The 57,671-nt window shown below is 62.6% G+C and carries 49 protein-coding genes (1 of these 49 cut by a window edge); 38 read left to right on the forward strand and 11 right to left on the reverse strand.

Features of this window, described 5'->3' with window-relative positions; all coding sequences use genetic code 11:
• Both ACLBXN_RS08610 and ACLBXN_RS08615 read right to left on the reverse strand, forming a co-directional pair.
• Positions 1–655: NAD(P)H-hydrate epimerase (locus ACLBXN_RS08610; protein ID WP_447611828.1), on the reverse strand; the 655-nt coding region annotated here is incomplete at its 3' end.
• 97 nt (positions 656–752) lie between these two features.
• Positions 753–2,141: an amidase gene (locus ACLBXN_RS08615; protein WP_447611829.1), complete on the reverse strand. Its 1,389-nt coding sequence runs from the start codon at positions 2,139–2,141 to the stop codon at positions 753–755.
• Between the two features lie 225 nt (positions 2,142–2,366).
• Between ACLBXN_RS08615 and rpsB the strand changes: the two genes are divergently transcribed.
• The 21 genes from rpsB to ACLBXN_RS08720 all read left to right on the forward strand — a co-directional run bounded on the left by rpsB (position 2,367) and on the right by ACLBXN_RS08720 (position 24,655).
• Positions 2,367–3,119 (forward strand): 30S ribosomal protein S2, encoded by a 753-nt coding sequence (gene rpsB / locus ACLBXN_RS08620; protein ID WP_003067383.1) that lies wholly within the window; start codon positions 2,367–2,369, stop codon positions 3,117–3,119.
• 108 nt (positions 3,120–3,227) lie between these two features.
• A complete protein-coding gene (gene tsf / locus ACLBXN_RS08625) occupies positions 3,228–4,121 on the forward strand; it encodes a translation elongation factor Ts (RefSeq protein WP_003053404.1) in 894 nt (297 codons plus the stop codon).
• A gap of 93 nt (positions 4,122–4,214) precedes the next feature.
• Entirely contained in the window at positions 4,215–4,937 is a 723-nt protein-coding gene (gene pyrH / locus ACLBXN_RS08630; RefSeq protein ID WP_003053409.1) for a UMP kinase, read from the forward strand.
• Positions 4,938–4,974: 37 nt separating this feature from the next.
• Positions 4,975–5,535, forward strand: a complete 561-nt coding sequence (gene frr / locus ACLBXN_RS08635) for a ribosome recycling factor (RefSeq protein ID WP_043009318.1) — start codon at positions 4,975–4,977, stop codon at positions 5,533–5,535.
• 23 nt (positions 5,536–5,558) lie between these two features.
• Positions 5,559–6,296, forward strand: a complete 738-nt coding sequence (uppS, locus tag ACLBXN_RS08640) for a polyprenyl diphosphate synthase (RefSeq protein WP_407713628.1) — start codon at positions 5,559–5,561, stop codon at positions 6,294–6,296.
• A 14-nt stretch (positions 6,297–6,310) separates the two neighbouring features.
• The gene (locus ACLBXN_RS08645; RefSeq protein WP_447611830.1) at positions 6,311–7,168 is read left to right on the forward strand and encodes a phosphatidate cytidylyltransferase; all 858 of its coding nucleotides are present in this window, start codon (positions 6,311–6,313) and stop codon (positions 7,166–7,168) included.
• Positions 7,165–8,343, forward strand: coding sequence for a 1-deoxy-D-xylulose-5-phosphate reductoisomerase (gene ispC / locus ACLBXN_RS08650; RefSeq protein ID WP_043009324.1), 1,179 nt, complete (start codon positions 7,165–7,167; stop codon positions 8,341–8,343). The genes ACLBXN_RS08645 and ispC overlap by 4 nt, the downstream gene beginning before the upstream one ends.
• A 91-nt stretch (positions 8,344–8,434) precedes the next feature.
• Positions 8,435–9,805 (forward strand): RIP metalloprotease RseP, encoded by a 1,371-nt coding sequence (gene rseP, locus ACLBXN_RS08655; protein ID WP_447611831.1) that lies wholly within the window; start codon positions 8,435–8,437, stop codon positions 9,803–9,805.
• A gap of 43 nt (positions 9,806–9,848) precedes the next feature.
• Positions 9,849–12,164: an outer membrane protein assembly factor BamA gene (gene bamA / locus ACLBXN_RS08660; RefSeq protein WP_211458689.1), complete on the forward strand. Its 2,316-nt coding sequence runs from the start codon at positions 9,849–9,851 to the stop codon at positions 12,162–12,164.
• Positions 12,164–12,670 carry an OmpH family outer membrane protein gene (locus ACLBXN_RS08665; protein WP_003053423.1) on the forward strand — a complete coding sequence of 169 codons (507 nt, stop codon included), beginning with the start codon at positions 12,164–12,166 and terminating at the stop codon, positions 12,668–12,670. The genes bamA and ACLBXN_RS08665 overlap by 1 nt, the downstream gene beginning before the upstream one ends.
• A gap of 16 nt (positions 12,671–12,686) precedes the next feature.
• The gene (gene lpxD, locus ACLBXN_RS08670) at positions 12,687–13,688 is read left to right on the forward strand and encodes a UDP-3-O-(3-hydroxymyristoyl)glucosamine N-acyltransferase (protein ID WP_043009330.1); all 1,002 of its coding nucleotides are present in this window, start codon (positions 12,687–12,689) and stop codon (positions 13,686–13,688) included.
• Entirely contained in the window at positions 13,688–14,128 is a 441-nt protein-coding gene (gene fabZ, locus ACLBXN_RS08675; protein WP_003053425.1) for a 3-hydroxyacyl-ACP dehydratase FabZ, read from the forward strand. The genes lpxD and fabZ overlap by 1 nt, the downstream gene beginning before the upstream one ends.
• 15 nt (positions 14,129–14,143) lie before the next feature.
• On the forward strand, positions 14,144–14,932 hold the full coding sequence (gene lpxA, locus ACLBXN_RS08680) for an acyl-ACP--UDP-N-acetylglucosamine O-acyltransferase (RefSeq protein ID WP_211458691.1): 789 nt from the start codon (positions 14,144–14,146) through the stop codon (positions 14,930–14,932).
• A 50-nt stretch (positions 14,933–14,982) separates the two neighbouring features.
• Complete coding sequence (gene lpxB / locus ACLBXN_RS08685) at positions 14,983–16,179, forward strand: lipid-A-disaccharide synthase (RefSeq protein WP_447611855.1); 1,197 nt, start codon at positions 14,983–14,985, stop codon at positions 16,177–16,179.
• The gene (rnhB, locus tag ACLBXN_RS08690; protein ID WP_167003313.1) at positions 16,142–16,873 is read left to right on the forward strand and encodes a ribonuclease HII; all 732 of its coding nucleotides are present in this window, start codon (positions 16,142–16,144) and stop codon (positions 16,871–16,873) included. Before lpxB ends, rnhB begins: the two co-directional genes overlap by 38 nt.
• 216 nt (positions 16,874–17,089) lie before the next feature.
• Positions 17,090–17,881, forward strand: coding sequence for a TrmH family RNA methyltransferase (locus tag ACLBXN_RS08695; protein WP_211458693.1), 792 nt, complete (start codon positions 17,090–17,092; stop codon positions 17,879–17,881).
• Between the two features lie 172 nt (positions 17,882–18,053).
• The gene (gene carA, locus ACLBXN_RS08700; RefSeq protein ID WP_447611832.1) at positions 18,054–19,226 is read left to right on the forward strand and encodes a glutamine-hydrolyzing carbamoyl-phosphate synthase small subunit; all 1,173 of its coding nucleotides are present in this window, start codon (positions 18,054–18,056) and stop codon (positions 19,224–19,226) included.
• Complete coding sequence (carB, locus tag ACLBXN_RS08705) at positions 19,219–22,470, forward strand: carbamoyl-phosphate synthase large subunit (protein WP_003053436.1); 3,252 nt, start codon at positions 19,219–19,221, stop codon at positions 22,468–22,470. Before carA ends, carB begins: the two co-directional genes overlap by 8 nt.
• Positions 22,471–22,690: 220 nt before the next feature.
• Complete coding sequence (gene greA / locus ACLBXN_RS08710) at positions 22,691–23,167, forward strand: transcription elongation factor GreA (RefSeq protein WP_003053437.1); 477 nt, start codon at positions 22,691–22,693, stop codon at positions 23,165–23,167.
• A gap of 137 nt (positions 23,168–23,304) precedes the next feature.
• On the forward strand, positions 23,305–23,724 hold the full coding sequence (locus ACLBXN_RS08715; protein ID WP_447611856.1) for a DUF4149 domain-containing protein: 420 nt from the start codon (positions 23,305–23,307) through the stop codon (positions 23,722–23,724).
• Between the two features lie 46 nt (positions 23,725–23,770).
• Positions 23,771–24,655, forward strand: coding sequence for a Kdo hydroxylase family protein (locus ACLBXN_RS08720; protein WP_447611833.1), 885 nt, complete (start codon positions 23,771–23,773; stop codon positions 24,653–24,655).
• A 122-nt stretch (positions 24,656–24,777) separates the two neighbouring features.
• Here ACLBXN_RS08720 and ACLBXN_RS08725 read toward each other — a convergent pair whose 3' ends face one another.
• Both ACLBXN_RS08725 and ACLBXN_RS08730 read right to left on the reverse strand, forming a co-directional pair.
• Positions 24,778–25,536 (reverse strand): glycosyltransferase, encoded by a 759-nt coding sequence (locus ACLBXN_RS08725; RefSeq protein ID WP_447611834.1) that lies wholly within the window; start codon positions 25,534–25,536, stop codon positions 24,778–24,780.
• A gap of 62 nt (positions 25,537–25,598) precedes the next feature.
• Entirely contained in the window at positions 25,599–26,069 is a 471-nt protein-coding gene (locus ACLBXN_RS08730; RefSeq protein WP_003067342.1) for a YhbY family RNA-binding protein, read from the reverse strand.
• A 32-nt stretch (positions 26,070–26,101) separates the two neighbouring features.
• Between ACLBXN_RS08730 and ACLBXN_RS08735 the strand changes: the two genes are divergently transcribed.
• The 5 genes from ACLBXN_RS08735 to ppk1 all read left to right on the forward strand — a co-directional run bounded on the left by ACLBXN_RS08735 (position 26,102) and on the right by ppk1 (position 33,765).
• Positions 26,102–26,764: an RlmE family RNA methyltransferase gene (locus ACLBXN_RS08735; RefSeq protein WP_003053442.1), complete on the forward strand. Its 663-nt coding sequence runs from the start codon at positions 26,102–26,104 to the stop codon at positions 26,762–26,764.
• A 246-nt stretch (positions 26,765–27,010) separates the two neighbouring features.
• Entirely contained in the window at positions 27,011–28,933 is a 1,923-nt protein-coding gene (gene ftsH, locus ACLBXN_RS08740; protein WP_003067340.1) for an ATP-dependent zinc metalloprotease FtsH, read from the forward strand.
• Between the two features lie 70 nt (positions 28,934–29,003).
• On the forward strand, positions 29,004–29,852 hold the full coding sequence (gene folP, locus ACLBXN_RS08745) for a dihydropteroate synthase (RefSeq protein ID WP_447611835.1): 849 nt from the start codon (positions 29,004–29,006) through the stop codon (positions 29,850–29,852).
• A 36-nt stretch (positions 29,853–29,888) separates the two neighbouring features.
• On the forward strand, positions 29,889–31,223 hold the full coding sequence (gene glmM / locus ACLBXN_RS08750; RefSeq protein WP_211458703.1) for a phosphoglucosamine mutase: 1,335 nt from the start codon (positions 29,889–29,891) through the stop codon (positions 31,221–31,223).
• A 475-nt stretch (positions 31,224–31,698) separates the two neighbouring features.
• Positions 31,699–33,765, forward strand: coding sequence for a polyphosphate kinase 1 (gene ppk1 / locus ACLBXN_RS08755; protein WP_447611857.1), 2,067 nt, complete (start codon positions 31,699–31,701; stop codon positions 33,763–33,765).
• A 173-nt stretch (positions 33,766–33,938) separates the two neighbouring features.
• Here ppk1 and ACLBXN_RS08760 read toward each other — a convergent pair whose 3' ends face one another.
• On the reverse strand, positions 33,939–35,420 hold the full coding sequence (locus ACLBXN_RS08760) for a Ppx/GppA phosphatase family protein (protein ID WP_447611836.1): 1,482 nt from the start codon (positions 35,418–35,420) through the stop codon (positions 33,939–33,941).
• Positions 35,421–35,878: 458 nt separating this feature from the next.
• On the opposite strand from ACLBXN_RS08760, the gene pstS reads away from it, so the two are divergent.
• The 7 genes from pstS (at position 35,879) to phoR (ending at position 42,593) form a co-directional block, all read left to right on the forward strand.
• Complete coding sequence (gene pstS, locus ACLBXN_RS08765) at positions 35,879–36,910, forward strand: phosphate ABC transporter substrate-binding protein PstS (protein ID WP_211458707.1); 1,032 nt, start codon at positions 35,879–35,881, stop codon at positions 36,908–36,910.
• Between the two features lie 173 nt (positions 36,911–37,083).
• On the forward strand, positions 37,084–38,022 hold the full coding sequence (pstC, locus tag ACLBXN_RS08770) for a phosphate ABC transporter permease PstC (protein WP_211458815.1): 939 nt from the start codon (positions 37,084–37,086) through the stop codon (positions 38,020–38,022).
• Positions 38,019–38,909: a phosphate ABC transporter permease PstA gene (gene pstA, locus ACLBXN_RS08775; protein WP_043005431.1), complete on the forward strand. Its 891-nt coding sequence runs from the start codon at positions 38,019–38,021 to the stop codon at positions 38,907–38,909. Before pstC ends, pstA begins: the two co-directional genes overlap by 4 nt.
• A gap of 17 nt (positions 38,910–38,926) precedes the next feature.
• Complete coding sequence (gene pstB / locus ACLBXN_RS08780) at positions 38,927–39,703, forward strand: phosphate ABC transporter ATP-binding protein PstB (protein WP_003053452.1); 777 nt, start codon at positions 38,927–38,929, stop codon at positions 39,701–39,703.
• A 10-nt stretch (positions 39,704–39,713) separates the two neighbouring features.
• Positions 39,714–40,415, forward strand: a complete 702-nt coding sequence (phoU, locus tag ACLBXN_RS08785) for a phosphate signaling complex protein PhoU (RefSeq protein ID WP_003053453.1) — start codon at positions 39,714–39,716, stop codon at positions 40,413–40,415.
• An 18-nt stretch (positions 40,416–40,433) separates the two neighbouring features.
• Entirely contained in the window at positions 40,434–41,129 is a 696-nt protein-coding gene (gene phoB / locus ACLBXN_RS08790) for a phosphate regulon transcriptional regulator PhoB (RefSeq protein ID WP_003053455.1), read from the forward strand.
• Positions 41,130–41,216: 87 nt separating this feature from the next.
• The gene (gene phoR / locus ACLBXN_RS08795) at positions 41,217–42,593 is read left to right on the forward strand and encodes a phosphate regulon sensor histidine kinase PhoR (RefSeq protein WP_043005433.1); all 1,377 of its coding nucleotides are present in this window, start codon (positions 41,217–41,219) and stop codon (positions 42,591–42,593) included.
• On the opposite strand, the gene ACLBXN_RS08800 is transcribed toward phoR, so the two are convergent.
• The 3 genes from ACLBXN_RS08800 to ACLBXN_RS08810 form a co-directional block, all read right to left on the reverse strand.
• Positions 42,587–43,963 carry an MATE family efflux transporter gene (locus ACLBXN_RS08800; protein ID WP_447611837.1) on the reverse strand — a complete coding sequence of 459 codons (1,377 nt, stop codon included), beginning with the start codon at positions 43,961–43,963 and terminating at the stop codon, positions 42,587–42,589. The genes phoR and ACLBXN_RS08800 overlap by 7 nt on opposite strands.
• The gene (locus ACLBXN_RS08805; RefSeq protein WP_447611838.1) at positions 43,960–45,687 is read right to left on the reverse strand and encodes a hypothetical protein; all 1,728 of its coding nucleotides are present in this window, start codon (positions 45,685–45,687) and stop codon (positions 43,960–43,962) included. The genes ACLBXN_RS08800 and ACLBXN_RS08805 overlap by 4 nt, the downstream gene beginning before the upstream one ends.
• 173 nt (positions 45,688–45,860) lie before the next feature.
• Positions 45,861–46,106 (reverse strand): type B 50S ribosomal protein L31, encoded by a 246-nt coding sequence (locus ACLBXN_RS08810; RefSeq protein WP_003053459.1) that lies wholly within the window; start codon positions 46,104–46,106, stop codon positions 45,861–45,863.
• 342 nt (positions 46,107–46,448) lie between these two features.
• On the opposite strand from ACLBXN_RS08810, the gene ACLBXN_RS08815 reads away from it, so the two are divergent.
• The 5 genes from ACLBXN_RS08815 (at position 46,449) to ACLBXN_RS08835 (ending at position 53,689) form a co-directional block, all read left to right on the forward strand.
• Positions 46,449–48,152: a PHA/PHB synthase family protein gene (locus ACLBXN_RS08815; protein WP_447611839.1), complete on the forward strand. Its 1,704-nt coding sequence runs from the start codon at positions 46,449–46,451 to the stop codon at positions 48,150–48,152.
• Positions 48,153–48,326: 174 nt separating this feature from the next.
• The gene (locus tag ACLBXN_RS08820; protein WP_043005437.1) at positions 48,327–48,800 is read left to right on the forward strand and encodes a phasin family protein; all 474 of its coding nucleotides are present in this window, start codon (positions 48,327–48,329) and stop codon (positions 48,798–48,800) included.
• 169 nt (positions 48,801–48,969) lie between these two features.
• The gene (locus ACLBXN_RS08825) at positions 48,970–51,288 is read left to right on the forward strand and encodes a DUF3141 domain-containing protein (RefSeq protein WP_447611840.1); all 2,319 of its coding nucleotides are present in this window, start codon (positions 48,970–48,972) and stop codon (positions 51,286–51,288) included.
• Positions 51,285–52,412 carry a bifunctional enoyl-CoA hydratase/phosphate acetyltransferase gene (locus ACLBXN_RS08830; protein ID WP_447611841.1) on the forward strand — a complete coding sequence of 376 codons (1,128 nt, stop codon included), beginning with the start codon at positions 51,285–51,287 and terminating at the stop codon, positions 52,410–52,412. The genes ACLBXN_RS08825 and ACLBXN_RS08830 overlap by 4 nt, the downstream gene beginning before the upstream one ends.
• Positions 52,413–52,483: 71 nt before the next feature.
• Entirely contained in the window at positions 52,484–53,689 is a 1,206-nt protein-coding gene (locus ACLBXN_RS08835) for an acetate/propionate family kinase (protein WP_447611842.1), read from the forward strand.
• A gap of 86 nt (positions 53,690–53,775) precedes the next feature.
• Here the strand turns inward: ACLBXN_RS08835 and ACLBXN_RS08840 are convergent, their stop codons facing one another.
• The 3 genes from ACLBXN_RS08840 to rbbA all read right to left on the reverse strand — a co-directional run.
• Positions 53,776–54,024: a helix-hairpin-helix domain-containing protein gene (locus ACLBXN_RS08840; RefSeq protein ID WP_447611843.1), complete on the reverse strand. Its 249-nt coding sequence runs from the start codon at positions 54,022–54,024 to the stop codon at positions 53,776–53,778.
• Between the two features lie 111 nt (positions 54,025–54,135).
• Positions 54,136–55,263, reverse strand: a complete 1,128-nt coding sequence (locus ACLBXN_RS08845; RefSeq protein WP_043005440.1) for an ABC transporter permease — start codon at positions 55,261–55,263, stop codon at positions 54,136–54,138.
• A gap of 174 nt (positions 55,264–55,437) precedes the next feature.
• Positions 55,438–57,671, reverse strand: partial view of a ribosome-associated ATPase/putative transporter RbbA gene (gene rbbA / locus ACLBXN_RS08850; protein WP_447611844.1) — the 3' portion only. Its footprint extends 556 nt past the window's final position; the window shows 2,234 of its 2,790 coding nt (coding positions 557–2,790); its start codon lies off the right edge, out of view — the gene reads right to left on this strand; the stop codon is at positions 55,438–55,440.

Here is a 57,671-nt window from a genome sequence, read left to right on the forward strand (position 1 = left end):
GGCCGGGCTGCAGGGTCAGCAAGGCAAGCGTGTGGCGCGCTTGCCTGGCGGCGATATGGCCGGGCGCGAACTCCCTCAGATACTGGCCGGTATCGGCATCGAGGCCGGAGGCAAGGTCGACACAGAGTACGGTGCAGGCGCACTGCCGAACCTGGGCCAGCAGTTGCAGCAAGCGCAGCTCCGCAGCCGAGGCCTTGTCCGAGGGGCGCGGGCTCAGTCCTATTCCCAGCAGTGCATCGATGCACAGGTCCTGCGGTCCCAGATCGACGGGAGCGTCATGCAGCCACTGCACGCCAGCCTGCCTGGCCTTGTCCCGGGATATCTGTGCGTCGGATGGCAGCTCGGCAGGCGCGCGCACTTCGCTGACCATGATTTGCGCATGGGGCAGCATGGCTTTGAGCTGCGCTGCCGCCTCAAAGCCGTCGCCACCGTTGTTGCCCGGGCCGCAGACGATCCAGATGCGTTGTGCGTGCGGGGCTATTGCCAGCACCAGTTTTGCGATGGCAAGGCCTGCACGCTCCATCAGTTGGTGGGGAGGCAGGCGTCTGGCGCAATCCTGCTCAATCTGGCGCGTGGCGGCGGTGCTGAATAGCGGCCAGCCCTGGCCGGCAGCCATGGAAGCGGGCGGGGTGTCGGTTGGAGAAATGCGCAGCATGGTCCGAGGATAGCCTCAGACTGTGCATTTGTGGGTTTTGATGATTTTTGCCATGTAGCCCAATGACCATAGGCGGTTGTAGCTACAAAAATGGAAGTCAGACGCGATTGAGCGCTGTCTCTATGCCCGCGCTGATATTCAGTATGGCGTCGTCATGCAGGGCTGCATGCCAGATCATCAGGCCCATGGGGAGCTCGTTCGGGTTGTGGCACGGCAGTGACAGCGCGCAGCCATCCAGCATATTGACCACGCTGGTATTGCGCAGCAGCAGGCCGTTGATGCGGAAGAATTCTTCGTCATGCCTGAGGTCGGCTGCAGCATCGAAGCCGTTGGCCGGGGCGACGGATGCAATGGTGGGGGCGGTGATCGGCGTGGTCGGCGAGAGCAGGGCGTCATAGTCGGCAATGGCGCTCTCCATCCTGGCAATCCAGCGCTTGCGCGCGGCCAGCAGATCCAGATAGTCGGCAGCGCTCATGCTCGCGCCGCGCTCTATGCGCGAGCGCACCCGGGGATCGTAGAGCGCGGCCTTGGCGGGATCCTGCAGATGGTGCCGGTGCCAGGCATAGCTTTCGGTGGGGGAGAAGCCGCCGATGACGTTGATGCCGTCCAGCTCTTCCAGCTCGGGCAGGTCAATCCATTCGATCTGCGCGCCGCCGGCTTGCAGCTTGGCGATGCTGCGTTCAAAGGCGCTGCGCACGGCGGGTTCGATCTGTTCGAAGAACAGGGGGCGCGGCACTGCCAGGCGCCACTGGCTCAGGCTGCGCTCGTCCTTGGCGACCTTGCGCTCGGCCAGAATCTCGTGCAGCAGCACGGCATCGCGCACGCTGCGCGTAATGGCGCAGGCGGTGTCCAGTGTGGGCGAGAGTGGCACGGTTCCTTCGGTGGGAACCAGCCTGGCCGTGCTTTTGAAGCCCACCAGTCCATTGAGTGCAGCGGGAATGCGGATGGAGCCGCCGGTGTCCGAGCCCAGAGCCGCCCAGGCGGCGCCGCTGGCGACGGACACGGCGGCTCCTGACGAGGAGCCGCCCGGAATGCGGGCCGGCCATGTGGGCGCCAGCTGAGGATTGGCGGGGTGGCGGGCATCCAGCGCGGCAGGGGTGCCGAAATGCGGGTTCACGCCCACGCCGGAAAAAGCGAATTCGACCATATGGGTGCGGCCGATGATGGCAGCACCTGCCGCGCGCAGGCGGGCGACGGCCGTGGCGTCTGCTCGGGCGACAGGAGCATCCTGCAGTACCAGGGAGCTGGCGGCACTGCGCGCACCTTGGGTGTCAAACAAATCCTTGACCGAGATGGCCAGGCCGGCCAGGGGCGCAGTCGTTGGTGTTTCTGCGGCGGCCCAGCGTGCTTCGTCAAAGAAAGTCTGGCTGAAAACGTTGGCGCACAAGGGACTTTGCGCGGCAGCAATGCTCATTTGCATGAGGTTTGCGGCGCTTTGGCGGCCTTCGCGGATCTCGAGAGTGAGGTGACTGAGGTCGAGTTGCATGGCGATGTGCTAAACTTTTGGGGCTTTGCTAAGGGTTAGTCCGTGAGGGTTGACTTGAAAAGCTCTGAAAGTGGTTGATGCGATGGCGTTTTTGCACCTTGCAGCACCTGCTTTCAAGTCGGCAAGGCAAATAGCAAACCGGCCTATCCAAGGTGTTGCGATCGCTTTTCAAGGCGGCTGCAATCGTTGGGCCGGATTTTAGACCCAACCTTTGAGGTAATTAACATGGCAGTAACAATGCGCGAGATGCTGGAAGCCGGCGTCCACTTCGGTCACCAAACTCGTTTCTGGAATCCCAAGATGGCTCCGTTCATCTTCGGCGCCCGTAACAAGATCCACATCATCAACCTGGAAAAGTCCCTGCCGATGTTCCAGGAAGCCCAGAAGTTCGCCAAGCAGCTGACTGCTAACGGCGGCACCATCCTGATGGTGGGTACAAAGCGTCAAGCCCGCGAGCTGGTGGCCGAAGAAGCCAAGCGCGCTGGCGTGCCCTTCGTCGACCAGCGCTGGCTGGGCGGCATGCTGACCAACTTCAAGACCGTCAAGACCTCCATCAAGCGTCTGAAGGACATGAAGGCTCAGCAAGAAGCTGGTCTGGAATCCATGTCCAAGAAGGAACAGCTGATGTTCGTTCGCGAACTGGAAAAGCTGGAAAAGGACATTGGCGGCATTCAGGACATGAACGGCCTGCCCGACGCCATTTTCGTGATCGACGTGGGCTTCCACAAGATCGCTATCGCTGAAGCCAAGAAGCTGGGCATTCCCCTGATCGGCGTGGTTGACACCAACCACAACCCCGATGGCATCGACTACGTGATCCCTGGTAACGATGACTCCGCCAAGGCTGTGCAGCTGTACGCCCAAGGCATCGCCGACGCTATCCTGGAAGGCCGCGAAGCCCGTCTGAACGACGTGGTGAAGGCTGCTGCCGGCGAGAACGGCGACGAGTTCGTGGAAGTGGAAGAATCCGCCGCCTAAGCGAAGTCCGGCTGCGCGACCGCATCGCGAGAAAAAGCGGGGCTCTAGGTAGCCCCGTTTTTTTAGCCGGAATCCTGTAACGAATCGAACTGATACTGGAGAAATACGATGGCAATTACTGCAAGCATGGTCGCCGAACTGCGCGCCAAGACCGACGCTCCCATGATGGAATGCAAGAAGGCTCTGACCGAAGCTGATGGCGATATGGCCAAGGCTGAAGAGCTGCTGCGCGTCAAGCTGGGTACCAAGGCTGGCAAGGCCGCTTCCCGCGTGACTGCTGAAGGCGTTGTGGCTGCTTTCATCGAAGGCGGCAAGGGCGGCCTGATCGAAGTGAACAGCGAAACCGACTTCGTGTCCAAGAACGACAGCTTCCTGGCCATGGCCAACGCCGCTGCCAAGCTGGTCGCCGAGCACAACCCCGCTGACCTGGATGCCCTGGGCGCCCTGGCCTACGAACAAGACGGCTACGGCCCCACTCTGGAAGATGTGCGCAAGGGCCTGATCGGCAAGATCGGCGAGAACATGTCTTTCCGTCGCTTCAAGGCTTTCAACGGCGCTGGCCTGGCTGCCTACGTGCACGGCACCCGCATCGGCGTGGTGGTCGAGTTCGACGGCGACGCTGCTGCTGCCAAGGATGTGGCCATGCATGTGGCTGCCATGAAGCCCGTGGCCCTGACTTCCGCTGACGTGCCTGCCGAGCTGATCGCCAAGGAACGCGCAGTGGCCGAAGGCAAGGCTGCCGAATCCGGCAAGCCCGCCGACATCGTCGCCAAGATGGTGGAAGGTTCCGTTCAGAAGTACCTGAAGGAAGTGTCCCTGGCCGACCAGGTCTTCGTGAAGGCTGCCGACGGCAAGCAAACCGTGGCCCAGATGCTCAAGGCTGCCAACACCAATGTGAAGGCGTTCACGATGTTTGTCGTGGGTGAAGGCATCGAGAAGAAGACCGATGACTTCGCTGCTGAAGTGGCTGCCCAGGTGGCAGCAGCCAAGGCTGGTGCTTAAACCTAAGCCTTAGCAACAATCGCGGCCTAGAGCCGCGATTGATTTATTCCCCTCCCGTTTTCATACTTATTCAACTTCCACCGGAGAAACACCATGTCCAACGCCATTCCAGCCCACAAGCGCATCTTGCTCAAGCTGTCGGGGGAGGCGTTAATGGGAGATGACCAGTTCGGCATCAACCGTGCAACCATTGAGCGCATGGTTGCCGAGATCGTGGAAGTGACCAAGGTGGGTGTGCAGGTTGCCGTGGTGATCGGCGGCGGCAATATCTTCCGCGGCGTGGCAGGTGGTTCGGTCGGCATGGATCGTGCGACTGCAGACTATATGGGCATGCTGGCCACGGTGATGAATGCCCTGGCCCTGGCCGACGCCATGGACAAGCAAGGCCTGACGGCGCGCGTGATGTCGGCCATCGGTATCGAGCAGGTGGTGGAGCCCTATGTGCGCCCCAAGGCCCTGCAGTACCTCGAAGAGGGCAAGGTCGTGGTGTTCGCTGCCGGTACCGGCAACCCCTTCTTCACCACCGACACCGCAGCTGCGCTGCGCGGTGCCGAAATCGGTGCCGAAGTCGTGCTCAAAGCCACCAAGGTGGACGGCGTTTACACGGCCGACCCGGTCAAGGATCCCTCGGCCACACGCTACGACAAGCTGGCTTTCGATGAAGCCATCTCGCGTAACCTGGGCATCATGGATGCCACGGCTTTCGCGCTGTGCCGCGACCAGAAGCTGCCGATCCGCGTGTTCTCCATCGTCAAGCCCGGCGCACTCAAGCGCGTGGTCATGGGTGAAGACGAAGGCACTCTGGTGTACGCTTGAGCGTTTTGCCGCCCAATGCTCGCAAAGGAACAAGAACATGACGATCGCTGAAATCAAAAAGAACACCGAAACCAAGATGGGCCAGTCCATCGAGGCTTTGAAGAACAACCTGGCGCGCGTGCGCACCGGTCGTGCCAACCCCGCACTGCTGGACGCCATTCACGTCGAGTACTACGGCTCCATGGTGCCCCTGTCCCAGGTGGCCAATGTGTCCTTGCTGGACTCCCGCACCATCAGCGTGCAGCCCTGGGAAAAGAACATGGCTGCCAAGGTGGAAAAGGCCATTCGCGAAAGCGATCTGGGTCTGAATCCCGCCTCCATGGGTGACCTGATCCGCGTGCCCATGCCTCCCATGAGCGAAGAGCGCCGCAAGGAAATGACCAAGCTTGCCCGCAACGAAGGTGAGAACGGCAAGATTGCCATCCGCAACCTGCGCCGCGATGCCAATGAAAGCGTGAAGAAGCTGGTCAAGGACAAAGAGGCCTCTGAAGACGATCAGAAGCGCTCCGAAGCCGAAATCCAGAAGATCACCGACAAGCACATTGCCGAGGTCGACGCGCTGGTGTCGGCCAAGGAACAGGACATCATGGCGGTCTGAGTCTTCCCGAAGGACCTGCACTTTTGACATCCAAGAAAACCGGCGCGGTTCCGCGCCATATCGCCGTCATCATGGACGGCAACGGGCGGTGGGCCAAGCGCCGTCTGCTTCCACGTCTTGCAGGTCACAAGCAGGGCGTGGAGTCTCTGCGCCGCTGCGCTCGTGCCTGCGTCGAGCGTGGCGTGCAGGTGCTCACGGTATTTGCGTTTTCCTCCGAGAACTGGAGCAGGCCTCAGGAAGAGGTCTCAGGCCTCATGAGCCTGCTGGCCAATGCCTTGGCCAAGGAAGTTGCGCAACTCAGCCGCGACGGCGTGCGCCTGTACTTTGTCGGAGATCGTCAAGGTCTGAGCGACAAGGTCCGTGAGGGCCTGGCCGAGGCCGAGCGCATCACTGCGCACAACACGCGCCTGGTTCTCAATGTCTGCTTCAACTACGGTGGCCGCTGGGATATCGCGCAAGCAGCGCAGAAGCTGGTGGCCCAGGGTCTGGAGCTGAGCCCGGAGAATCTGGATAGGGCCATGGCCCTGGCGCATGTGCCGGATCCTGATCTGATGATCCGCACCGGCGGCGAAACCCGCATCAGCAATTTTCTGCTTTGGCAGGCTGCCTACACCGAGCTGTTCTTCAGCAATGCCCTGTGGCCTGATTTCGACGAGGCCGCTCTTGACGAGGCCATTGCCGTGTTTGGCGGTCGGGAGCGCCGTTTCGGCCAGACTTCAGAGCAGATTCAACCATCATCTGCCGTCACCCTGACGGCATAACCATAAGAGGTGCCATGCTCAAGCAGCGCGTCATCACCGCCTTGATTTTGCTGGCCATTTTGCTGCCTGCATTGTTTTATACGGCCAGCACCGTGCCTTTTTCGGCACTGATGCTGTTGTTCATGGCGGCTGGTGCCTGGGAGTGGGGGCGTCTTAACGGCTTCGGGCAGGCGGGCTCGCTGGGTCTGGGGGCTGTCTGTACGGCGCTATGCGCGGGCTCCTGGTGGGCCGGCTGGGTTGACCAGCCTCTGTCCATGGTGTGGCTGATTGCGGGTTGCCTCTGGGTGCTGGGGGGCGTGCTGCTGCTGCGCGCTGGCGTGACGGGCTGGCCGCATATTCCGGCTGCAGTCCGTCTGGTCGGCGGCGTGCTGGCATTGTGGCTGGCCTGGCTGGCCGTGGTGCAGGCGCGCAATATCGGCATCAACTTCCTGCTCTCGGTCCTGGTGCTGGTCTGGGTGGCCGATGTCTTTGCCTATTTTGCAGGTCGCACTTTCGGCCTGAAGTTCACCAAAAACAAGCTGGCTCCTTCCATCAGTCCCGGCAAGAGCTGGGAAGGTGTCTGGGGAGGCATGCTGGGGGTGGTTGTTCTGGCTCTGGTCTGGAGCTGGGCAGATCGCCGCTACGGCGCCAGTGTTCCCAGTTTCTATTCGGTGCTGCAGTCACGAGGGCTCTGGTTCCTGTTGCTGGCTGCGGTGTTTATGGCTGCGATGAGTGTGGTGGGCGACCTGGTCGAATCCCTCATCAAGCGCAGCGTCGGTGTCAAGGACAGCAGCGGCTTGCTGCCCGGCCATGGTGGTGTCCTGGATCGCATTGATGCCCTCCTGCCCACACTGCCGTTGGCGATGATGCTCTCATCCTTTGTGCATCCATGAAGCAGAAAATCACGGTTCTGGGTTCTACCGGTTCCATCGGAACCAATACCCTGGATGTGGTGGCGCGCCACCCTGATCAATACGAAATCTTCGCGCTGAGTGCTGCCACGCAAGTGGATTTGATGCTCAGTCAATGCGCGCAGTTCAAGCCACAGTTCGCCGTGATGGCCAGTGCGCCCCATGCACAGCAACTGGCTGAGAAGATCAAGTTGCACGGACTTCAGACACAGGTCCTTCAAGAACGGAATGCTCTTGAAGTGATAGCGTCTCATCCTGATGTCGATGCGGTCATGGGGGCGATTGTCGGTGCGGCCGGACTGGCCCCCTGCCTGGCAGCGGCCAGAGCGGGCAAGCGCCTGCTCCTGGCCAACAAGGAAGCCCTGGTGGTGGGCGGTGCGCTGTTCATGGACACCGTCAAGCGTCATGGCGCCACATTGCTGCCCATCGATAGCGAGCACTCCGCCATCTTCCAGTGCCTGCCCGAAGACAGCAGCACCTGGGCCGAGCGTGTCGACTCCTTGCTGCTGACGGCCTCGGGCGGTCCGTTCCGCCAACGCGACCCGGCGACACTGTCTGAAATCACTCCCGAGCAGGCTTGCTCGCATCCCAACTTCTCCATGGGGCGCAAGATCTCGGTGGACTCCGCCACCATGATGAACAAGGCGCTGGAGGTGATCGAGGCGCGCTGGCTGTTCGATATGGCGCCCGAGAAGATCAAGGTGGTGATTCATCCGCAGCAGATCGTGCACTCCATGGTGCAGTTCAAGGATTCGTCGGTGCTCGCTCAACTGGGAACGCCCGATATGCGGGTGCCGATTGCCTGCGGTCTGGCCTGGCCCGAGCGCATCGAGAGCGGCGCGCCGGTGCTGGATTTTGCCAAGCTGGCAGCACTGACCTTCGAGGAGGCGGATGCGCATCGCTTTCCCGGCCTGCATCTGTCCTGGCAGGCACTACGCGCGCCCGAAGGTACGACCACGGTGCTCAACGCCGCAAACGAAGTGGCGGTTGCCGCCTTTCTGGAGCGTCGCCTGTCGTTTGACCGCATTCATGCCGTCAACCTGCAGACGCTGGAATCGGTGCAACCGGGCTCCGTGAGCAGTCTTGAAGACCTGATGGCCCTCGATGCGCGAGCACGCGAGAGCGCTGCCGCCATAGCCGGCCAGTGGGCGCGCTGAACGGGCGCGAAGTGCGGGTGCTTGCAGGGCGGCGGTTGAACTTGCGGCCTGGCGCACACTCCAAGCATCGATTGGCAAAAAGGAGTTTCAGGTGTTGCTGACAGTTGTGGCTTTCATCGTGGCGCTCGGCGTTCTGATTGCGGTGCATGAGTGGGGCCACTATCGCGTCGCCGTGGCCTGCGGTGTCAAGGTGCTGCGTTACTCCGTGGGCTTTGGCAAGCCGTTGTTGCGCTGGGTCGGCAAGAAGTCGGGCACCGAGTATGTGATCGCGGCGCTGCCTCTGGGTGGCTATGTGCGCATGCTTGACGAGCGCGAGGGCACGGTCAGGCTCGAGGAAAAGCATCTGGCCTTCAACAACCAGCCTTTGCGTTCACGTGCAGCCATTGTTGCAGCGGGGCCGGCAGCCAATCTGGTGCTGGCCGTGGCGTTGCTGACCGTGGTCAACTGGGTGGGAACGAATGAGCCTGCAGCCCGGCTTGCCGCGCCTGCGGCTGGCAGCTTGCTGCAGCAAGCCGGTATTCAAAGTGGCGACTGGGTGCAGCGTGCCTCCGTGGGAGGCCAGCAGTGGCAGCCTGTGCGTGCCCTGGGTGATTTGCGCTGGCTGGTGACGACGGCGGCCATTGAAGGCGAGTCCCTGCAGCTGGAAGTGGCTGACCAGGCACATGGCGCGGCGCGCATCGTGCCCCTGAATCTCGCTTCTTTGCAACAAAAGGAACCAGATGCAGCTTTCTTTGACAAGGTAGGGCTGCAGGGAGCCTGGAGTCGTGCGGTCATTGACGAGATTGTCGCAGGCGGCCCGGCAGACAAGGCGGGCCTGCAAAAAGGCGATGTGCTGCTCAGCATCAATGCTCAGGCAGTCCAGGATGGCGCGCAGGCGCGTGCCCTGATTCGCGCCTCGGGGCAGACCGGCCAGGTGCAGCATCAGGCATGGGTGGTGGAGCGCGCGGGCCAGCCTCTGAATCTGCAGGTGCAGCCGGAAATAGTACCTGGCAAGGACGGTCAGGCGCCTGCGGCACGCGTGAATGCCTTCATCGGCAGCCAGCCGGAAATGGTGCTGGTGCGCCGCGGCTTTCTCGATGGACTGAGTGCCGGTGTGCACAAGACCTGGGAGCTGTCCTCCATGACGCTGCGCATGATGGGGCGCATGCTGATCGGCCAGGCCTCGCTCAAAAATATCAGCGGCCCTCTGACGATCGCCGATTACGCGGGCAAGTCCGCCAGCATGGGGCTGGTGCAATACCTGTCGTTTCTCGCCTTGATCAGCATCAGCCTGGGCGTTCTCAACCTGCTACCATTGCCCGTTCTGGACGGTGGGCACCTGATGTATTATCTTTGGGAAGGTCTGACGGGACGTGGTGTCTCTGATGTCTGGGCTGAAAGACTGCAGCGTGCAGGCATCGCAGTCATACTGCTGATGATGTCAGTCGCCTTTTTCAACGATATCAACCGGCTCTGGGGCTAATTTTTATCGCTACGGTAGGCCGCATTCGCGGCGATTTCCACTCATGAAAAAACATTTCAATCGCTTGGGCGTGCGCTCTGCAACTGCCCTGGCTGCTATGGTTTTAGCTGCGCAAGCGGCATGGGCGCTGGAGCCCTTCAAGGTTCAAGATATCCGCGTCGAGGGTTTGCAGCGAGTGGAGCCCGGTACGGTGTTCGCTTCCATGCCTTTGCGCGTGGGTGATGACTACAACGACGAGAAGGGCGCAGCGGCCATCCGTTCGCTGTTTGCACTGGGTCTGTTCAAGGACGTGCGTCTGGAGGCCAATGGCAATGTGCTGGTAGTGGTCGTGGAAGAGCGTCCCACCATTGCCGAGGTGAACTTTGCCGGCACCAAGGAGTTCGACAAGGACACCTTGCTCAAGGCCATGCGCGATGTGGGTCTGGCCGACGGCCGCCCCTTCGACAAGGCCTTGGCCGACCGTGCCGAGCAGGAGCTCAAGCGCCAGTACATCAACCGCAGCCTGTACGGCGCGGAGGTTGTGACCACGGTGACGCCTATCGAGCGCAACCGTGTGAACCTGACTTTCACCGTCTCGGAAGGCGAGCCCGCGAAGATCAACGAAATCCACATTGTGGGCAACAAGGCCTTCAAGGAATCCACGCTCAAGGACCTGTTCGACCAGGACACTGGCAACTGGATGAGCTGGTATACCAAGTCCGACCGCTACGCGCGCAACAAGCTCAATGCCGATCTGGAGTCGCTGCGCTCCTACTATCTGCAGCGCGGCTATCTGGAGTTCCGCGTGGAGTCCACGCAGGTCGCCATTTCTCCCGACAAGCAGAGCATCGGCCTGACCGTGAACATTCACGAAGGCAACCAGTATGTGGTCTCGGGCGTGAAGCTCGAAGGCAACTACCTGGATCGCGACGACGAGTTCAAGTCGCTGGTCAAGATCAAGCCCGGCGAGCCTTATAACGCCGACCAGGTTTCCGAGACCATCAAGGCTTTTACCGACTATTACAGCAATTTCGGTTTTGCTTTCGCCAAGGTGGAAGCCGTGCCCGACATCGATCGCGCCAACAACCGTGTGTCCCTAGTGCTGCAGGCCCAGCCTTCGCGCCGTGCCTATATCCGTCGCATCAGCGTCAGCGGCAACAACAAGACCCGCGACGAAGTGATTCGCCGCGAGTTCCGCCAGTTCGAAGCCTCCTGGTATGACGGCCAGAAGATCAAGCTGTCGCGCGACCGCGTCGACCGTCTGGGCTTCTTCACCCAAGTTGAAATCGAAACCCAGGAAGTGCCGGGTTCTCCCGACCAGGTTGATCTGATGATCAATGTGGTGGAAAAGCCCACGGGCTCGATCCAGCTGGGTGCCGGTTTCTCCAGCGCCGAAAAGGTCTCGCTGTCCTTCGGTATCAAGCAGGAAAACGTTTTCGGCTCGGGCAACTATCTGGGCCTGGACATCAACACCAGCAAATACAACCGCACCATGGTGGTGTCGACCACGAATCCCTATTTCACGGATACGGGTATTTCGCGCACCTATGACCTGTACTACCGCACCATCCGTCCCTACTACGACGATGGCGCCTACAAGATCATCACCAAGGGTGCAAGCGTGCGTTTCGGCGTGCCCTTCAGCGAAGTGGACACCATCTTCTTCGGTGCCGGTGTCGAAGGCAATGAAATCAAGCCGGGCACCTATATGCCCGAGGTCTACAACGAATATTGCGGCGGCGCTGTCGGTGCGAATGTCGGTTGCTCCAAGACCGGTATTCCCCTGACGCTGGGCTGGTCTCGCGATAATCGCGACAGCGCACTGGCTCCGAATGCCGGCCGCTATCAGCGCGTGAATCTGGAAGCCTCGTTCATGAGCGATATGCGCTATGCGAAGGCCAACTACCAGATTCAGCAATATATCCCGCTGAACAAGAAGTACACGATCGCCCTGAACGGCGAGCTGGGCTGGGGCAAGGGCCTGGGCGGCAATCCCTATCCCATCTTCAAGAACTTCTATTCGGGCGGTCTGGGCTCGGTGCGCGGCTTCGAGCAAGGCTCTCTGGGCAAGCACGATTCCGTGAACACCAATCTGGCCCTGGGCGGTACCCGCAAGCTGACCTTGAACGGCGAATTCATGGTTCCATTCCCCGGAGCGGGCAACGACAGAACCCTGCGTCTGTTCGGCTTTGTGGACGTGGGTAATGTGTGGGCGGAAGGTGAAAGCATGGATCTGGGGACCCTGCGTGCTTCCACCGGTATCGGTATCAGCTGGATTTCGCCGCTGGGTCCTTTGCGTTTGGCGTATGCTCAGCCAATCCGTAAGGAAACCGGCGATAGAATCCAGAAACTGCAATTCCAAATCGGAACATCTTTCTAATGAAATCTCTCTCTAGCCATCTTTCTCTGGCTGTGCTGCTTGGCGCCATGGCCGTCTCTGCGCATGCACAGGAATTCAAGGCAGGTTTTGTGAACACGGATCGCATCTTCCGTGAGGCATCCGCTGCCAAGGCTGCCCAAGCCAAGCTTGAGCAGGAGTTTTCTAAGCGTGAAAAGGATTTGGTCGATCAGGGCAATTCCTTGAAGACTGCTTCGGACAAGTTCGAGCGTGAAGCCACCACCATGTCTGAAAGCCAGCGCGCTTCGCGCCAGCGTCAGCTGGTGGATCAGGATCGTGAATTCCAGCGCAAGCGCCGCGAATTCCAGGAAGACCTGAACGCCCGCAAGAACGAAGAGCTGGCCACGGTGCTCGACCGTGCCAACAAGGTTGTCAAGCAAGTGGCCGAGGCTGAAAAGTACGACGTCATCCTGCAAGAGGCCGTGTATATCAACCCCAAGTTCGATATCACCGACAAGGTCATCAAGGCCCTGAACGGCGCAAAGTAATCCCAGGGATACTTTTGTGAGCGTTCTATTGGGACAGATTCTCGATGCGCTCGGTGGAGAACTGATCGGCGGCGAGCGCGAGATGACCATCTCGCGCATCGCTCCGCTGGACTCTGCGGGTCACGGTGATCTGAGCTTCTTAAGCAATCCCCGCTATCGCCAGCAACTGGCCGCCTCACAGGCGGCCTGTGTCATTGTGGCGCCGGCGCTGCGCGATGAGGCTGCCCAGCGCGGTGCCTGCATTGTCACGGCCGATCCCTATGCCTATTTCGCGCGTGCCACCCAGTGGTGGAAGGCGCATCAGCAAGGCGGCAGGCCCAGCGGCATTCATGCCAGCGCCGTGGTGGATGCCACGGCCCAGGTGCATGCCAGTGCCTATGTGGGTCCGCAGTGCGTGGTGGAGGCGGGCGCCGTCATCGGTGCCGATACGGTGCTGAAGTCGCGCGTCACCATAGGCCAGGGCTGTGTGGTGGGCGAGCGCTGCATCGTGCATCCGGGCGTGGTCATCGGAGCCGACGGTTTCGGCTTTGCGCCATCGGCCGGCCGATGGGAGAAGATCGAGCAGCTGGGGGCCGTGCGCATCGGCAACGATGTGGAAATCGGCGCCAACACCTGCGTGGATCGTGGGGCACTCGACGACACCATCATCGAAGACGGTGTCAAGATCGATAATCTCGTGCAGATTGCCCACAATGTTCATATTGGCGCGCATACGGTGATTGCCGGCAATACCGGTATTGCGGGCAGTGCGCGCATTGGCAGGCACTGCCAGATCGGTGGGGCGGCCAATATCCTGGGGCATTTGACGATTGCGGACGGTACGGTGATTTCGCCGACCTCCATGGTCACTCGCTCCTTGCCCAAGGCAGGTTTTTATACAGGCATCTTTCCGTTGCAAGAAAACGAGCAATGGGAAAAGAACGCTGCAACCTTCAGGCAGTTGTACACGCTCCGGGAGCGGGTCAAGAAGCTTGAACAAGCGCTGGCTGAGGGCCGGCAAAGCAACAACGGAAATTGATGATGGATATTCAAGAAATTCTCAAGCAACTGCCTCACCGCTATCCCTTTCTTCTGGTGGACCGGGTGCTGGAGCTTGAGCGCAACACACGCATCAAGGCGATCAAGAACGTCACCTTCAACGAGCCGTTCTTCACCGGGCACTTCCCCGGTCGTCCCGTCATGCCCGGCGTGCTGATTCTTGAAGCTCTGGCCCAGGCCGCCGGCCTGCTGGCTTTCGATGCCATGGGTCAGGTGCCCGACGAAAACAATATCTACTACTTCGTGGGTATCGACTCGGCGCGCTTCAAGCGCCCCGTGGTGCCGGGAGACCAACTGGCCCTGGAGATCACCATCGACCGCGTGCGCGGCGGCATCTGGAAGTTCAACGCCGTTGCCAGCGTGGATGGCGAAGTGGCTGCCGAAGCCCAGCTGATGTGCACCATGCGTCACGTGGGATAAGCATTGATGGCGGCTGTGAGCTTGATTCATCCCACCGCCCTGGTGGACCCCGCGGCCCAGCTCGACACCTCGGTGTCGGTGGGGCCGTATGCCGTCATCGGCCCCAGGGTGCGCATTGGCGCCGGCAGCAAGGTGGGCGCGCATTGCGTGATCGAGGGCGACACCACGATTGGTGAAGACAACCACATCTTCCAGTTCGCATCGCTGGGTGCGCAGCCCCAGGACAAGAAGTACGCGGGCGAGCCCACGCGGCTGGTGATGGGCGACCGCAACACGGTGCGCGAGTTCTGTACCTTCAACACGGGCACCACGCAGGACCGCGGCGAGACCACCATCGGCAATGACAACTGGATCATGGCCTATGTGCACATCGCGCATGACTGCGTCATCGGCAACCAGACCACACTGGCCAACAACACCACGCTGGCAGGCCATGTGCATGTCGGCGACTGGGTGACCATCGGCGGGCTGACCGGCGTGCTGCAACGCATGCGCATCGGCGCGCACGCCATGGTGGGCTTTCAGGCCCATGTGAACAAGGATGTGCCTCCCTTCATGACGGTGGACGGCAATCCGCTGGCCGCGCGCAGCGTGAATCTGATCGGTCTCAAGCGCCGCGGTTTCTCGGATGCGCGTATTGCCGCGGTGCGCGAGATGCACAAGCTGCTGTACCGCCAGGGCCTGACGCTGGAGCAGGCCATTGCGGCCATGGATGCGATCAAGTCGGCAACGCCCGAAGCCGTGCAGGATGTGGACTTCATGCAGTCCTTTCTGGCATCGGCGACCAGTGGCATCACACGTTGATAGCAGCTTGCGCTGTCTCCATCTGGATTTGAGTCGTGAATAGCTCTGAAATGCCTAACAAGCAAGCGCAAGCTGCTGCAGATTCCGTAGCGCCCCGCATCGCCATGGTGGCGGGCGAGGCCTCGGGCGATCTGCTGGCTTCGCTGTTGCTCGACGGTCTGCGTCAGCGCTGGCCTGATGCAAGCTCCATGGGGATCGGCGGCGACAGGATGCAGGAGCGAGGCTTTGACGCCTGGTGGCAGTCCGAGCGTCTGGCCGTGCACGGCTACAGCTGGGAAGTGCTGGCCCGCGTGGCCGAGCTGCTCGGAATTCGCAAAAAGCTGCGTCAGCGCCTGATTGCGCATCCGCCCTCGGTCTTCGTGGGCGTGGATGCACCTGACTTCAACCTGGGGCTGGAAACCGGCTTGCGCGAAGCGGGCATCAAGACCGTGCATTTTGTCTGCCCTTCGATCTGGGCCTGGCGTGCTGATCGCGTGGAGAAAATCCGCCGCGCGGCCGACCATGTACTGTGCATCTTTCCGTTCGAGCCCGAACTGTTGGCCCAGCATGGCATCGAAGCCACTTACGTCGGCCATCCGCTGGCGCAGGTGATTCCCTTGCATCCCGACAGAGCGGCTGCGCGTGCGCGCCTGGGCCTGGCCGAAGAGGGTCTGGTGCTGGCCTTGCTGCCTGGCAGCCGCCGCTCCGAGGTGCGCTATATCGCCTCGGGCTTTTTCAAGGCGGCAGCGCTGGTCCGCAAGGCGTTGCCGCAGACCCGGATCGTGGTGCCGGCCGTGCCTTCCCTGTACGAGGAGGTGCAGCGCATCGCCGCCGAGGCAGGCATGCAGGAGCAATGCCTCATCGTCAAGGGGCAGTCCCACGATGTGCTGGCTGCCTGCGACTGCACGCTGATTGCCAGCGGCACCGCCACGCTGGAGGCCGCGCTCTACAAGCGCCCCATGGTCATCAGCTACAGCATGCACCCCTGGAGCTGGCGCCTTATGAAGCGCAAGCAACTGCAGCCCTGGGTGGGGCTGCCCAATATTCTGTGCGGCAACTTCGTCGTGCCCGAGCTGCTGCAGGATGCGGCAACGCCCGAGGCACTGGCCCAGGCCGCGCTGGGCTGGCTCAGAGCCAGCCAGGATTCTCCTGCCACCATTGAAGCGCTGGTTGAGCGCTTCACCGCGCTACATCACGAACTGCGCCGCGATACCGCCGAACTGGCTGCCCATGCGATCCAAAAAATCATTGCCACCCCCGCTGCTTGAGCAAGGCTGCCTGCCCTGGCATCCGCCCGGGCTGGTTGCCGGGGTGGATGAGGCAGGGCGCGGCCCGCTGGCCGGCCCGGTGGTGGCGGCTGCCGTCATTCTGGACGACATGAAGCCCATTGCCGGGCTGAACGATTCCAAGAAGCTCACGGCGAACCGCCGCGAGGTGCTCTACGACGAGATCCGCGCCAAGGCGCTGTGCTTTTGCATAGCGCAGGCCTCGGTTCAGGAAATCGACGAGATCAACATTCTCAAGGCCACGCTGCTGGCCATGCGCCGCGCAGTGATGGGCTTGCGCCTCAAGCCCGTGCTGGTGCTGGTGGATGGCAACCAGTTGCCTCAGATCGATGTGCAGGCCGAGGCCATTGTCAAGGGTGACTCGCTGGTGCAGGCCATTTCTGCAGCGTCCATCTTGGCCAAGGTCACGCGCGACCGCTGGTGCGAGCGCCTGGACGCCCAGTATCCGCAGTACGGCTTTGCCGGACACAAGGGCTATGGCACGGCCGCGCATCTGCAGGCCTTGCGCGCCCATGGTGCAACGGCCGAGCACAGGCGCTCCTTTGCACCCGTGGCCCAGGTGCTGCAAGCCGGCCAGGTGTGTGCGGGCGGCACGGCCCAGCCCGTGCTGTGCGAGACCGGGCTGTCGGGGGTGACTTCCAGCCTGCAGATGTCGCAGGCTTTGCTCTACGTCTGATGCGCGCCTGATGGTCGGGCCTGCATTCCCGAGTGGGGCGCAGGGCCGGCTTGGGCGCTCTATCTTCTTTGGGACTTACGCAAACAGGAATGCCACAACGGCCTGCGTTCTGAGGCAGTCGTCCTGCCTGAACCCGTTTTGCGTAAGTCGTGTTCTTGTTTCAGGCCTGGCCAGGCGCTTGCATGCCGGGTTTTTTGTTTTTTCTCAGAGGTCGACATGGCAGCACGTCCCCAGGTCACGGACATTCATTCGCGCGACAACGCTTTCGTCAAGGAGCTGCGCCGCCTGTCCCAGGACAGCACGGCCTACCGCAAGCAGGGCCAGGTCTGGCTAGAAGGCGATCATCTTTGCCGTGCGGCCCTGGTGCGGGGTCTGAAACCAAAAGTTGCCGTTTTTGCGCAGTCTTTCTGGCCGCAGGCGCCCGAAGAGTGGGTGCAGGCCGCCAGCAAGGTCGTGGTGCTGGCCGATGCCTTGTTCGACGAGATCAGCGCTCTGGAATCTCCCGCCCGCATGGGCTATGTGATGGACTGGGACGCTGCATTGCAGGTGCAGTCCGGCATCGCCACCGTGGTGCTGGACCGCGTGCAGGATGCCGGCAACGTGGGCAGTATCCTGCGCAGCGCGTCGGCCTTCGGTTTCACCCAGATTGTGGCGCTCAAGGGCACGGCCGCGCTGTGGAGTCAGAAGGTGTTGCGCGCAGGAATGGGTGCTCACTTCGGCCTGCATCTGGTCGAGGCCGCCTCGCTCGAGGATGTGAAAGCCTTGCAAGTGCCCCTGGTAGTGACCAGCTCCCATCAGGGGACATTGATTCATGAGGCGGATCTGCCCTGGCCCTGTGCCTGGGCCATGGGTCACGAAGGGCAGGGTGTGGGCGAGGCGCTGATGGAGATGGCGCAGCGCCGCATCAGCATTGCACAGCCCGGAGGTGAGGAGTCACTCAATGTGGCTGCTGCAGCCGCGATCTGTCTGCATGCGAGCAGCGTAAGCATGCTACGCCGTAGAGGGTAATCCCGGGGCGCTTCAAAGGGGTGAAGCGGACAGAGCCTATAATGGGCGGCTTTCAAGCATTCCTTCATACGCCTAGCGACGCTTCCTCGCCATTCCCTGCAGACACAAATGTCCCAGCGCACACGCCGGGGCTTCGTTGGGCGTAACCGTAATTAAAAAACCGGAGAACCCAGTGCTTTTGTCTCTCAAGGGAAATTTCCCATCCGCCATTCTGGCGCTCGCAGACGGCACGGTCTTTATTGGCAACTCGATTGGTGCGCAAGGCACCACTGTTGGCGAAGTCGTTTTCAACACCTCGCTGACCGGCTACCAGGAAATCCTCACCGACCCCAGCTATTGCCAGCAGATCGTGACACTCACGTATCCGCACATCGGCAACTACGGTGTCAATCCTGAAGACGTCGAAGCTGACAAGATCCATGCCGCAGGTCTCATCATCAAGAACCTGCCCCTGCTGGCCAGCAACTTCCGAAGCACGCAGACGCTGTCCGAGTACCTGATCGAAGGTAAGACCGTCGCCATCGCCAATATCGACACCCGCAAGCTCACGCGACTGCTGCGTGATCACGGCGCGCAGAACGGCGCAGTCGTGGGTCTGGCCGCTGGTGAAGAAGTCACCCAGGCCAGGATCGACGAGGCCATCGCCGCAGCCAAGGCTGCACCCAGCATGAAGGGTCTGGATCTGGCCAAGGTCGTGACCACCGACAAGTCCTATCCCTGGGCTGAAACCGAGTGGAAGCTGGGCGAAGGCTACGGCCAGCTCGAAGCGCCCAGGTTCAAGGTCGTGGCCTACGACTTCGGCGTGAAGAAGAACATTCTGCGCATGCTGGCCGAGCGCGGCTGCGACGTGACCGTGGTGCCCGCACAGACGCCTGCCAAGGACGTACTGGCCCTGAACCCCGACGGCGTGTTCCTGTCCAACGGACCTGGCGACCCCGAGCCTTGCGACTACGCCATTGCCGCTGCGCAAGAGATCATGGCCGCCAAGAAGCCTCTGTTCGGCATCTGCCTGGGTCACCAGATCATGGCTCTGGCCTCCGGCGCCAAGACCTTCAAGATGCAGAACAGCCATCACGGCGCCAACCACCCCGTGAAGGACCTGGACTCCGGCCGCGTCAGCATCACCAGCCAGAACCACGGTTTTGCGGTGGAGATCGAGTCGCTGCCCGCCAACGCCCGCGCCACGCACATCAGCCTGTTTGACGGCACGCTGCAAGGTCTGGAGCGCACCGATGTGCCTGCCTTCTGCTTCCAGGGTCACCCCGAAGCATCGCCCGGCCCCAACGATATCGGCTATCTGTTTGACCGCTTCACAGCGCTGATGGAGAAACACAACAATGCCTAAGCGCAACGACCTTAAAAGCATTCTGATCATTGGCGCCGGTCCCATCGTGATCGGTCAGGCCTGCGAGTTTGACTACTCCGGCGTGCAGGCCTGCAAGGCCCTGCGCGAAGAGGGTTACAAGGTCATCCTGATCAACAGCAACCCCGCCACGATCATGACCGACCCGGCCACGGCCGACGTCACCTACATCGAGCCCATCACCTGGCAGACGGTCGAGAAGATCATCGCCAAGGAACGTCCCGATGCCATCCTGCCCACCATGGGCGGCCAGACCGCGCTGAACTGCGCGCTGGACCTGTGGAAGAACGGCGTGCTGGACAAGTACAAGGTCGAGCTGATCGGCGCCAAGCCCGAAGCCATCGACAAGGCCGAAGACCGTCTGAAGTTCAAGGACGCCATGACCAAGATCGGTCTGGGCTCCGCGCGCTCCGGCATCGCCCACTCCATGGACGAAGCCTGGGCCGTGCAAAAGCAGATGGGCTTCCCCACCGTCATCCGCCCCAGCTTCACGCTGGGCGGCACCGGTGGCGGCATTGCCTACAACCCCGAGGAATTCGAAACCATCTGCAAGCGCGGTCTGGAGGCTTCGCCCACCAACGAGCTGCTGATCGAAGAGTCCCTGCTGGGCTGGAAAGAGTACGAGATGGAAGTGGTGCGCGACACCGCTGACAACTGCATCATCGTCTGCTCGATCGAAAACCTGGACCCCATGGGCGTGCACACCGGTGACTCCATCACCGTGGCACCGGCCCAGACACTGACCGACAAGGAATACCAGATCATGCGCAATGCATCTCTGGCCGTTCTGCGCGAAATCGGTGTGGACACGGGTGGCTCCAATGTGCAGTTCTCGGTGAATCCCAAGGACGGTCGCATGATCGTCATCGAGATGAACCCCCGCGTCTCGCGTTCCTCGGCACTGGCTTCCAAGGCCACGGGCTTCCCCATCGCCAAGATCGCGGCCAAGCTGGCCGTGGGCTTCACGCTGGATGAACTCAAGAACGAAATCACCGGCGGCAAGACCCCCGCTTCGTTCGAGCCCTCGATCGACTACGTGGTCACCAAGATCCCGCGTTTCGCCTTCGAGAAGTTCCCTGCTGCCGACAACCGCCTGACCACGCAGATGAAGTCCGTGGGCGAAGTGATGGCCATCGGCCGTACCTTCCAGGAATCCTTCCAGAAGGCCTTGCGCGGCCTGGAAGTGGGCGTGGACGGCATGAACGAAAAGACCCAGGACCGCGAAATCCTGGAAAAGGAACTGGGCGAGCCCGGTCCCGACCGCATCTGGTATGTGGGCGACGCTTTCGCTGCCGGCTGGTCGCTGGACGAAGTGCACAACATCACCAAGATCGACAAGTGGTTCCTGGTGCAGATCGAAGAGATCGTCAAGATCGAACTCGAGCTGGACAAGCTGTACGAAGAAAAGGGCGAAGGCGCTCTGGCGGCTCTGGATGCGCAGACCCTGCGCAGCCTCAAGCAAAAGGGCTTCTCCGACCGCCGCCTGGCCAAGCTGCTGCACACCAGCGACAAGGCCGTGCGCGAAGCGCGCAAGGCGCTGAAGGTGCGTCCCGTGTTCAAGCGCGTGGACACCTGTGCGGCAGAGTTCGCTTCCAACACCGCATACATGTACTCCACGTATGACGAAGAGTGCGAAGCCGCTCCCACGGACAAGAAGAAGATCATGGTGCTGGGCGGTGGCCCGAACCGTATCGGCCAGGGCATCGAGTTTGACTACTGCTGCGTGCACGCCGCCATGGCCATGCGCGAAGATGGTTACGAAACCATCATGGTCAACTGCAACCCCGAAACCGTGTCCACCGACTACGACACTTCCGATCGCCTGTACTTCGAGCCCCTGACGCTGGAAGACGTGCTGGAAATCGTGGATGTGGAGCAGCCCGAAGGCGTGATCGTTCAGTACGGCGGCCAGACGCCTCTGAAGCTGGCCCTGGGCCTGGAGCGCGAAGGCGTGAAGATCATCGGCACCACGCCCGACATGATCGATGCCGCCGAAGACCGCGAACGCTTCCAGAAGCTGCTCAACGAACTGGGTCTGCGTCAGCCCCCCAACGCCACCGCGCGTACCGAAGCCGAAGCCCTGGAAAAGGCTGCCGGCCTGGGTTACCCCCTGGTGGTGCGCCCTTCCTATGTGCTGGGCGGCCGTGCCATGGAAATCGTGCACGAGCAGCGCGACCTCGAGCGCTACATGCGCGAAGCCGTGAAGGTCTCCAACGACTCTCCCGTGCTGCTGGACCACTTCCTGTCCAACGCCATCGAGTGCGATGTGGACTGCGTGCGTGACAAGACCGGCGCCGTGTACATCGGCGGCGTGATGGAGCACATCGAGCAAGCCGGCGTTCACTCCGGTGACTCCGCCTGCTCGCTGCCCCCTTACTACCTGAAGGCCGAAACCGTCGCTGAAATCAAGCGCCAGACCGCAGCCATGGCCGAAGGCCTGCATGTGGTGGGCCTGATGAACGTGCAGTTCGCCATCAAGGAAGCGGACGGCCAGGACGTGATCTACGTGCTGGAAGTGAACCCCCGCGCCTCGCGCACCGTGCCTTTCGTCTCCAAGGCCACCGGCGTGCAACTGGCCAAGGTGGCCGCACGCTGCATGGCCGGCCAGACTCTGGCCGAGCAGGGCATCACCAAGGAAGTCACGCCGCCTTACTTCAGCGTCAAGGAAGCCGTGTTCCCGTTCGTGAAGTTCCCCGGTGTGGACACCATCCTCGGCCCTGAGATGAAGTCCACCGGTGAAGTCATGGGCGTGGGCAAGACCTTTGGCGAAGCCTTTGTGAAGAGCCAGATGGGGGCCGGCGTGCACCTGCCTGCCGAAGGCAAGGTCTTCCTGTCGGTGAAGAACAACGACAAGACCCGTGCCGTGGCCGTGGCCAAGGAACTGGCCGCCATGGGTTACAGCCTGTGCGCCACACGCGGCACGGCCACGGCGATTGCCGAGGCCGGCATCGAGGTGCAGACCGTGAACAAGGTCACCGAGGGCCGCCCCCACATCGTGGACATGATCAAGAACGGCGAAATCGCCCTGGTCATCAACACCGTGGAAGAGCGCCGCAACGCCATCGCCGACTCGCGCCAGATCCGTACCAGCGCGCTGCTGGCACGCGTGACCACCTTTACCACCATCTTCGGCGCGGAAGCGGCCGTGGAAGGCATGAAGGCCATGCGCGGCAGCCTGGACGTGCACTCGGTGCAAGAGCTGCATGCCATGCTGACCAAGGCCTGAAAAGGCTGACGCCCGAAGCAGCCCGCAAGGGCTGCCGGGTTTTTACCGCACTTGTGCCGCAGCAAACACGGCATAATCTGCGGTAATGTATTTGAACCGCCGCGCGGCAACGTGCGGCGGTTTGCTTTTGGGGCACAGGCCCCTGTTTGACGTTGTCACTCAGGCCTGTGCGAGAGGTGCCGCGCTGGGCGCGGCGTTTGCTGAATTTGGAGACTTGATCATGGCCACCATCCCAATCACCAAGCGCGGAGCAGAAAAGCTCAAGGTGGAACTGCAACGCCTGAAGACGGTGGATCGTCCCGCGGTCATTCAAGCCATTGCAGAGGCCCGTGCTCAGGGTGACCTGAGCGAAAACGCCGAATACGAATCCGCGAAGGAGCAGCAGGGCTTCATCGAAGGCCGCATCATCGAGGTCGAAGGCAAGCTGTCCGCCGCGCAGGTCATCGACCCGACCGAGCTGGATGCCGGCGGTCGCGTGGTGTTCGGCGCGACTGTGGATCTGGAAGATGAAGACAGCGGCTCGGCCGTCACCTACCAGATCGTGGGCGAGGACGAGGCCGATCTCAAGCACGGCCTGATCAATGTGTCCAGCCCCATTGCCCGCGCCCTGATCGGCAAGGAAGAGGGCGATACCGCCGTGGTGCAGGCACCGGGCGGCGAGCGTCGCTACGAGATCGTAGGCGTAAAGTACATCTGATCACCCCTGAGGCGCTGCGCGCCTTCCCCTGTCTCTGGGCGCTTCGCGCTGCGGTAGAGGGGACGATGCCCTTGCTGCGAGGCGGCTCTTGCTCGGCATCTCTGGTTTGCGCTCTGCCATGCTGAAATTTCACCATGATGTTTGAACGCTTTCCTGTTTTCTTTGCGGCTCTGTGGTGGGGCAGTCTGAGCGTCATCGGCTTTGTGGCCGTGCCCATGCTGTTTGCCCATCTGCCCACGCCGGCTCTGGCGGGCTTTATGGCGGCCAAGCTGTTCGCCGCGCAGACCTGGATTTCCATAGCATGTTGCGCTTTACTGCTGGTGTTTTCAAAGCGAAAACATGCTGAAAAGCTTGAGCAATGGGCGCAAGCAGCTATCGGTTTTGTGATCGCCGGCATGTTGCTGGCGCTGCTGGTGCAGTACGGCGTGTCACCCAAGATCGTGGCGCGCGAGAACCTCAAACTCTGGCACAGCGTGGGCACCGGCATGTATGCGCTGCAGTGGCTGTGCGCCGCCATCGTGCTGTGGCGTGTGGCGGGCGCGCGCAAGCCGGCTTGATCCAGTGCAAGCCCGCTCCAGCTGCGGGGAGTACACTGCCGAAGCCATGGAATCTCAAATCGTAAAAATCGACGCGACCGACTGGAGCCAGGTCCAGGGGCGCGATGAATGGACTGCTGCCGTCGAGGCAGGCAAGGTGCTGTACTTTCCGCAGCTGAGCTTTCAGCTCTCCGAGCAGGAAAAAACCCTGCTGCGCCCCGATGTGCGCGATCCCAAGACGCGCAATATCAGCCTCAACGTGGATGGCTCGATCAAGGGCGTGGCGGGCGACGAGGCCACGCAGGCCCAGGTGGCGGCCATGGTCGGACGCTTTCGCGAGCAGGCCACGGCGCTGATCGCAGGGCTGTTTCCCGCCTATATGCCGCTGGTGCGCATGGCGCCCACTAGCTACCGCCCTTCGCAGGTGGAAACGCGGGCGCAGTCCTGGCGTGCCGACGACAAGCGCATGCATGTGGATGCCTTTCCTTCGCGGCCCAACTATGGCGAGCGCATTCTGCGCGTGTTCACCAATGTCAACCCGGATGGTCAGCCGCGCGTCTGGCGCGTGGGCGAGCCCTTCACCGATGTGGCCAAGCGTTTCGTGCCGCGTGCCAAGCCCTACAGCGCCTGGCAGGCCAAGGCGCTGGAGCTGCTGCATGTGACCAAGTCCTATCGCAGCGAATACGATCATCTGATGCTGCAGCTGCACGATGGCATGAAGGGCGACGCCGACTACCAGAAGAACGCGCCGCAGGAGACCGTGCCTTTCGCGGCAGGTTCCTCCTGGGTGTGCTTTTCCGATCAGGCCGTGCATGCCGTCATGTCGGGGCAGTACATGCTGGAGCAGACCTTGTTCCTGCCGCCCGGCAGCGAATACAACCCGGCGGCCAGCCCGCTGTCGATTCTCTCGCGCATGAAGGGGCATCCGTTGGTCGATGCCAAGTATCGCTGACAAGGCCGAGCAAGCCCGGCATGCCGGGCTCGCGCTGATTCATAGTTCAGGCGGGCACAAAAAAGGCGTTGAACCTCGCGGTCAACGCCTTTTGTTTTTGAGGCTGCAACTGCAGCCGTCCTTCAGCCCCAGGCCTTCTCGATCCACCTGGCCGGCTCGATATGGCGAAAGCGCTTGTTGCGACGGCCTTCCAGGGCGTCGGGCGGGTTCACTTCGCCGTGGAAGATCACGATGCGCGCATCGACGGGCGGCAGCGGCTCCTTCCAGTAGTTGCTGGGCCAGGTCGGAATGCAGTAGTACTTGAAGCTGGGGCACCAGGCGGCAGGCCAGTAGTCCAGCTTGCCCTGCTTGTGCAGAAAGTGCGACAGGTACTCCTGCTCGTTGCGGTACTTGGCACGCATTTCTTCGGTGTGCGCACGGAAATGCTCCAGCACATCGGCATGGGCACCCAGCTCGAAGCGGTAGACCGAGGAGTTGCCGACAATGCGCTCGCCAAAGCGCCAGAAGCGCGGATAGTCGTGAATGATGCGGAAGTCGCCAGGCAGCGTGAAGAACTCGTCGAGGCTGCCCACGATCACCACATCCAGGTCCAGGAACAGCGCTTGGCCCTTGAGGCCATGCAGGTCGCGCTCGAAGGTGGTCAGCTTCTTCCAGGCGCCGTCACGCTGGCCGGGAGCCAGATGAATGTTCAGGTCGGGAATGGGAAAGCACTCCACTTCGGAGCGAATCCCCTCTGTGCTGTCGGTCAGGCAGACAAAGCGAAAATCTCCGCTGAGATGGCGGCGCACCATGGCATAGAGTCGGTTGACGTACTCCGGGCCGTATTTGGTGCCCCATTTCATGCAAAGAATATGGCGTGGCTGCTGTGTGGTCTGAACCATGGGTTGGCGGTCTCGGCGAGGAAATAAGGCGGATGGACGGGCTGGCGGGGCTGATCGGCAGATCAGTCCTGACGGCCTTTCTTGACCGACTTCTGCTTGGGCTTGGCGCGCTTGATGGTGCCGCCGGCGGTCAGGCGCTGGTTGCCGAGCACGCGCAGTTGCTTGACTTCGGGCTTCTGGCCGGCTCGGCCGAACTTGAGCACCTTGACGTCGCGAGGACCGGGCATGCGGTCTTCGTCAAAGGCCTTTTCCTTTTCGGGAATCGGGCGCCACAGCACCAGCAGCTTGCCGATGTGCTGGATGGGAGCAGCGTTCAGCTCGTCGCAAAGTTGTTGATAGATCTGCTCGCGGGCTGCACGGTCGTCGCCGAAAACGCGGACCTTGATCAGACCATGGGCATTGAGTGCGGCGTCCACTTCCTTCTGAACGGCAGTGGTCAGACCATCGCCACCGATGAGGACGACGGGGTCCAGATGGTGGGCTTCGGCGCGGTGTTCCCGGCGCTGCGCGGGAGTTAATTCAATTTGGGGCATACCCGTATTATCAAGGCTGCGAGAATTCAGGCATGAAAACCAAAACCAAAAGCAAGAAGGTCAATAAGAATTGGCTGCACGATCACATCAATGACCCGTATGTGAAAGCCGCCCAGAAGGACGGTTATCGTGCCCGCGCGGCCTACAAGCTCAAGGAAATCGACGAGTCGCTCAAGCTGATTCAGCCAGGTCACACCGTGGTGGACCTGGGCTGCGCGCCCGGTGCCTGGAGCCAGTATGTGCGTCGTCGTCTCTCGCCCAGCGGCGCGGCCGTGGGCGAACTCAACGGCCGCATCATCTCGCTGGACCTGTTGCCCATGGAGCCTATCGAGGGCGTGCATTACATCCAGGGCGACTTCCGCGAAGAGGCAGTGCTGGCGCAGCTGGAAGAAGCCATGGGCGGCGGCAAGGCCGACGTGGTGGTCTCGGACATGGCGCCCAATCTGTCGGGTCATGGCGCCACGGACGGGGCGCGGGTCGCGGTGCTCATCGAGATGGCCGTTGATTTCGCGATCAACAACATGAAGCCCGAGGGCGCGCTGGTGGTCAAGCTTTTCCACGGCAGCGGCTACAACGAGCTGGTGGATCTGTTCAAGCAGACCTTCAAGGTGGTCAAGCCCATCAAGCCCAAGGCCTCGCGCGACCGGTCTGCCGAGATTTTCCTGGTAGGGATGGGGCTGAAGCAGGGCTCCTGATGCAGTTGCCGGCTTGCATAGGGGCATTTGACCTCATGCCTTGCTGCAGCAAGTCAGTGAAACTGATAGCGCAAAGCCCTGATAAAACACAGGCTTAGAGCCGATTGCCTGTCGGACCATAGCTTGCCTATGGCCGCTATAGGGGGAAATAGGCGTCCTGGGCGCTTGAAACACCTAAAATGAACCTCAACTAGGTCTGGAGTCCCCTCCGGGCCTTTACGTCTGAATATTCCATTGGAGCCCCGCTTGAACAATCAGTGGTTTTCAAAAGTCGCCGTCTGGCTGGTCATCGCCATGGTGCTGTTTACGGTGTTCAAACAGTTTGACACCCGAGGTGCTGGCGGTGCCTCTCATGTTGGCTACTCGGAATTCCTGGAGCAAGTGCGCAACAACCGTATCAAGAGCGCCACCATTCAGGAAGGTGCCGGCGGTACCGAGGTCGTAGCCACCACCACCGATGATCGCAAGATCCGCACTACAGCCACCTATCTGGATCGTGGCCTGGTGGGCGACCTGATCAACAACAACGTCAAGTTCGACGTCAAGCCACGTGAAGAAGGCTCGCTGCTCATGACGCTGCTCGTGAGTTGGGGCCCCATGCTGCTGTTGATCGGCGTATGGGTGTACTTCATGCGCCAGATGCAGGGCGGCGGCAAGGGCGGTGCCTTCAGCTTCGGCAAGTCCAAGGCACGCATGCTCGACGAGAACAGCAACACCGTCACCTTTGCCGACGTGGCTGGTGCCGATGAGGCCAAGGAAGAGGTCAAGGAAGTCGTGGACTTCCTCAAGGACCCCAACAAGTTCCAGAAGCTCGGCGGTCGTATTCCCCGTGGTCTGCTGCTGGTCGGCCCTCCCGGCACCGGCAAGACGCTGCTGGCCAAGTCGATTGCGGGCGAGGCCAAGGTGCCTTTCTTCTCGATCTCGGGTTCCGACTTCGTTGAAATGTTCGTCGGCGTGGGCGCGGCTCGCGTGCGCGACATGTTCGAAAACGCCAAGAAGAATGCACCCTGCATCATCTTCATCGACGAAATCGACGCCGTCGGTCGCCAGCGTGGCGCCGGCATGGGCGGCGGCAACGACGAGCGCGAGCAGACTCTGAACCAGATGCTGGTCGAGATGGACGGTTTCGAGACCAATCTCGGCGTGATCGTGGTGGCTGCAACCAACCGCCCCGACATCCTGGATGCCGCCTTGCTGCGTCCCGGTCGTTTCGACCGCCAGGTCTATGTGACGCTGCCCGATATCCGCGGCCGCGAGCAGATTCTCAATGTGCACATGCGCAAGATCCCCGTGGGCCAGGACGTGAACCCCGCCATCATCGCACGCGGCACGCCCGGCATGTCGGGTGCCGATCTGGCCAATCTCTGCAACGAAGCAGCTCTGATGGCGGCTCGCCGCAATGCGCGCACCGTGGAGATGCAGGACTTCGAGAAGGCCAAGGACAAGATCATCATGGGCCCCGAGCGCAAGACCATGGTCATGCCCGAGGAAGAGCGCCGCAACACGGCCTACCATGAAGCCGGCCATGCCTTGATCGGCAAGCTGCTGCCCAAGTGCGATCCCGTGCACAAGGTCACCATCATCCCGCGCGGTCGTGCGCTGGGCGTGACCATGAGCCTGCCCGAGAAGGACCGCTACTCCTACGACAAGGAGTACATGCTCAACCAGATCGCCATGCTGTTTGGCGGACGTATCGCCGAAGAAGTGTTCATGAACCAGATGACGACTGGCGCTTCGAACGACTTCGAGCGTGCGACCCAGATCGCCCGCGACATGGTGACGCGCTACGGCATGAGCGATGCACTGGGCACCATGGTCTACTCCGAGCAGGAAGGCGAGCCTTTCCTGGGTCGCACCTTCAGCCGGGGCTCCAATCTGTCCGAGTCCACCATGCAGAAGGTGGACGATGAAGTGCGTCGCATCATCGACGAGCAATATGCGCTGGCGCGCAAGCTGATCGAAGACAACAGCGACAAGATGCACGCCATGGCCAAGGCCATGCTGGACTGGGAGACGATCGACGCCGAACAGCTCAACGACATCATGGCTGGCAAGGAGCCCCGTCCTCCCAAGGACTGGACGCCTCGCAATCCGCCCTCGTCGGATGGCGGCAACTCCTCCGGAGGCAATCCCGCATCGAATGCCGAACCTTCACCGACTACGGCTTAAGCGCCAAGTCTCCGCTACAAAAGGTCCCTCAGGGGCCTTTTGTTTTTGTACTCTCAGATATCGAAGATCTATGTCGCAACAGTGGCAAACCTCGCGTTTTCTCGTGCAGCTCGACAAGCCCCAGGTCATGGGCATCGTGAATGTGACCCCGGATTCCTTTTCTGACGGCGGCAAGCATGCCGGGGTATTCCAGGCCATGGCCCATGCAGAGCTGCTGCTGGCCCAGGGCGCGCATATTCTGGACATAGGCGGCGAATCCACCAGGCCGGGCTCACCTGCAGTCAGCCTGGAGGACGAGCTGGCGCGTGTTCTGCCCGTGCTGCGCGAGGCCGTCAAGCTCGATGTGCCCATCTCCATCGATACCTACAAGCCCGAAGTCATGGCTGCAGCCCTGGATCTCGGGGCCGACATCATCAATGACATCTGGGCGCTGCGCCAGAGCGGCGCCTTCGAGGTGGTGAGCCGGCACGGCAGCTGCGGGGTGTGCCTGATGCATATGCACAAGACCCCGCAGGACATGCATCTGGAGCATATGCAGGGCAACGCCGTGGCGCAGGTGCGGGACTTTCTGCTGCAGGCGACGCAGCCCTTGCTCGACGCAGGCGTCGCGCGCTCGCGCATCGCCTGGGATTACGGTATTGGCTTCGGCAAGAGCGTGGTACAAAATTTTGCCTTGCTTGCACATCAGCGTGAGTTGCTGGACCTAGACTTCCCGCTGCTGGCAGGCTGGTCGCGCAAGGGCTCCCTGGGGCAGGTCAGTGGCCTGCCCGTGGATCAGCGCATGGTGCCCAGTGTGGCGGCGGCATTGCTGGCGGTCGAGCGAGGGGCCAGAATTGTGCGTGTCCACGACGTGAAGGACACGGTGGCAGCGCTGGCAGTCTGGCAGGCCATGCATGATGCGCAAGCACTGCAGGCCTGACGACAGAGTATTGAATCTAAAAAGGACAACGAAACTATGGCAAGACAGTACTTCGGCACCGACGGGATTCGCGGCACGGTGGGCAAGTCCCCCATCACGCCTGACTTTGCCCTGCGCCTGGCGCATGCTGTCGGGCGTGTGCTGCGCCGTACGCAAGAGCGTCCTCTGGTGCTGATCGGCAAGGACACCCGCATCTCCGGCTATATGCTGGAAAGCGCGCTCGAATCGGGCTTCAACTCTGCCGGTGTCGATGTCATGCTGCTTGGCCCCCTGCCGACACCGGGCGTGGCCTATCTGACGCGTGCCCAGCGCGCCAGCCTGGGCGTGGTCATCAGCGCCAGCCACAACCCGTTCTACGACAACGGTATAAAGTTCTTCAGTGCCGAAGGCACCAAGCTGCCTGATTCCTGGGAAGAGGATGTGGAGGCCGCCCTCAAGGAAGACCCCGTCTGGGTGGACTCCGCCTCTCTGGGCAAGGCTCGGCGCCTGGCCGATGCCGCCGGTCGCTACATCGAGTTCTGCAAAAGCACCTTCGATCACAGCCTGTCGCTGCGCGGTCTGAAGATCGTGGTGGACGCGGCCCATGGCGCGGCCTACCAGATTGCTCCCAAGGTCTTTCACGAGCTCGGTGCCAGCGTGGTGGAGATCGGCTGCTCTCCGGATGGCCTCAACATCAACGAGGGCGTAGGTGCGACCCATCCCGAGGCGCTGGTCAGGGCCGTGCGTGCCAACAATGCCGACTACGGCGTGGCACTGGACGGCGATGCCGACCGGCTGCAACTGGTCGATGCGCAGGGCCGTCTCTACAACGGCGACGAGCTGCTCTATCTCATGGCGGCCGACCGCCTGGCGCGTGGCGATGCGGTGAGTGGCGTGGCCGGAACCCTGATGACCAATATGGCGGTGGAGCAGGCGCTCAAGGCACAGGGCGTGGGCTTTGTGCGCGCCAAGGTCGGAGACCGCTATGTGCTGGAAGCACTCACTGCCAAGGGCTGGCAGCTGGGTGGCGAAAGCTCGGGCCATCTGCTGGCGTTGGACAAGCACACCACCGGCGACGGTCTGGTCAGTGCGCTGCAGGTGCTGCAGGCCTGCGTACGCTCCAAAAAGACCATGGCTCAGTGGCTGGAGTCCGTGAAGCTGTTTCCCCAGGTCATGATCAATGTGCGCCTGCAGCCGGGACAGGACTGGAAAAACAACGCCAAGCTCCCCGGCGAGCAGGCGGCTGTCGAGAAACTGCTGGGCAGCGACGGCCGCGTGCTGATCCGCCCCAGCGGCACCGAGCCCCTGGTGCGCGTCATGGTCGAGGCCAGAAGTGCGGACATGGCCAGCAACTGTGCCGAGCGTCTGGCCGAGGTGGTCAGGACCAGCTGACGCTGTTCAAATCAGGGGCGGTTGTCATGAACAACGATGACAGTCATATTTCGGTCATGCAATTGTCATAAACCACCGGCAGACTGCGGGCATGCCCTCAGGGGCGCTTCAAGCTTTCGCAGGCTGCTGCCACATGTCCCAATCCGTACCTGGTTCCGATTCTTTCTTTTCCGCTTCCATCACTTCTTCTTCAGGGCAGGATTGCGCCGCAGCCTCGCAGACCGGCAGTCAGTCGCAAGAGGCGGGGCCCGCATCTCTGGGGCTGGCGCATCTCTCGCTGGTGCAGGCAGCGGCAACAGCGGAGCAGGGCGGTAGCGTGAAGAGCGCCGCAGGCGAGTCGCCTGCAGTTGCGCAAGCCGCCGGCACCGGGCACCATGAGGTGCCTGCTGCCGTTTCCGACGCGGCCCCTGCGGCATCTTCCGTCCCTGCCAAAGCGCCGCGCCGACGCCGGGCGGCGTCCAAGAACGAGGTAGCCATGCCGCCTGTGATCGAGCCGACTCTGGAGCTGCTGGACCGCGATCAAAGCATTCTGGTATTCAACGAGCGCGTGCTGAGCTGGGCCGAGCGCGAGGATGTTCCGCTGCTCGAACGCCTGCGCTATCTGTGCATCGTGTCCTCCAATCTCGACGAGTGGTTCGAGGTGCGCTGTGCCCCTCATGTCTCGGCCGCCAAGGTGGGTGACGAGCAGGGCACCTACTCGCGTGCCAGTTTCGAGCGACTGATGACCACGGCCCACGGCCTGGTGGCCAAGCAGTATCAGCTCTACAACCAGGCCATCATTCCTGCGTTCGACAAGCATGCGATCCGTCTGGTCTCGCATGGCGAGCGCAGCGTGGCGCAGCGCAAATGGGTGCGTGAGTACTTCATGCGCGAGGTCCAGCCCCTGCTGATGCCGGTGGGCCTGGACCCGTCACACCCCTTTCCGCAGGTGGCCAACAAGGCGCTGAATTTCATCGTGCGCCTCAACGGCGTGGACGCCTTCGGGCGCGCCAACGAGGTGGCCATCGTCAAGGTGCCGCGCGCCTTGCCGCGCCTGATCCGCCTGCCCGAGAAGATTTCGGGCAAGCAAAAGCTGTTCGTCAGCATCTCCAGCGTGGTGCGCGCCCATCTGGCCGAGCTGTTCCCGGGCCGGGAAGTGTCCGAGTTCTCCCAGTTCCGCGTCACCCGCCACTCCGATCTGGCCGTGGATGAGGACGATGTGGTGGATCTGCGCATGGCCTTGCGCCAGGGTCTGCACCACCGCCATTACGGCCAGGCGGTGCGTCTGGAAGTGTCCTCCTCATGCTCCGTGGTGCTCTCTGACCTGCTGCTGGAGCAATACGGCCTGCCGGCCGAGGCGCTGTTCCGCGTCAAGGGACCGGTCAATCTGGTGCGCCAGATGCAGCTGATCGATCTGGTCGACGATCCGGCCTTGCTGTTTCCCAAATGGAAGCCGGCCTGGCCCACCCAGCTCGTGCCCGGTCGCTCCATCCTCGCGCAGATGCGCAAGAGCGACATCATCATCCACCAGCCCTTCGAGAGTTTCGACGGCGTGCTGGAGCTGCTGCGCGAGGCCGTCAACGACCCGCAGGTGCTGGCCATCAAGCAGACCATCTACCGCACGGGTACCGACTCCGAGATCATGAGCCTGCTGGCCGAGGCCGTGAGCCGAGGCAAGGAAGTGCTGGCCGTGCTGGAGCTCAAGGCGCGCTTTGACGAAGAGGCCAACATCAACTGGGCGGAAAAGCTGGAATCGCTGGGCGTGCAGGTGGTGTATGGCGTGGTCGGTCTCAAGACCCACGCCAAGATGCTGCTGATCACGCGGCGCGAAAAGCGCAACAACCAGCTCAAGCGCTATGCCCATCTGTCCACGGGCAACTACAACGCCCGCAGCGCGCGTCTGTACACCGACATCAGCCAGCTGACCTGCAATGACGAGATCACGGCCGATATGGATGCGGTGTTCCGCCATCTCTCCAGCCACAACACCATGCCCAAGCTGCAAAAGCTGGTCATGGCGCCATTCCATCTGCAAAACCGCATGCTGGAGTTGATCGGCCTGGTGGCGGCCGCAGCGGCGCGGGGCGAGAAGGCGCGCATGGTGCTCAAGATGAATGCGCTGACCGACGAGCCGCTGATTCGCGCTCTGGTCGAAGCCGGCCGCAAGGGTGCACAGATCGATCTCATCGTGCGCGGCTCCTGCATGCTGCCGGCGCAGCGCCCAGGCGTGACGGACAATATCCGCGTGCGCTCCATCATCGGCCGTTTCCTGGAGCATTCGCGCGTCTTCTACTTTGCCTGGGGGCAGGAAGAAGAGCTGCTGCTGTCCAGCGCCGACTGGATGAATCGCAATATGCTCAGCCGCGTGGAGCTGGCCTGGCCGGTGCTGGACAAAAAGCTGCGCCAGCGCGTGATTGACGAATGCCTGGTGGCCTATCTGGGCGATGACCGCGATGCCTGGACGCTGGATGCTTCGGGCGCTTACCAGAAGCCCGAGCGTCCGCTGGAGGGCAAGGGCGCCCAGCAGGCGCTGATGGTGCGCTACGGTGGCAAGAGCCTCTGAACTATCAGATAAGGAGCTTATTGCGCTTGATAGTCATAGATTTCAGATGCTTTTCATGCTGAAATCGTTATCTGACAGGCGCTTGCAGCTCTCTTTTTGAAGACCGAATGCAAAAAAGGACTGCTTCGCAGTCCCTTTGTCTTTGCCGGGCGGCGGCCGCATGGCCGGTCGCATCAACGCAGCTGCAGCTTGAGGCTCCAGGGTGTCTTGCTCCAGGCCATGGCTTCCTCTTCCAGCAGGCGCGCGGATTGCGGATAGGTCAGCATCCAGCCCGCAGGGGTGGAGAGCTTGCACTCCGAACCCGAGCGCTTGAGCTGCATGCCCTTCATGTCCGGCTCGCGGCGGGTGTGGCATAGCTGCACGGCAATGCGCAGCGCCATCAGCGGCAGGGCCAGCTGGGGCTCGTCAATGGCGTCCTCCAGCTTGCGCAGCTTGCCCTGGTGGCCCAGCACCAGCTGGCAGATGCGCTGGCGCAGCTCCGGCTCCCAGGTGGCCAGGCCGCAATGCTCGACGATGTAGGCCCCGTGGCGGTGGTAGTTGCTCAGGGCCACACGCATGCCGACCTCATGCAGCTGCGCTGCAATGGCCAGGGCCTGCGCGCTCTGCGCCGCCGTTTCGGCGGGCAGGATCTGCTGATACAGCTCGGTGGCAATGCGCTGTACGCGCAGGGCATGAGGGGCATCCACGCCGAAGTCCAGTTGCAGGGCGCTGATTTCTGCGGCCTCCTTGTCGGCAGGAGGCTCGTGATCGAGCAGGTCGTGCAGGGCCCCCTGGCGCAGTGCTCCCTGGGCGACTTCGAGCTCGGTGATGCCCAGCAGGTCGACCACGGCCATCATCACGCTGATGCCGCCCGCGACCACCGGGCGGCGGTCTTCCTTGAGGCCCGGCATGCGCAGACGGTCCACATGGCCGATGTCCAGCAGCATCTCGTAGAGGTGGCGCAGCTTGGCGGGCGTGATCACCTGTCCGTCCAGGCCCTGGGCCGTGAGAGCATCGGCCACGGCATTGGCCGTGCCTGACGAGGCATAGGCGCAGTCCCAGGCCGTGCCGGGGTAGGCGAACTGGGCCTGGGCCAGGCATTGCTTGGCGGCAGCAACGGCGGCCTGGAAGTTGGCCTTGTTCAAGGCCCCATCGCTGAAGAAGCGGCTGCTCCAGGAGACGCTGCCCAGCGCATACGATGCCACCTGCAGCGGCTGGCTGTGCTGGCCGATGATGATCTCGGTGGAGCGCCCGCCGATGTCGATGACCAGGCGTTTTTGCTGGCTTGGCGGCAGCGAGCTGGCCACGCCGCGATAGATCAGCCGGGCTTCTTCCTCGCCGGCAATGACTTCGATGGGAAAGCCCAGCAGCTGGCTGCCATGCGTCACGAATTCGTCGGCGTTCAGGGCCTCGCGCAGGGTCTGGGTGGCGACGGCGCGCACATGCGTGGCATCGAAGCCCCTGAGGCGCTCGCCAAAGCGCGCCAGACAGTCCCAGCCGCGCTCCATGGCTTCGCGCGAGAGTTCCTGGCGCGAGTTCAGGCCGTTGCCCTGGCGCACGGTTTCCTTGAGGTATTCCACACGCTCTATGCGTTGATGCGAGCCGATGCGGCCTATTTCAAGGCGAAAACTGTTGGAGCCAAGGTCTACGGCGGCAAGCAGCGATTCTGGAGCCATTTCTGAGCCAATCAATGCGTTGTTGTTATGCGGGTTGGAGCACGAGTGGAGCATGAGCGTGAGGGAGCTGACGACACATGCATCGGGCAGTGGAATATGCAATATGCGCCGTCATCGGGCTATCAGGGGGAAAAGTTCAGCCTCTGCCAAGTCAGGTATTTGCAGGTATTGCCGGCCCGGGCCACTGCCGAGGGGTTGCTCACGCTGTGTGACAGACTATGTCATACATTGCCAGCGCCCCCGGCATCGGCCTTGCGACAAGCTGTTACCTGTGGTTTTACTCGGGGACCGAGTATGTAGGTCAAGGCTCAGCAGTTTGCGAATGAAATATGACAATCGCATGACCGGATTAGGCGTCTTTCGCTTGGTTGCGCCTTGAAATTTTCATGTCACGACGCTGTCATAAAAGGTTTTTAAAGTCCACTGCATCGAATCTTTCAACCCTAAGAGGTCGTTTCATGAAGTTGTCCTTGATTCACGTTCTGGTGGCTGGTGCTCTGTCTGCCGCGGGTATTGCCAACGCCAGCCAGGAAGCCACAGGTGCCGGTGCGAGCTTCCCGGCTCCTCTGTATTCCAAGTGGGCTGCCGACTATCACAAGGCCACAGGCGTCAAGATCAACTACCAGTCCGTGGGCTCCAGCGCCGGCGTCAAGCAGATCGATGCCAAGACCGTGGACTTCGGCGCCTCGGATGCGCCCCTGACCGATGACGAGCTGCAGAAGAAGGGCCTGCTGCAGTTCCCCACCGTGATTGGCGGCATTGTTCCCGTGGTCAACATCAAGGGCGTGGCTCCCGGCCAGCTGAAGCTGTCGGGCCAGGTGCTGGGCGACATCTACCTGGGCAAGATCACCAAGTGGAACGATCCCGCCGTTGCCGCTCTGAACCCCGGCGTGGCCCTGCCTGATGCCGCCATCGCTCCCGTGCGCCGCGCCGACGGCTCCGGCACCACCTTCGGCTTCACCAACTACCTCTCCAAGGTCAACGCCGAGTGGAAGGACAAGGTCGGCGAAGGCACGGCCGTGAACTGGCCCACCGGTGCCGGCGGCAAGGGCAACGAAGGCGTTGCCGCCTTTGTGGGCCGTCTGCCCAACTCCATCGGCTATGTCGAGTACGCCTATGTCAAGCAGAACAAGCTGACCTACACACAGCTGCAGAACAAAGACGGCGCTTTCGTCTCTCCCGACGACGATACCTTCAAGGCCGCTGCTGCCGGCGCCGACTGGGCCAAGAGCTTCTACCAGATCCTGACCAACCAGCCCGGCAAGAGCGCCTGGCCCATCACCTCGGCCACCTTCATCCTGATGCACAAGACCCAGGACAAGCCCGCCCAGGCCGCCACTTCGCTGAAGTTCTTCGAGTGGGCCTACAAGCAAGGTGACAAGACTGCTGCCGATCTGGACTACGTGCCCATGCCCGACTCCGTCAAGAACGTGATCTACAAGTCCTGGAACGACATCAAGGACACCTCGGGCAAGGTTGTTGCCAAGTAATCTCGTGTAATCAGTGAGCAGCGGACTGCCGTGCCGGACGGCATCTCCGCTGCTTGTTTCAACCCTTTGCGAATAAAGGCGCTCACGTGTCCACTACGTCGCCCTCCAGTTCGCTGGCTGCTGCCTCCACCGATGCCGCCAAGCGACGCTCTCCTTCTCCGCCACGTGCTCCGATGATCTCGGGACGTATGGCGGATCGTTTGTTTGGTGGCCTGGCACGCAGCGCAGCGATTCTGACGCTGGTGCTGCTGCTGGCCATCATGGCTTCGCTGATCGTCGGCGCCTGGCCCGCCATTTCGGAATACGGTCTGGGCTTTCTGACCAGCAGTGTCTGGGACCCCGTCCAGAACCGGTACGGCGGCCTGGTCATGATTTACGGCACGCTGGCCACCTCGGCCATCGCGCTCTTGATTGCCGTGCCCGTGAGCTTCGGCATCGCGCTGTTTCTGACGGAGCTCTCTCCCGCCTGGCTCAAGCGCCCCCTGGGCACGGCCATCGAGCTGCTGGCCGCAGTGCCATCCATCGTCTACGGCATGTGGGGTCTGATGGTGTTCGGCCCCGTGCTGGCCACCTATGTGCAGCAGCCGCTGCAGAACCTGCTGAGCGGCGTGCCCTATCTGGGCGCCTTTGTCTCCGGGCCTCCCGTGGGTATCGGCATTCTCTCGGCCGGCATCATCCTGGCCATCATGATCATCCCCTTCATCGCCTCGGTGATGCGCGATGTGTTCGAGGTCACGCCGGCGCTGCTCAAGGAGTCGGCCTATGGTCTGGGCTCCACGACCTGGGAAGTGGTCTGGAAAGTGGTGCTGCCCTATACGAAGACCGGCGTGCTCGGCGGCGTCATGCTGGGCCTGGGCCGCGCGCTGGGAGAGACCATGGCCGTGACCTTTGTGATCGGCAATATGAACCAGCTCAACTCGCTGTCCGTGTTCGAAGCTGCGAACAGCATCACCTCGGCCCTGGCCAATGAGTTTGCCGAGGCCGGCGAAGGCCTGCATCAGGCATCGCTGATCTATCTGGGTCTGGTGCTGTTCTTCATCACCTTCGTGGTGCTGGCCTGCTCCAAGATGCTGCTCAACCGCCTGCAGAAGAACGAAGGAGCCCGCTCATGAGCTCGACCTCCACCTCCGCCAAGATGCTTGATGCAGCCGACCTGGCTGCCGTGCGTCAGGCCAAGTACGACAGGCGCAAGCGCCTCAATCAGATCGCGCTGACCCTGTCCATGGCTGCCATGCTGTTCGGCGTCTTCTGGCTGATCTGGATTCTCTGGGAAACCATTCGCCAGGGCGTGGGCGGCCTGAACTTCGCGCTGTTTTCGCAGATGACGCCTCCGCCCAACGAGGAGGGCGGCATTGCCAACGCCATCTGGGGCTCGCTGATGATCGTGACGCTGGCCACTTTTGTCGGCACGCCGATCGGCGTGATGGCCGGCGTCTATCTGGCCGAGTACGACAAGAAGAGCTGGCTGGCTTCCACCACGCGCTTCGTCAACGACATTCTGCTGTCCGCTCCCTCCATCGTCATCGGTCTGTTTGTCTATACCGTGGTGGTGGTGCGTTTCAAGAGCTTCTCCGGCATGGCCGGCGTGATCGCGCTGGCGCTGATCGTGATTCCCGTGGTCATCCGGACCACCGAAAACATGCTGGTGCTGGTGCCTGCCAGCCTGCGTGAAGCGGCTTATGCACTGGGCACGCCGAAGTGGAAGGTCATCATCATGGTGACGCTGCGTGCGGCCCGTGCCGGCGTCATCACCGGTGTGCTGCTGGCCGTGGCCCGTATTGCCGGCGAGACTGCTCCGCTGCTGTTCACGGCGCTGAACAACCAGTTCTGGAATGCCGACCTGAGCAAGCCCATGGCCAGCCTGCCGGTGACCATCTTCAAATTTGCCATGAGCCCCTATGAGAACTGGCAGCAACTGGCATGGGCCGGTGTGTTCCTCATCACGGTGGCTGTGCTGGGTCTGAATATCCTGGCGCGTTTCATCACCCGCCAGAAATAATTCCAAGGTTCAAGATCATGACTGCAACCATTGCTCCCGCCAACGTCAAGCTGGCCGTGCGCGACCTGAACTTCTATTACGGCAAGTTTCACGCGCTGAAAAACATCAACCTCGACATTCCCGAGAAGAAGGTCACGGCCTTCATCGGCCCCTCGGGCTGCGGCAAGTCCACGCTGCTGCGCACCTTCAACCGCATGTTCGAGCTCTATCCCGAGCAGCGCGCCGAAGGCCAGATCATGCTGGACGGCGACAATCTGCTGACCAGCAAGCAGGACGTGGCACTGATTCGCGCCAAGGTCGGCATGGTGTTCCAGAAGCCCACGCCGTTCCCGATGTCAATCTATGACAACATCGCCTTCGGCGTGAAGCTGTTCGAGAATCTCAATGCCTCAGACATGGACGACCGCGTGGAGTGGGCGCTGCGCAAGGCTGCGCTGTGGAATGAAGTCAAGGACAAGCTGCAGCAAAGCGGCTCGGGTCTGTCGGGCGGCCAGCAGCAGCGTCTGTGCATCGCGCGCGGCATTGCCATCAAGCCCGAGGTGCTGCTGCTGGACGAGCCCTGCTCGGCGCTGGACCCCATCTCCACGGCCAAGATCGAAGAGCTGATTGCGGAACTGAAGAACGACTACACCGTGGTCATCGTGACCCACAACATGCAGCAGGCCGCCCGTTGCAGCGACTACACGGCCTATATGTACCTGGGGGATCTGGTGGAGTTCGGCGACACCGAAAAAATGTTCTTCAAGCCCCAGCGCAAGGAAACGGAAGACTACATCACAGGCCGCTTCGGCTAAGGACTCAAAAATGACAGAAAAACATTTGTCCACACAGTTCGACTCCGAACTCAACCGTGTCTCCGCCCGCGTCATGGAGCTGGGCGGTCTGGTCGAGTCGCAGATCAGCAATGCCGTCTATGCACTGACCAGCTTCAGCACCGATGCCGTGGAGCAGGTCATCAGCACCGAGCAGCGCGTCAATGCCATGGAAGTGGAGATCGACCATGAGCTGTCGTCCATCATCGCGCGCCGTCAACCCACGGCCCGCGACCTGCGCCTGCTGATCGCCTTCTCCAAGGCCACGGCCAATCTGGAGCGTATGGGCGATGAGGCCTGCAAGATGGCCCGCATGGTCAAGTCCATCATCGAAAGCGGCGCCGCCCGTTCCCTGCCCAGCGGCGAGCTGCGCATGGCTGCCCAGATGGCTTCCGAGCTGCTGCGCAAGACCCTGGATGCCTTTGCCCGCCTGGACACCAAGGCGGCGGTGGCCATCTTGCGCGAAGACGATCTGATCGACGAAGAGTTCGACGGCTTTGTGCGCAAGCTCATCACCTACATGATGGAAGATCCGCGCACCATCTCCGCCAGCCTGGACCTGCTGTTCCTGGCCAAGGCCATCGAGCGTATCGGCGACCACTCCAAGAACGTGGCCGAGCTGATCATCTACCTGGTCGAGGGCAAGGACGTGCGCCATCAGACCATGGCTGAAATCGAATCTGCGGTGTTGTAAGACGGAGGCTACCCAGGGATGAAGAAGATGCCCATGGTCCTCATCGTGGAGGACGAACCTGCGATTGCAGAGTTGATCGCGGTCAATTTGAGGCATAACGGCTTCCAGCCCGTCTGGGCGGAAGACGGTGTGTCGGCGCAGCGCGAGCTCGATGCCGTGCTGCCCGATGTGATCTTGCTCGACTGGATGCTGCCCGGTGCCAGCGGCCTGTCGCTGGCCCGCAAATGGCGTGCCGACAGCCGAACCAAGGCCGTGCCCATTCTCATGCTGACGGCGCGCGGCGACGAGCCCGACAAGGTGGCAGGCCTCGATGCCGGAGCCGATGACTACATCACCAAGCCATTCTCCACCCAGGAGCTGCTGGCCCGCATCCGTGCCGTGCTGCGCCGTCGCGCGCCCGAGCAGGTGCAGGACAAGGTCAGCATTGGCGAGCTGGTGCTGGATGCGGCTGCCCATCGTGTGAGCTGGCAGGGCGATCTGCTCAAGATCGGCCCCACCGAGTTCAAGCTGCTCAACTATCTGATGAAGCACCCCGAGCGCGTGCACAGCCGTGCGCAGCTGCTCGACAAGGTATGGGGCGACCATGTCTTCATCGAAGAGCGCACGGTGGATGTGCACGTCAAGCGCCTGCGCGAATCGCTGGGCGTGGCAGGTGTTCTGATTGAAACCGTTCGCGGCGCAGGTTACCGTTTCAGCGCTCAGGCCATGGCCTGACAGCACTTCCCCCAAAACCTCGGCCCGGTCTGGCTGGGTCGACAAAAATCACAACTGAAAGCAAATATGGGGTGGCGTGGTTTTCGATTGTTGGCCTCTCAGATCGCGGCAGCCATGGTGGTATGGCTGCTGTGGGCCTATCTGGTCGCACCCGATGCGACGGTGGGGCAGCAATCTGTGGCGGCCATGGCAGGTGCCTTGATCGGCGGCTGGATCTGGTGGCTGGTGGATAGCTGGAATGGCGCGCGCCTGCTGCGCTGGCTGCGCCAGTCGGAGCTGGGTGCCGTGCCCAACCTGGCGGGCATCTGGGGCGAGGCTGGCGTGCGCATGCGCCGCTGGATTCGCCAGAGCGTGCAGCAGGTGCAGCAGGGCGATCAGCGGCTCAACGATATCTTGTCGGCCCTGCAGGCCAGTCCCAATGGCGTGGTGCTGCTCGATGCGCAGGGGCGCATCGAATGGTGCAACCAGATTGCGGCCAAGCAGTTCGGCTTCGACGCCGAGCGCGATGTGCTGCAAAGCATAGGCAACCTGGTGCGCAATCCCCAGTTCAGTGCCTATTTCGTGGCGCAGGACTTCACCCACGATCTGGTCATGCAGGGGCGCGAAAGCACGCCTTCGCGACCGGTCAAGCTGTCGGTGCAGCTCTACGGCTATGGCGAGGGGCGCAAGCTGCTGCTGGCGCGCGATGTGACGGCTCTGGAGCAGGCCGAAGCCATGCGCCGCGACTTCGTGGCCAATGTCTCGCATGAAATCCGCACGCCGCTGACGGTGCTTGCCGGTTTTGTGGAAACGCTGCAGAACCTGCCGCTGGAGGAGGACGAGCGCAATCGCTATCTGGAGCTGATGGCCCAGCAGGCCGAGCGCATGCAGCATCTGGTGGAGGACTTGCTGACCTTGTCGCGTCTGGAGGGCAGCCCGCTGCCAGGCAACAACGACTGGGTCTCGGTGGCGCAGTTGCTCACTCGCTGCGAGAACGAGGCGCGCGGCCTCTCCAATGCCTTGACGCGCAAGCAGGCCAAGCCCCATGTACTGAACTTTCCCGACGAGCAGGCGCTCAGGCAGGCCGGAGAGCTGGCAGGCGCCAGCGCAGAGCTGCACAGCGCGTTCTCCAATCTGCTGGCCAATGCCATGCGTTACACGCCTGCAGGCGGGCAGATCGATGTGCGCTGGCAATTGCTGCCTGACGGGTCGGCCCGTTTTGCCGTCAAGGACTCCGGCCCCGGCATCGATGAAAAGCATGTGTCGCGCCTGACGGAGCGCTTCTATCGCGTGGACCGCAGCCGCTCACGCGACACTGGCGGCACCGGCCTGGGACTGGCCATCGTCAAGCATGTGCTGCAACGACATGGTGCCAAGCTCAGCATCGAGAGCGAGCTGGGCAAGGGCTCGGAGTTCGCTGTGACTTTTCCGCCCGGACGTGTGCGGGCCGTGACCGAGGTGCCGGCCAAGACGCTGTCTCATTGAGCGCTTCGGGGGCTGGTCCGGGGCCTGGGCGGTCGTATGGTTTTGTGCAGGATGGTGCTGAATGCCAGGGCCGTGACCAGCAGGGCGGCCGCGCTGCAGATCCACAAGGGCATGGGCGTGGCCTGCCAGCCCTGCCAGCCGGGAGCGGCCTGCCACCGGTAGGTCAGCCAGTAGCCAAGGCCCAGGCCGCCGCCCCAGAGCAGCAGGCAATAAATCACTAGGGGCGCCACGGTCACGCGGTAGCAGCGCAGCACGAAAATGCAGTAGGTTTGCACGCAGTCCGCCACATGGTATGCGGCCACGCAGATCAGCAGCCAGGACGTCATGGCCAGCACCTGCGGGGAGTCGGTATAGATGTCTGCAATCCAGCTGCGAGCAAGGAACAAGGTGGCAGCTGTTGCCATGCCTATCATCAGTGCCAGCTTGAAACACTGCTGAATCAGCGTTCTGGCCTGGGCTTCATCGCCTGCGCCGCGCCAGTAGCTGACGCGGGCGCTGGTGGCAATGGCCAGGGACAGCGGCACCATATAGCAGATGGCGGCCAGATTGGCGGCGATCTGGTGGCTGGCGGACGAGAGCGAGCCCTGTCTTGCCACATACAGGGCCATGAGCGTGAAGGAGGTGACCTCCACCAGAATGGCCAGACCCGCAGGAATGCCAAGGCGGCAGAAGCGGCCCAGTTGCAGCCAGTCAGGGGGCTCCAGCTTCTGCCACAGCGCCAGCGGCGCATAGAAATCCTGGGTGCGCATCAGGCACAGGGCCACGGCAAACATGGTGTAGTTGACCAGCAGCGTGGCCAGGGCGCAGCCCACGGCTCCAAGGGGGGCGAGGCCCAGGCCGCCAAAGGTGAACCAGACGGACAGGGGGACTTTGATCAGCAGCGAGATGAGCTGCAGCCAGGTGACCAGCTTGGGGTGGCCCAGCGCCTGGTTGAGTGCGCTGTAGATGCGAAACAGCAGCGCCGGCGGCAGGCCCCAGGCCAGCACGGCGAGATAGCGCTTGACCTCCAGCTGCAGCGCATCGGGCACATCGGTCCAGCGCAGCAGCGCGTCAGGCATGAGCAGCACTGCCATCCCCAGCACGCAGGCCGCGGCACACAGATACATGGACTGGCGCAGCGAATGCCCTATGGCCTGGGGCTGGCCGGCGCCACGCTGTTCGGACCACAGGGGCAGAAGAGCCTGAAAAATGCCCATCAGCGAGGCATAGACGCTGATGAAAATGGCCGAGCCCACGGACAGGGCGGCGACGGCCTCGTTGGAATAACGACTGGCGACGACGGTATCGGTGGTGCCGAAGGCCATGACGGCCAGCTGGCCGGCCAGCACCGTACCCGCATGGCGGCCTATGTACTGCAGCTCGCCCTTCATGGCGCGGCTTTGGGGCCGGTGTACTTGAGCAGAACCAGAACTTCCTTCTGACCGGCCAGACGGGTGATGCGGCTTACCTCGCTCCAGCCCTGGCGCAGCTTGCGATTGTGGTCGCCCGCCCAGCGGTCTGCATCGACCAGCGCCCAGCCGCAGTCGCCGGGATCGCTGCGGCGCAGCAGTGCCGTATCCACATGGGTGTAGTAGCGCACGGCCGCAATCTGCGAGCGGCCCAGGCCATAGGTCAGCACGCAGCTTGTGGCGCCGTTTTGCCTGAGCTCGTCGTCCAGCTGTGTCATCTGGAACTGATAGCTTCGAGCATGGTCCAGTGGCTCCATCCAGAGCGTGGACAACAACACCCAGCTCAGCGTGGCACCGCCGGCTGGCAGCACCAGGCTCTTCCAGATGGCTGCGCGGTTGCGCGAAGTGCGCCAGACCACCAGTGCAAACCAGCCGGCAGTGGCGACGAGTGCCACGATGACCGTGGGCCAGGAGATGCTGGCTTCAAACTGCGGGGCAAGGCGTGCAATATTGGCGGCGATCTTGGGTGGAAATCCGGTCTGGAATGCCAGCCAGACCACCCAGATGGCAATCGCGGATGCCGTAAAGAACAGCAGTGTGAACCAGTCGATCAGCGCGCTGATGCTGCGCCTGAAGGTGGGCAGGGCGAAGGCGGCCAGGGTGGCGATGGCAGGAAGTCCCAGCAGCAGGGCGCGATCGGCCGGGGTGCTGCTCAGGCAGGCGGCCACCGGGACGGTGGCAAACAGCAGGGCGATGGACAGATGCGGGTTGTGGCCGGGGTAGGCAATCTGGCGGCGCCAGACCCACAGCGTCCACAAAGCCAGGGGCCAGGCAGGCCAGCAGAACCACAACAGCAGCTGCAGCAGTGCGCTCCAGTCTTTGAGCGAATCCACGAGATGCCAGACCCATTGATCCAGTGCGGTGGTCAGGCTGGCGGCTAGCACCGTGGCGGCCATCCAGGCTGCGGCCCAGAGGCGTGCCTGGCGGTGTGAGCGGCCAGGATTGTCGCCCCAGCTGCGCTGGGTGAAGGCGATCACGCTGCCGCCCAGTCCGAACAGCACGGCAAGCGTGGGGGCTCCGCTCAGGGCCAGTCCCAGCAGGCCGAATATCAGGGCCGCCGCTGACTTCCTCGGGTGATAGGCTATGGCTGCCGCCGCAAAGAAAAGCAGCGCCGTGCAGCCCAGCTGGGTGACGTAGCTGGTGGTTTCATGCGAGAGCTGGGCCAGACCCAGGCAGGCAACCAGGGCCAGCAAGGCCGCATCGGCCATGGCGCGGGCGTAGTCGATCAGCTGCGCCTCTCCGCCAAAGGCGAAGGCGACGGGCTGTGCGCCTGGCGTGCGGGCCAGATAGTAGGCGCCCCACCAGGTGGCTCCCAGGGTCAGGATCAGCAAGGCGATGAACGGCAGGCGCGCCGCCATTTCAGCGCCGAGCAGCCACTCGAAGCCCAGCAGGGACAAGGCGCCCAGCCAGTAGGGCAGCAGACCATCGATGCTGGGAGCCAGACCCGAAAGCGTGGGAGACAGCCAGTCGGTATGACCTAGCGCCAGCTCGCGCATATAGCCAAAGGCCTCCATATCGTTGGAGCGCCAGGGGCCACGCATGACAAAGCCGGGAATCACATAGGCCAGGCACAGCAAAAGCAGGGCCCAGCGCGGCAGTCGGCGCACGGCGCTTTGGGCAACAATGGCAGGTGTGGGCTGGTTCACGCAATCAATCCGGTAGCGGCGGTGCGAGTCTGCACGGCCTGATCAGGCGAGAGCGCCCGGGTTCGGAGCGCTTGGTGCTCCGATGATAGGAGCATTGGGGTGCTGCAGGGCAGCTCCCAAAAAGAAAAGGCAGCACGGTTGCCCGAGCTGCCTTTTCAGCAAAAAAGTAAGATTTACTTCTTGCCGAAGCGGTTGCGGAACTTCTCCACGCGGCCACCCATGTTGTCCACCGACTTTTGTGTGCCAGTGTAGAAGGGGTGCGATTCAGAAGTGGTATCCAGCTTGAACAGAGGGTACTCTTTACCTTCGAAGTTTTCGGTTTCCTTGGTGGAAACGCAAGAACGTGTCACGAACTTGAAGCCGTTGGACATGTCAACGAACAGAACTTCGCGGTAATTGGGGTGAATGCCTTCTTTCATGATCTTTCCTTTGGTCAAGTGCGGGAGCCGCACCAGCCTGTCCGGTGTACTTTCCGCATAAAAGCTCTCCATTATTGCACACAATGGGAAATCGGTGCCTGACGAGCCGGCCGGCGGTGGCCGGAGCCCGCCGTTTGCAGGCCATTGCCGATATTGCCTGCAGGTCTGGGCGCCGAGTTCTTCTGCCTGCCGCGCTGCAGCCCGCGCCATCCGGCATCTGGCGCCGCAGTGCTTGCCAACCTGGATTTGATGAAGCTCAAGCCTCCTTGGGAGGTGACTATGCAACAACTTCTTCAGCACATAAGATGTTGCGTTATTGCCATGCAGCAAAAAGGGGCCGCTATGGGTGACCGCGAGGCCGAGACGCAGTTCAGTTCCAGCCAGCAGCTTGATCAGGCTGTGCGTGCGATGTGGGCGCAGCAGTGGCTGTCGGTTTCCCCCGAGTCCCAATGGCAGGCCTGGCTGGACTGGGCAGGCAATCTTGCCATCAGTCCGGGAAAGCGACTGGATCTCGCTTGGCTGGCGCTGGAGGAATGGGCAAGTCTTTGCTATGGCGGACCCAGGACCACTGAGCCAGATCGCCTCTTCAAGGCGGCTCAATGGCAGCAATGGCCGTTCAATGCCATCAGTGCGGGCTTTGCCGCTCAGCAACGCTGGTGGCAGGCTGCCAGCCAGGGCGTTGCCGGTGTTGAACCGCATCACGCGCGCCTGGTCGGGTTCTGGGGCAAGCAGTGGCTGGATATGTGCTCGCCTGCGAATTTCTTTGCCACCAACCCGATTGTTCAGGAGCGTACCCTCAAAGAGGGCGGGGCGAATCTGGTGCGCGGCTTGCAGTATCTGATGGAAGACCTGCAGGCCCAGATTGCAAACCAGCCGCCTGCAGGTTCCGAAGCATTCCAGCCAGGGCGCGATGTGGCCGTCACGGCTGGCAAGGTGGTGCTGTGCAACCGGCTGATGGAGCTGATCCAGTACACGCCCACCACCGACAAGGTCCACCCCGAGCCGGTATTGATCATGCCTGCCTGGATCATGAAGTACTACGTCCTGGATCTATCCCCAGGCAATTCGCTGATCAAGTATCTGGTCGATCAGGGGCATACGGTGTTCTGCGTTTCCTGGAAGAACCCCGATGCCGATGACCGGGAGCTGGGCATGGACGACTATGTCGAGCTGGGCTGGCGTGCTGCGCTGGATGCCGTTACCGGCATCGTCCCGGGCAAGAAAGTGCATGCGGCCGGCTATTGTCTGGGCGGAACCCTGCTGGCCATTGCTGCAGCAGCGATGGCGCGCGACGGCGACGACCGTCTGGCATCGATGAGCCTCCTGGCCGCGCAGACCGATTTCACCGAGCCTGGCGAGCTGGGGCTGTTCATCGACGAAGCGCAGATCAGCCTGCTTGAGGCCCAGATGGCCCGGCAAGGCTATCTGCGCGCCGAGCAGATGGCCGGCGCATTCCTGATGCTGCGCTCCCAGGATCTGCTGTGGTCGCGCATGGTCGATCACTACCTGCTGGGCGAGCGTGCGCCGATGAGCGATCTCATGGCCTGGAATGCCGATGCCACGCGCATGCCTGCGAGGATGCACTCGCAATACCTGCGTCGTCTGTTTCTGAACAACGATCTCAGCGAAAACCGTTATCCGGTCGACGGCAGGCCGGTCTCGTTGCTCGATCTCAGAGTGCCCATCTTCAGCGTGGGAACGCTTACCGATCATGTGGCTCCCTGGCCATCGGTATACAAGCTGCACCATCGCACTGCGGCCGAAATCACCTTTGTGCTGACGAGCGGCGGCCATAACGCCGGCATTGTCAGCGAGCCCGGCCATCCGCGCCGCAGTTACCAGCTGCGCATGCGTCCCGCCGGTGCACAGGACATGCCTGCCGCGCAGTGGCAGCAGGAAGCCGAGCGGCACCAGGGCTCCTGGTGGCCGGCATGGAGTGCCTGGCTCCAAAGCAGATCCGGTACGCCGCTGGCTGCGCCGCGCATGGGCGGCAAGAGCGGCAAGCCTTTGTATGACGCTCCGGGCCGGTACGTGCTTGAGCATTGAGTTGAAGACCTGCGCCGACCAGGATGCACGACGGGCATTTCTCTGCACGAAACGCCATGCGCCATCCGGGTTTGCGCAGGTCACGGAGTTTTCATAGGCCGTCTGGTCACGGTGATAGGCCGGACGGTCCGCCAGCCTCTCGATAGGCACCACCATCACCATAGGGAGACCGATATGAGCATCCAAGCGACCCCCCTGAGTCTGTTCAAGGCCAATGCCGAGCTGCAACTGCGCATCGCTCAGCTGATGCGTGAGAGTGGCCATCGCTGGCTGGAAGCGGCGCAGCACAGCAGTGCTACCGGCATCAGCGAAACCACGTCGGAGCTGCAAAGCCTGCTGAAGGCCGAGGACTGGCAATCACTGGCCAGCCTGCCCGCCGAGGCTTTCATGCGCAGGATTGAAGATCGCATGAGCGATGCCAGGAGCGCCAGCGATATCGCGATCCGGAACCAGCAGGCTTTTGCCAGCGGTCTGCAGCAAGCCCTGGAGGCCTGGCAGAAGGCCGTGGCCGACGCCATGCGTGCAGACGGCTCGTCCAATCTGCCCGCTTTGCCGCTGCAGGACATCTTCAAGCAGTGGCTGTCCGTCTGGACGCCACCGGGCCTGGACGCGGCTCAGGCCAAGGGCGGCAAGACGGCACAGAAGTAAGGAGAAAGAGGGGCGGGGCCGCAGCATGGCTGCCGCTTCGTCGCCGGATGATCTGCGGCCTTGTCATGGTAGGAATTCCGGCTTTTCGGCGTTTGGCTGAGCCATAAAGCGCCGACAGCTATTGTTTTTGAGTCTTCTCGCGAGAAGCTTGTGACTTCGGGAGCACGATATGAGCAAACCTAGCGAGGCCGGCCCATCGACTCAGGGATCTGTCGATCCTTTGACATGGTGGCGAGCCGCCGCAGCCTATGCGCTGGATGCTGCCCAGCGCAGCGTGCTGTATGCCGATATCGAGCGCCAGGTCGGCGATCAGTACCGCATGCAGCGCGAGGCCAGGACGCCGAATGTGCTGAATTTCCCTGCCGAGCTGGTGATGTCGGGGCTGGAACTTCCCAGGCCCGTCAACTATGGCCTGGTGCGCATTCAGGCGCCTGAGAATCAGCCGGCCGATCCGGGCAAGCGACCCTTCGTCGTGATCGATCCACGCGCGGGCCATGGGCCCGGCATAGGCGGCTTCAAGCCGCACAGCGAGATCGGCGCAGCGCTGGAGGCCGGCCACCCTTGCTACTTCGTCGGCTTTTTGCCCGACCCGGTGCCGGGCCAGACGGTGGAGGACGTGATGCGTGCCGAGGCGGCCTTCATGCGTCGCGTGGCCGAGCTGCACCCCGAGAGCGAGGGCAAGCCCGCGGTCATCGGCAACTGTCAGGCAGGATGGCAGATCCTGATGACGGCAGCGGTCTGGCCCGAGCTGTTCGGGCCCATCATCGTCGCCGGAGCGCCCCTGTCATACTGGGCCGGAGATAATCCCATGCGCTACTCGGGTGGACTCCTGGGAGGCAGCTGGATGACGGCGCTGAGCAGCGATCTGGGCAACGGCCGCTTCGACGGCGCCCATCTGGTGCAGAACTTCGAGCAGCTCGATCCGGCCAACACGCTGTGGAGCAAGCAGTACAAGGTCTATGCCAATGCCGACACGGAGGCCGAGCGTTATATAGGCTTCGAGAAATACTGGGGCGGCTATGTCTTTCTCAACGATGTGGAGATGCAGTACATCGTCGACAACCTGTTCATCGGCAATAAGCTTTCGACGGCCCGGCTGCTGACCTCGGACGGGGTGCGCATCGATCTGCGCAATATCCGCTCGCCGATCCTGGTGTTCTGTTCCTATGGCGACAACATCACGCCGCCGGCCCAGGCCCTGGGCTGGATCACCGATCTTTACGCCAGCGACGACGACGTGCGCGCGCATGACCAGACCATCATCTTCAGCATGCATGACAGCATCGGCCACCTGGGCATCTTTGTGTCGGGGGCGGTCGGCAGCAAGCAGCACCGCAAGTTCGCCAGCGCCATAGAGCAGATCAATCTGCTGCCCGCAGGCATCTACCGCGCCAGCGTGGACGACGCTACGGCACAGGAGCAGAAGCTGCTCCACGATCCTTATCTGCTGAGCATCCGTGCCAGCGGCCTTGATGAAGTGCGCGATATCGTCAAACCCGATGCCCAGGCCGAACGCCGCTTCGACGCGGCGGCCCGGGTGTCCGACATCAACCTGGCGCTGTACCGCAGCCTCTGGCAACCCTGGGTGCGCGCATTCAGCACCTCCGAGTCGGCGCGCTGGCTGCAGACCCTGCACCCCATGCGTCTGCAGTTCGAGGCCTGGAGCAGCCAGCACCCGCTGGCCGCCCTGATACGCGGCAGTGCCGAATACATACGCGAACATCGCCAGCCCGTGGACGAGGCCAATCCCTGGCTGCAGATGCAGCAGCAGGGCTCGGCCGCGCTGGAGCGCTCCCTCGATGACTTTCGCGACCGGCGCGACCATATCTATACCCTGTGGTTCGACATGCTCTACGGCTCGCCCCTGATGCAGGCACTGGCCGGACATGCCTATGGCGAAAGCGGGCCGGTGCGCCAGCATCCTGGCACCACGCCCGAGCATCTGGCCCTGATGGCGGGCAGGCAGCGCCAGATCGAAGAAAGTGTGGATCAGGGCGGCGTGCTCGAAGCCACGTTGCGCGGCTTGCTGAGCGTGCTGTCGCTGCGCCGCGCCGTAGACGAGCGCTACTACCATCTGGCCGCGCAATTGCTGGAGCAGGAGGCGCCGGGGCGCTGGAGCCTGGCCGAGCTGCGCGCCGCCATCCGCGAGCAGACCCTGGTGATGAGGCAATGCGGTAGCGCCGCCATCGATGCCATTCCCGGCCTGCTCAAGAACACGCCTGCCGACACCATACGCAAGGCCAGCCAGGCGATTGCCAGCATGGCGGCCATCGATACGGGAGCGAAGGCCGAGCAGCAGGCCGTGAAAAGCGCTCTGCAGCAGGTGCAGGCCTTGTTCGTGCAGGCCGCGCTGGCGCAGCAGGCCCCGATGGACGAGGCTCAGGTACCGCAGCTGGCGCCGGCCCGGGCTTCTGCCACCGCCACGCGGCCCAAGCCTGCCGCGCGACGTCAACCGGCCGCAAGCCGCGGCAAGAAAGGAGTGCGATGAGTCAATCGAGTCCAGAGGGGATGCGGGAGCCGTTCGATGGCCTGGCTGTCGGCGACAGCCTGCATGTCACCGTTGCCGCCCGTGATGCGAGCACGTTGACCCTGCACTGTGCCCGCGAGGCGCAGGCCCAGGCTTTCACCACAGCGTCACCGCAGGTGGCTGACCTGTCTTCGGGCGGGGCGGAGCAGCCGCTGGACGTGGCCACCCATCATGGCCTGATCCGGCTGCTGGCGGCCGTCAAGGAGTTGCCGCCGGTGCGCATGGGCGTGGTTCATCCCTGCGATGCGATCAGTCTGTCCGCGGCACTCGACGCGCATCGGCTGGGGCTGATCGAGCCGGTCCTGATCGCTCCGCGCGCCAAGCTTGAGGCGATTGCGCTGGCGCAGGGGTTCGAGCTGCAGGGCTTGCGCATCGAGGACGTGCCGCACAGCCACGCCGCCGCCGAGCATGGCGCCAGGCTTGCCGCCAGCGGCGAGTTGGAGGGCTTGATGAAAGGTAGTCTGCACACCGACGAGCTGATGGCCGCTGTCGTTGCTGGCAGTGCCGGGCTGCGCACCAAGAGGCGTGTCAGCCATTGCTTTGTGCTGCAGACGGCCAGCTATCCACGCCCCTTCATCGTCACCGACGCGGCCATCAATCTGGCCCCCGATCTCTTGCAGAAGGCCGATATCGCACGCAATGCCATCGAGCTCGCGCAGGTCCTGGGAGTGGCCAGACCCAAGCTGGCCATTCTCGCTGCCGTCGAGACGGTCAACCCCAGCATGCCCGCAACCCTGGATGCGGCCGCGCTGTGCAAGATGGCCGACCGGGGCCAGATCACAGGAGGCGTGCTGGACGGCCCGCTGGCTTTCGACAATGCGGTCTCCATCGAGGCCGCACGCACCAAGGGCATCACTTCGCCCGTGGCCGGCCAGGCCGACATCCTGCTGGTGCCCGACCTGGAAAGCGGCAATATGCTGGCCAAGCAGCTGATGTACCTGGGCGGCGCCGCCAGCGCAGGCATCGTGCTCGGCGCCAAGGTGCCCATCGTGCTGACCAGCCGCGCCGATTCGCGCGAATCCCGCATTGCATCCTGCGCGATTGCGCTGCTGCTCGCACATCACTACCGGCAGACGCCGCCCTGAAAAGCATGGCCGATGGCGCCAGGCTGGCCGTTGCTGCAGTCTGTGCCCTGTCGGCAGACAAAGGTACTGCCATGAGCAATTCCGTCATCATCGTCCTGAACTGCGGCTCCTCGAGCATCAAGTTCGCCGTATTCGAGGCCGCCACCCCGCTGCCGCGCAAACCCCTGTGGAACGGCAAGGTGCAGGGCATTGGCGGGCCCTGTCCCGATTTCGGCGAAACCGACGTCCCGCCCTTTGCCATCGAGCTGGGCGCCGAGCACCCGTATCGCGATGCGCTGCGCATCATTCGCGAGCGCATCACGGCGCGGCTGGAGGACCGGCCCGTGGCCGCGATCGCTCACCGGGTGGTGCATGGCGGCAGCAAGTATTTCGAGTCCACTCGCATAGATGCGCAGGTGCTGAAGGACCTACGCAGCTATGTGCCGCTGGCACCGCTGCACCAGCCGTTTGCGCTGGAGGCCATAGAGATCCTGCTGCGCGAGCGGCCCGATATCGCGCAGATCGCCTGCTTCGATACCGGCTTTCATCACAGCCTGCCCAAGCTGGAGCAGATATTGCCGCTGCCCTACGAATGGTGGCAGCGCGGCGTGCGCCGCTATGGCTTTCACGGGCTTTCGTATGCCTATATGGCGACCGCGCTGGCCGAGCGTCATGGCGACAGGGCAAGGGGCCGAACCATCGTCGCCCATCTGGGCAGCGGAGCCAGCCTGTGCGGCATGCAGCAGCTGCAGAGCATGGCGACCACCATGGGCTTCTCGGCCCTGGACGGATTGATGATGGGCACCCGTACCGGTGCGCTGGACCCGGGGGCCGTGCTCTATCTGATGGAGATCGAGAAGCTGACGCTTCAAGAGGTGGGGCGTCTGCTCTATCACGACTCGGGGCTGCTGGGCGTTTCGGGCATCTCGTCCGAGCCGCGCGTGATCCTGCGCCATATCGAGGATCCGGGCGAGGCCGGCGAGCGCGCACGCATTGCGCTGGAGCTCTTTGTGCGCCGCATCGTGCGCGAGATCGGTTCGCTGGCTGCGGCACTGGGCGGCCTGGACATGCTGGTCTTCACGGCAGGCATAGGCGAGCACAGCGAGGAGATTCGTGCCCGCGTCTGCACCGATCTGGCCTGGCTGGGTCTGAAACTCGATGCCCGGGCCAATGCGGCGCATGTGCCAGTGATCTCAGCGACAGGCAGCCGGGTGCTGGTGGGCGTGGAGCCCACGAATGAGGAGTGGGTGGCTGCCCGCGATACGCTGCGCATTCTTGGCGCGCAACCGTCTTCTTGAGAAAAGGCCGTCTGCAGCTCAGGCCTGCGCTGCTGCAAAGATATGCATGAGGCGCAGGCCGGGGCAGCGCAGATTCCAGCGAGTGCTTAGCCCTCCTGCACTGCCTGCTGCTTGGCTGCGTCGATCATGGCCTGGATGGCGGCGCGTGCCTGAGGGCTGTTCTTCCAGCAGCTGGAGCCCGTGAGCGCAGAGGCCTTGGCGGCGATGTCCAGGGCATTGGCCTCACGCAAATGCGCGAACGAGCCATAGCCCAGGGATTCGAGCCGGCTCAGCACCGTGGGGCCCACGCCCTTGAGTGCAAGCAGTGATTGTCGTTCTTCGGTGGTGAATGGCATGGGCGAAATCCTGGGGCTAGAACTGGAACTGGAGAGGTCTTTGGCACAAGCAGGCGGCTTGCGCCTTGTTGCCGGTGTGGCAGGCCGCCGGATGGCGGCATGAGGACGATATCAGGCCATGCTGGACAAGGTTTTTCTGAACCGCATCAGCGACAGCCAGAACAGCACGGCACCTATGCCCGCCAGCCACAGAAAGGGCTTCCACACGGTTTCTATGCCGGCGCCGCGATACAGGATGGCCTGACCAAGCTCCACAAAATGCGTGGTGGGGGCGAACAGCATCACGTCCTGCACCAGCTGGGGCATGGATTCGCGTGGCGTCATGCCGCCCGACAGCAGCTGCAGCGGCAGCAGCGTCAACACCATCAGCAGACCGAACTGCGGCATGCTGCGTGCCACGGTGGCCAGAAAGATGCCCATGGCCGTGGTGGCGAACAGGCACAGGGCCGAGCCTGCCATGAACAGCAACAGACTGCCCTCTATGGGCACCTTGAGTGCACCGCGCACGACCAGATTGAGCGAGACGGCGGCCGCCAGCAGCACCACTGCACCCATGGACCAGACCTTGGCCAGCATGATCTCGGTGGGCGTCACCGGCATGACCAGCAGGTGCTCGATGGTGCCGTGCTCGCGCTCGCGGATCAGCGCCGCCCCCGTGAGGATGATGGAGAGCATGGTGACGTTGTTGATGATCTGCATCAGTCCGCCGAACCAGATCTTGTCCAGCCCGGGATTGAAGCGCGCGCGCAGCTCCAGGTCCACGGGCAGGGCGCTCGCGCCCCGGTAACGCTGGACGAACTCGTTGATCTCGGCCAGCACGATCTGCTGCACGTATCCGCTGCCCGAGAAGGCCTGGCTCATGCGGGTGGCATCCACGTTCAGCTGCAGCTCGGCCTTTTTGCCGGCCAGCACGTCGCGCTGGAAGTTGGGAGGAATGGTCAGCGAGAAGGTGAAGTCGCCTGCATCCAGCCCGGGGTCCACATGGCTGAAGTCCACCATCTGCGGCGGCATGAACTGAGGTGGGTAGAAGGCCGAGGCGATGCGTGCCGACAGCGGCGACTGGTCTTCGTCGACGATGGCAATCGGTGCCTTGTGCAGCGTATCGGGCATGGCCGTGGCCGCCGTGTACACCGAGGCCGTGAAGGTATAGACGATGAGCACCAGCATCACCGGGTCGCGCCACAGGCTCCACAGTTCCTTGACGCCCAGGCGCCAGATATTCTTCAGGCTATGCAACATCGTAAAAGTCCAAGGTGTGCCGTGAAGCAGAAGACGCTCTGAACAAGCGCAGGCCCAACGCAGGGACACCGAGCCAGGGCCGCCCCACAGCGAAGGTGTCGTCCCCCTCCCGCGCAGCGAGAGAGGGCGCCGTGCATACGGGGGAAGGCGCGCAGCGACTCAGGGGGAGCTTCATCATTTCTCCTGCTTGGGCAGGGCCCAGATGGCGATGCCCATGATCACGGGAACGGCGATCAGCAGCGGCAGCAAGGTCGGCGCCAGATCATGCAGACCCAGCGCCTTGTTGAAGACGCCGCGGCTGATGGCGAACATATAGGTGGCCGGGTAGATCTCGCCGATCCAGCGACCGGCGCCTTCCAGCGAGGACACCGGGTCGGTCAGCCCCGAGAACTGCGTGGCCGGGATCAGCGTGCCCAGCATGGCGAAGAACATGGCGGCAATCTGGCTGCTGGTGACGGCCGAGGCCAGTAGGCCCATGCCCGTGGCAATGACGCTGAAGAGCAGGGCGGCCAAGACGAGCAGCGGGAAGCTACCGGTCATGGGCACGCCGAAGACGAAGACCGCCATGGCGCACATCAGAAAGAAGTTCAGCATGGCCAGCACCACGTAGGGCAGCTGCTTGCCCAGCAGAAACTCGGTGCGGGTCACGGGAGTGACGTACAGGTTCACGATGGAGCCCAGTTCTTTTTCGCGCACCACGGCCAGGGCCGTGAGCATGGCCGGCAGCATCATCAGCAGCAGCGGAATCACGGCCGGCACCATGGCGGGCAGGCTTTTCACATCGGGGTTGTAGCGAAAGCGGGTCTCCAGGCTGACCTGGCTGGCCAGTTGCACGCCCAGGCGCTCGCGTGCCTGCTGTGCCAGCCAGAGCTGGTGCATGGCCTGGACATAGCCTTTGACGGTCTCGCCACGCTGGGGCATGGCGCCGTCGAACCAGGCGCCCACGGCTACCTTGGAGCCGCGCAGCACATCACGGCCAAAACCGGGTGGAATCTCGATGGCCAGTGCCAACTCGCCGCTTTTCATGCGCCGGTCCAGGTCGGCGTAGTCCTGGATGGGCGGCATCTCGATGAAATAGCGCGAGCCCGCGAGATTGTTCACATAGTTCTGGCTGATGGTGCTCTGGTCGCGGTCCAGCACCGCAAAACGCAGGTCTTCGACGTCCATGCTGATGCCGAAGCCGATCACCACCATCAGCACCAGCGAGCCCACCAGGGCCAGCGTGGCGCGCACGGGATCGCGCTGCAGCTCCAGCGACTCGCGCCACAGATAGCTCCACAGGCGTTGCAGGCTGAAGCCCGGGCCGCGGGAATGTGCTTCTGAAACAGGAGCTTGTTGCGCTTCACCAGCTTGGAGATCAGCATGATTTATGTCTGAAAACGAAGCAGAGAGAGCGGTAGTAGCTTCTTTTTTGATATCAAGCACGGGTGCAGCCTCGCCCGAGGCCTCCACCAGATAGCCGATGAAGGCCTCTTCCAGCGTGGCCGCGCCGCGCTTGGCGGTCAGGGCTGCCGGCCGGTCGCTGTCCAGCACCTTGCCCGCATGCATCATGGACATGCGGTCGCAGCGCTCGGCCTCGTTCATGAAGTGCGTGGAGATGAAGATGGTCACGCGGTCGCGGCGCGAGAGCTCGATCAGCAGGCGCCAGAACTGGTCGCGCGCCACGGGGTCCACGCCGGAGGTGGGCTCGTCGAGAATCAGCAGCTCCGGCTTGTGCACCATGGCCACGGCCAGCGACAGGCGCTGGCGCATGCCCAGCGGCATATTGCCGGGCAGGGTCTCGCGCACCTCGGCAAGGCCGAAGCGCGTGATCATTTCCTCGACCCGCGCGGGGATCTCGGCCGGGTCCACGTGGAAGAGTTCGGCGTGCAGCACCAGGTTCTGCAGCACGGTCAGCTCGCCATAGAGCGAGAAGGCCTGGGACATATAGCCCACGCGCTGGCGCGTGGCCACATCATGCGGATCGATCTTCTTGCCGAACAGCCAGGCATCTCCCTCGCTGGCGGGCAGCAGCCCGGTTAGCATCTTCATGGTGGTCGACTTGCCGCAGCCGTTGGAGCCCAGAAAGCCGAAGATCTCGCCGCGCCGGATGCGGAAGTTCACATGGTCCACGGCCACGAAATCGCCAAAGCGCATGGTGAGATCGCGCGCCTCGATGGCGATGTCGTCATCGCGGGTCTGCAGCGGCGGGATCACCACGGCGGCATGGCCGCGTTTTTTCTCCTCGGGCAGCAGGGCGATGAAGGCGGCCTCCAGCGCCGGCATGCCGGTGCGAGCCAGCAATTCGGCAGGCGTGCCGGTGGCCAGAATCCGGCCGTCATCCATGGCGGCCAGCCAGTCGAAGCGCTGGGCCTCGTCCATATAGGCCGTGGCCACGATCACGCTCATCTGCGGGCGCTGGCCGCGGA

Source organism: Comamonas sp. C24C (assembly GCF_053345995.1).

Coding starts and splice junctions, on each gene's coding strand:
- phoB (WP_003053455.1), top strand. CDS start 40,434: ATGAAGAAGATGCCCATGGTCCTCATCGTGGAGGACGAACCTGCGATT.
- fabZ (WP_003053425.1), top strand. CDS start 13,688: ATGATGGATATTCAAGAAATTCTCAAGCAACTGCCTCACCGCTATCCC.
- ACLBXN_RS08830 (WP_447611841.1), top strand. CDS start 51,285: ATGAGTCAATCGAGTCCAGAGGGGATGCGGGAGCCGTTCGATGGCCTG.
- ispC (WP_043009324.1), top strand. CDS start 7,165: ATGAAGCAGAAAATCACGGTTCTGGGTTCTACCGGTTCCATCGGAACC.
- tsf (WP_003053404.1), top strand. CDS start 3,228: ATGGCAATTACTGCAAGCATGGTCGCCGAACTGCGCGCCAAGACCGAC.
- ACLBXN_RS08645 (WP_447611830.1), top strand. CDS start 6,311: ATGCTCAAGCAGCGCGTCATCACCGCCTTGATTTTGCTGGCCATTTTG.
- ACLBXN_RS08815 (WP_447611839.1), top strand. CDS start 46,449: ATGGGTGACCGCGAGGCCGAGACGCAGTTCAGTTCCAGCCAGCAGCTT.
- ACLBXN_RS08695 (WP_211458693.1), top strand. CDS start 17,090: ATGGCAGCACGTCCCCAGGTCACGGACATTCATTCGCGCGACAACGCT.
- ACLBXN_RS08825 (WP_447611840.1), top strand. CDS start 48,970: ATGAGCAAACCTAGCGAGGCCGGCCCATCGACTCAGGGATCTGTCGAT.
- pstS (WP_211458707.1), top strand. CDS start 35,879: ATGAAGTTGTCCTTGATTCACGTTCTGGTGGCTGGTGCTCTGTCTGCC.
- bamA (WP_211458689.1), top strand. CDS start 9,849: ATGAAAAAACATTTCAATCGCTTGGGCGTGCGCTCTGCAACTGCCCTG.
- ACLBXN_RS08820 (WP_043005437.1), top strand. CDS start 48,327: ATGAGCATCCAAGCGACCCCCCTGAGTCTGTTCAAGGCCAATGCCGAG.
- ACLBXN_RS08840 (WP_447611843.1), bottom strand. CDS start 54,024: ATGCCATTCACCACCGAAGAACGACAATCACTGCTTGCACTCAAGGGC.
- ACLBXN_RS08760 (WP_447611836.1), bottom strand. CDS start 35,420: ATGGCTCCAGAATCGCTGCTTGCCGCCGTAGACCTTGGCTCCAACAGT.
- glmM (WP_211458703.1), top strand. CDS start 29,889: ATGGCAAGACAGTACTTCGGCACCGACGGGATTCGCGGCACGGTGGGC.
- pstB (WP_003053452.1), top strand. CDS start 38,927: ATGACTGCAACCATTGCTCCCGCCAACGTCAAGCTGGCCGTGCGCGAC.
- ppk1 (WP_447611857.1), top strand. CDS start 31,699: ATGCCGCCTGTGATCGAGCCGACTCTGGAGCTGCTGGACCGCGATCAA.
- folP (WP_447611835.1), top strand. CDS start 29,004: ATGTCGCAACAGTGGCAAACCTCGCGTTTTCTCGTGCAGCTCGACAAG.
- ACLBXN_RS08835 (WP_447611842.1), top strand. CDS start 52,484: ATGAGCAATTCCGTCATCATCGTCCTGAACTGCGGCTCCTCGAGCATC.
- ACLBXN_RS08665 (WP_003053423.1), top strand. CDS start 12,164: ATGAAATCTCTCTCTAGCCATCTTTCTCTGGCTGTGCTGCTTGGCGCC.
- ACLBXN_RS08730 (WP_003067342.1), bottom strand. CDS start 26,069: ATGCCCCAAATTGAATTAACTCCCGCGCAGCGCCGGGAACACCGCGCC.
- ACLBXN_RS08845 (WP_043005440.1), bottom strand. CDS start 55,263: ATGTTGCATAGCCTGAAGAATATCTGGCGCCTGGGCGTCAAGGAACTG.
- ACLBXN_RS08810 (WP_003053459.1), bottom strand. CDS start 46,106: ATGAAAGAAGGCATTCACCCCAATTACCGCGAAGTTCTGTTCGTTGAC.
- ACLBXN_RS08720 (WP_447611833.1), top strand. CDS start 23,771: ATGGAATCTCAAATCGTAAAAATCGACGCGACCGACTGGAGCCAGGTC.
- rpsB (WP_003067383.1), top strand. CDS start 2,367: ATGGCAGTAACAATGCGCGAGATGCTGGAAGCCGGCGTCCACTTCGGT.
- ACLBXN_RS08715 (WP_447611856.1), top strand. CDS start 23,305: ATGTTTGAACGCTTTCCTGTTTTCTTTGCGGCTCTGTGGTGGGGCAGT.
- rnhB (WP_167003313.1), top strand. CDS start 16,142: ATGCGATCCAAAAAATCATTGCCACCCCCGCTGCTTGAGCAAGGCTGC.
- carB (WP_003053436.1), top strand. CDS start 19,219: ATGCCTAAGCGCAACGACCTTAAAAGCATTCTGATCATTGGCGCCGGT.
- pstA (WP_043005431.1), top strand. CDS start 38,019: ATGAGCTCGACCTCCACCTCCGCCAAGATGCTTGATGCAGCCGACCTG.
- greA (WP_003053437.1), top strand. CDS start 22,691: ATGGCCACCATCCCAATCACCAAGCGCGGAGCAGAAAAGCTCAAGGTG.
- pyrH (WP_003053409.1), top strand. CDS start 4,215: ATGTCCAACGCCATTCCAGCCCACAAGCGCATCTTGCTCAAGCTGTCG.
- ACLBXN_RS08725 (WP_447611834.1), bottom strand. CDS start 25,536: ATGGTTCAGACCACACAGCAGCCACGCCATATTCTTTGCATGAAATGG.
- phoU (WP_003053453.1), top strand. CDS start 39,714: ATGACAGAAAAACATTTGTCCACACAGTTCGACTCCGAACTCAACCGT.
- ACLBXN_RS08800 (WP_447611837.1), bottom strand. CDS start 43,963: ATGAAGGGCGAGCTGCAGTACATAGGCCGCCATGCGGGTACGGTGCTG.
- ACLBXN_RS08735 (WP_003053442.1), top strand. CDS start 26,102: ATGAAAACCAAAACCAAAAGCAAGAAGGTCAATAAGAATTGGCTGCAC.
- frr (WP_043009318.1), top strand. CDS start 4,975: ATGACGATCGCTGAAATCAAAAAGAACACCGAAACCAAGATGGGCCAG.
- lpxB (WP_447611855.1), top strand. CDS start 14,983: ATGCCTAACAAGCAAGCGCAAGCTGCTGCAGATTCCGTAGCGCCCCGC.
- pstC (WP_211458815.1), top strand. CDS start 37,084: ATGATCTCGGGACGTATGGCGGATCGTTTGTTTGGTGGCCTGGCACGC.
- ACLBXN_RS08615 (WP_447611829.1), bottom strand. CDS start 2,141: ATGCAACTCGACCTCAGTCACCTCACTCTCGAGATCCGCGAAGGCCGC.